Genomic DNA, 57,671 nt, shown 5'->3' with positions numbered 1-57,671 from the left:
AAATCCTAAAATTGGTTTTGTGTTTGGTCTTTGGTGTTTCCTATTTACAGCCTTTGCTTGTATCCTAGGAATGGTGCCTAAATTCGAGTATGCCTCAGACCCTCAAGGCTGGTTGTTCCAATTAGCTTCTAACATTGTGACACCAATCGTCTTAATTCTATTAGGAATGATTTTACCAGCAATTGCACGTCGCGAGAAAAAAGACACGATTTTGCCAATTGATTCAGCAGAATAATTGGTTGCATGTTTCAAGGATAAAATAGTCAGTTTAAGTATTTTGCGTGAGATAAATGGTCAATAGGACTGTTTATCTCACGTTTTTTTCTGTCGATTTTTCTCTAAAATTTCTATTGTCTCTTAAAAATATGAGAAAATCAGAAGAATTTCTCCTGTATACTAAAGGTATCTATCATTAAAAAATGGTTATTAACGGAGAAAAAGGAAGTGAACCTCATGACTAAAACACTTGAAACACAACCAGAAGAGAAAACGGTCTTTCTTTGTAAAGAAACGAATCCAGATTTTTTAGGACGAGAAATTTATGCGGATAATGTTGAAACACCGTATAATTTTTACTTAATTCGCAAGCTTTATTTAGCGAAAGAGTACCAAAATTTAGCAGAAGGGGAACAATTTTTTGAGGCTTTATGTGAAAGTTGGGATGAATCAGAACAGTTTGAAGAGTTAATTGTTAAAAAGATTTATGTCTATGTTGAAACGGAGTTAATGTACTACACTGTTTATTTTGGAAGCTTTGAGCCGACCACTCGTGACTTACGATCCGCACTGAAACAATGGATGTATGAAATACCAACAACTAAAAATAAAAAAACAGTCCGTATGAATGAAACCAATGTGCAAGTAGTGCCGCAAGAAAATCAATTAACGGAATTAGCTGGTGAAATTGCTGTCTTACGTGAAATGTTGACACTTTTAAAAGAAAATTTAGCCTCCTTAAATGAAGCCGTTAATCAAACGAGAAATCCCGTCATTTCTAGACAAATAAAAACGATCCATTTGAAAAGAGCTTCTCCTGTGATAGCCGCAGAACAGGCATCGCTGAAAGTATCAGAGGCTACTAATCTGGAACAACCAGACGTCAATCTCTCGCCTGATAATCGGGAAAATCAAGAAGGTGAAACAACTGTAGCAACAAGTGAAGCAGTGCTTCCCGTTAACAAACTAGTACTTGAAGAACCAGCGAAAGAACCAGTGTTATCTGAACCAGCGCCAATTAAAGAAGCACAGCCAGAAAAAAAACAAGAAAACCAGCAGAGTACCGCGGCAAAACCTTTATTTACTTTTCCACAAGAAACAGAAAAAAGCTCGCTAAATTCAGTGAATAAGTCTGCTGAAAAAGAAGAGGAGCAGAAGCCAGAAAAAGAAGCTGTCTCTATGGAAAGTGAGAAAGAAAATTCATCAAGTCGGACAATTCCTGCAGACTTTCAACGACAATTGGACGAATTAGAAGAGGAAATTTATCGTCGCTTTATGAGTCGCCAGTTAGAGGATACTGATGGAAATCAAGCAGTACCGAAAATAACGATTGAAAAAAGACAGTTAGAAGCACAAATGTTTGAAGCAAAAGCATTCTCACAATCATTTAAACAAGTTCAAAAGAAAAAGGCAGGAGACGTGCGAATTTGCAATCAGTTAAGTTGTATGAAACTAGAAAAAGGATTAGATAAATTTTTAGACGAAGTTACAGAATATGTTGAAAAGCGGACACTATTTAATAAAAAGGTTCGTTGTCCGCTACCAGTAATCAGAGAATTGGAAGGCTATGGGCAATTAAACCAGTATATGCAGAAAATCCTTGACTGTTATTAATCGTTTATTTAGGAGAAGGTAAGACAAAACCGTTCAATTTATCAGCTTTTAAGCCTGAAACAAAAATCACTTTGGATTTTTGTTTCAGGCTCTTTCTTATTATTTCTGGAAAAGATTTCAAGAGAATTTTTGAAATACTAGTGAAAATCCTATAAATTGTAGTATAATTTTCAAAGATGAATGAAAGGCGTGAAGTCATTGAAAGACAAACAAGTGTATGCAGTAGTTGACCTTGAAACGACTGGAACAGATCCTACAAGTGATCGGATCATTCAGTTTGGATGCGTTCTCGTTCAAGATGGAAAGATTATTGCGAACTTTGCGACAGATGTGAATCCCAATCAAGTAGTACCAAAACAAATTCAAAGTTTAACGGGGATTAGTAATACGCAAGTTCAAAAAGCGCCTTATTTTGAAGATGTAGCACATACAATTTATCATTATCTGGAAGATACTATTTTTGTGGCGCATAACGTCCACTTTGATTATAATTTTTTAGCTCGTGAACTGGTACGGTGTGGCACGCCGCCACTTACTATTCCAGCCATTGATACAGTGGAATTGGCACAGATTTTTTTACCGACAGAAAAAAGTTTCCGTTTAAGTGATTTGTCGGAAAGCTTAGGTTTGTCTCATGAGAATCCCCATCAAGCAGATAGTGATGCGCAGGTTACAGCCGAACTTTTGTTATTAATTCAAGAAAAAATGAAATCTTTACCATTAGTCACTATGGAAAAAATTGCGGAATTAAGTCAACAGACAGCGCGGGAAACCAGTACTTTTATTCAACAAACGTATGAACAAATGAAAAAACAAGTCACACCATTAAATCCAGCTTATCAAGTGGTCAGTGGCATTGCTTTACGCAAAAAAGAAGTTCCTCTTTTTGAAGAAACGTTCTATCAGACTAGCACGTATCCCAAAACTAAAAAAGCCAAAGAAAAACTGTTTGGCGAACGTTTCGCTTATCGTGCGGAACAGAGTCGGATGATGAATTTAGTCTATGATCATTTTACAGAAGGAACGACAAAAGATTTATTTATTGAAGCAGCGACTGGAACGGGAAAAACATTAGGCTATCTGTTGCCGATGAGCTATTTAGCAACGCCAGAAAAACCAGTCATCATTTCAACAGTTTCGATTGTTTTACAAAATCAATTAGTAGAAAAAGATTTACCGTTAGCCAATCAAATCTGCCAAGGGAAATTACGTGGCATTGTTATTAAAAGCCATCGACACTATCTTGATTTACAACGCTTTAAGGCAACGTTGAATCAGCCAACTCCGCAAAAACAATACGCTCTTTATCAAATGGGCGTTCTCGTCTGGTTGCTAGAAACAGAAACGGGCGATTTAGATGAACTACAATTGACGAATTTAAATCATTTATTCTGGAAAGAAGTTACACATCGCGGATTGGATTTTCTTTCAAAAAAAGATGAACTTTATGAAGTTGACTTTTTAAGACATCTGTATAAAAAAGTCGCTCAAAGTAACGTGTTGATTGTTAATCATGCATTTTTGGCGCAAGAGTCGCTAAGAAAACAACCGTTATTACCTGAAAGTCCGTGGCTAATTATTGATGAAGCACATCACTTACCAGACATCGCTAGTCGGATGGCAAGCGAACGAGTAAACAGTGTGATACTAAAAAAACAAGTCACGCATTTTATTGAAAAAGAACAACTTTTTGTTGCTTTACAGCAAATTTTTCAACAGTTTTCTGAAGAGCAGCGGTTTGTAAAAATTTATCAGCAAGGTTTACTGGATTTTGTGGATGAATGGCAAGATTTTCTTTTTGAATTGCATCGTTTATTTAGTAAAACGCAGAAGCGGATAGACCATCAGGAGTTGCTTTTAACCAAAGAACGTATTGATTATTTATCTGCTGCGGGAGAAAAACATAGTCAAACGCTCCAGCTTTTACTGCAGGAGTTGTTAACTATTCAAAGTAAGTTACAGCAAACAATTATGAGTCAGTTGGAAACCTTTAGTTTGGCTGATCGCATCGTTTTTGTTCGCTTGTTTCAATTTTTTGATGAAATTGAACGTATTCACCACTGTTTTACCATTTATCTTGATGATTGGCGTCCACGTTGGGTAAAAGAATATTTACCACAAAATGAAGACCATGGCTTGATTGAAATTCATGACTTAGAAGCTAGTTTACTTCCTGAAACAAAGTGGTATCCGCGGTATGAACGAATTATTTATACAAGCGGCACATTGAAGTTTGGCAACAATAAAAAGTATTTACCGCAACGGTTAGGTTTAACAGAGGTGACGTTCAAAACCCTGCCAACGCCATATAACTATGCAGAAAATGCGCGAGTCTATGTACCGGAAGAAGCAGTAGCCATTCAAAATGCCTCTTCCTATGAAATGGGTCAATACATTTCAGATACCATTGAAAAATTGATGGCGCAAGAGGAACGTTCGATGTTGGTTCTTTTTACTTCGCATGAATTATTGTCCACCGTGTATCATCAAGTCCAGCCGAGATTATTGGAAAAAGGACAAGAGGTCCTCGCCCAAGGGATTAGCGGCAGTCGTGAAAAAATTCTTAAACGGTTCTCTAATGGGAAACCAAATGTCTTGCTAGGAGCTGATAGCTTTTGGGAAGGTGTGGACTTACCAGGAACAGCTTTACAGTTATTGATAGTCACGCGTTTGCCTTTTGAAAACCCGAAACGACCACTTGTGCAAGCAAAATATGCGTATTTAGAAGCAGAAGGGATACAACCATTTGCTCAAGAAGCGGTACCGAAAGCAGCATTACGTTTGCGACAAGCACTGGGCCGTTTAATCCGTTCTGAAGAAGATAGAGGGGCATTGTTGATTCTGGATCGTCGTTTAGTCACTGCAAAATATGGCAAACGATTAATCAAAGCGTTTCCCAAGGGACTTTCAGTAAAAGAAGCGCCCATGCCTGAAATTTTAGAAGAATTAAAGGAATTTTTAAACAAATAATCGATTATTTTTAGGTCATATTTGTGAAAGGCCGCTATTTTTCTGCTATAATAAGACCCAGTAAGTTTAGAGAGGATGGAAGGATTTTTGGAGGAATTAGAAGAAAAGAAAGAGAAGAAACGGATTACTGTCCTTTTAACCCTATTGGCAATCCTTTTAGCAATTCTTGTAACAATAATTATCTTTTTTGTACGAACCAATCAACCAATGGCTCAAGCCAAAAAAGAAGCAACCGCAATTGCCAAAACTTCTGCTAATTTAGAAACAGTTGATAAATTTTACTGGTTTACACGCAAAAATACGTATTTTACTTTAACCGGCAAAAATGATAAAGGCACAGAGATTGTCGTGATTGTCCCTAAATCGGGAGAAAAAGTCACGGTCTTAAATCAAAAAGATGGTCAAACTGAACAACAAATAACAGACATTGTTGCTAAAGCCCATCCCGATGAATCGGTGATGAAAGCTACGTTAGGGCTTTATGATAAGCGCCCTGCATGGGAAGTGGTCACCGAAAATGATCAAGGAGTACTAACGTATTATCTTATGAGCTTTGATAAAGGCGAAGAGATTAACGTTGTCAAAGATATTTAATTTAGATAGGTTTTGATGAAAGTGGGAGTGAAAGGTGTATGAACGTATCAAATCGAGCACAGCAATTGACTCCTTCTGTTACATTAGCAGCTGCCGCCAAAGCGAAAGCATTAAAAGCAAACGGTGTAGATGTTTTAAGCTTAACGGTTGGGGAACCAGATTTTGTAACCCCGAAAAATATTCAAAAAGCAGCAATTGCTTCAATTGAGGATGGAAGAGCAAGTTATTACACTCCTTCTGGCGGTATTCCTGAATTAAAGCAAGCGATTGTTTCTTATGTGGAACGAGAATATCAACTTTGTTATCAACCCAAGCAAGTTATTGTGACAGATGGTGCCAAATATGCGCTATATCTATTATTTCAAGCCATTTTGAACGTTGGGGACGAAGTGATTATCCCTGTCCCTTATTGGGTAAGTTATGGTGAACAAGTCAAGTTAGCAGAAGGCAAGCCAGTATTTGTATCAAGCACGCAAGAGCAATCATTTAAAGTGTCAGTCGCACAATTAGAAGCTGTACGAACGGACAAAACAAAAGCAATCATTTTAAATTCACCATCTAACCCAACTGGTGTTATTTATACGGAAGAAGAATTACGCCAAATTGGTGAATGGGCAGTTGCTCATAATATCCTCATTATTGCAGATGATATTTATGGTCGTTTGGTGTACAATGGACATCGGTTCACACCGATTGCAACCATCTCAGAAGCAATTCGTCAACAGACAATCATTATTAATGGTGTTTCCAAAACATATGCAATGACAGGCTGGCGCATTGGTTTTGCGGTCGGTGATGAAAAAATTATTCAAGCAATGACACAACTCGCTTCACAATCCACCAGTAATCCAGTCGCAGTTAGCCAATATGCGGCAATTGAGGCTTTAACAGGTGAACAGTCGACAGTTGAAGACATGCGTCAGGCCTTTGAAAAACGCCTAAATCATATCTATCCAAAAGTAGCAGCTTTGCCAGGCGTTTCGCTAATAAAACCTGAAGGCGCCTTTTATCTATTCCCGAATGTCAAAAAAACGTTAGAAATTTGTGGGTATGATAACGTGACTAACTGGGTGGAAGATTTATTACAAGAAGCGCATGTTGCTCTGGTAACGGGAGAGGGCTTTGGTGCACCAGAACATGTGCGGATGAGCTATGCGACAGATTTAATGACGTTAGAAAAAGCGATTGAGCGAATGAATGACTTTATAGAAAAGAAACGAATTCAGCACAACGCCTAAAAGAATAAACTAAGAAATGAACGGAGAGACAAACGTGGAACAAATTCAAATTATTGATTCAAACAAACATGTTGGAGAAACAGTAAAAATTGGCGCTTGGATTGCTAACAAACGCTCAAGCGGAAAAATTGCCTTTTTACAATTACGTGACGGGACAGCCTTTTTCCAAGGTGTCGTGTTCAAACCAAACTTCATTGAAGCCTTTGGTGAAGAAGCTGGTACAGAAAAATTCCAACAAATTAAACACTTATCACAAGAAACAGCAGTCATGGTTACTGGTGTTATCAAAGAAGATAGTCGTTCTAAATTCGGCTATGAAATGGATATCACTGATTTAGAAGTCGTTGGCGCTTCAGAAGATTACCCAATCACGCCGAAAGAACACGGTACAGATTTCTTAATGGATCATCGTCATTTATGGTTACGTTCAAGCAAACAACATGCGATCATGTTAGTTCGTAACGAAATTATTCGTGCTACTTACGAGTTCTTTAACGAACAAGGATTCATTAAAATTGATAGCCCAATTTTAACAGGCTCAGCACCAGAAGGCACAACAGAATTATTTGAAACAGATTACTTCGGACAACCAGCATTCTTATCACAAACAGGTCAATTATATGCAGAAGCTGGTGCGATGGCATTTGGAAAAGTCTTTACTTTTGGACCAACCTTCCGTGCGGAAAAATCCAAAACTCGTCGTCACTTAACGGAATTCTGGATGATTGAACCAGAAATGGCATACACAACTCATGAAGAATCACTAGATATTCAAGAAGCCTATGTAAAACATTTAATTAAATCGGTATTGAAAAATCAACAATATCCATTGGATGTTTTAGAACGTGATACAGCGTTACTAGAAAAATATGTTTCGGAACCTTTCGAACGTATTACTTACGATGATGCGATTGAGTTATTACAAAAAGAAGAAGCAAACAATGATTATGATCACATTGAATGGGGCGAAGACTTTGGTAGCCCACATGAAACCTTTATTTCAAATTACTATGGCGTTCCAACATTCATTTTAAATTATCCAAAAGCAATTAAAGCCTTCTATATGAAACCACATCCAACACGTGAAGATGTTGTAATTTGTGCCGATTTAATTGCACCAGAAGGTTATGGTGAAATTATCGGTGGTTCAGAGCGTGCAACTGATTATGATTATTTGAAAGAAAAAGTAGCTGAGTTTGGCTTATCTGAAGAAGAATACAGCTGGTATTTAGATTTACGTAAATACGGTTCTGTGCCACATTCTGGCTTCGGATTAGGTTTAGAACGTGCTGTTACGTTCATTACTGGTAATGAACATATTCGTGAAGCGATTCCGTTCCCACGTATGTTAAACCGTATTTATCCATAGAGAAAAATGGAAACTGGAAGTTTAAGCGTTTAGCTTGAACTTCCAGTTTTATTTGATGCGATAAAGCTTAAATTGATATTCACCAATTAGTAATGTTAAGGGAGTAAAAAAAGATGGTTTTCTTTGGTTTTTTATTTATTTTTCTGCTTTCGGTAATTTTATTTGTCTCTGATCGCTATACAATGAAATACGTTTTATGGATTATTTTAGCTGTAACATGGAAAAATTTATTCATATTTAAACTAATTAGCTATTCTATAAATGATAGTGGATTTTTTTATCTGATATATGACATTTTGGTTGTACCGTTATTTTTTATAATGACAGGTGTGGTTCTTTTAATCGAAAGTTTCTACAAAAAAACACGCTCATTTATTCCAGAGGCACTTTTGGTTTTGACTTTTGCGTTGTTAGGGAGTAGTTATGGAGAAACAGTGTTAAGTGAAGTAACGCCTAGTTGGTTAATGATTCAGTTGATCGTAGTGGTCTATTTTTGTTATTTATTGTTACAAAACTTAACTGAGAAGAAGTAGGAAAGAAAGAGAAAAACTGAATTAAGCTTTTATTATTAAAGGAGGTGAACAGAAGCGATGATCAGTACACATCTATTTGCCTATGAAGATATAATTGGTAGCCTGTTGGCTTTCCTAGTACTGTTATATGCCATCAGGACGGAAAGTATCATTAGATATTTTGTATTGACTATTGTTGCAATTATCTGGATCAATCCAGTCTTATTTAAGAATTACATAGTTGTCTTATCGAACATATTTTTACAATTTATGTTTATTCCGTTATTTTTATTATCACTGTCAATCATTTTTTTGACAGAAAAAGAGAATAGATTATTTTGTATACCAATTATTTTTTTAGTATTTCTTGTCTTTTCACAAGCTACTTGGCTTTATGAGTATAATACAGAGTTAAGAGTTAGTGCAGTATTTATGATACTGTTAGGGATATATCTCAAACTAGTAAAAATAATTAAGCAGTAAAACAAAAAACAGAAGGTTAAACTACCTTCTGTTTTTTGATTCCCTTACGCCTGCCATAATTTTTGCATCTGGTCCAAAATATCAATGACTTCTGTCGTGAAAAATAAGGAGCGGTTGGGTTGTGTACCTTTGATTGCTTCAACCATATTGTAGATTTCATAATTCATGGCTTCAGCTGAGTACCCAGAAACGATGGTCTCAACCGTACCGTCATTGTAGTGAACGATTGCTTCATCTGCACGTGGATAATCTGTAATGGTAATATAGGCATCTTCAAAAGCAACAATTCCTTGCTTTGGCATTTTTGCTTGGAATGTTAATGAAATAGTAGCCAACTCATTTTCTTTATTCCGAAGCAATGTCACCGATTGTTCATCAACGCCAGTAGAGAAGGGAACCATGCTAGAAGCTAAAACGTCAGGTTGTGAGCTGAGAAACCAACGAGCAAACGAAACCGCATAAGTACCAATATCTAACAATGCGCCGCCTGCTAAGTCAGGATTAAAAAAGCGATTTTTAGGATCGGGTTCTTTGTAACTTCCAAATGGTGCTTGAATCATTTTTAACTGACCAAATTTGCCAGCATCCATCAAGCGACGTAATTCGTCGTATAGTGGCATGTTAAAAATAGTCATGGCCTCTGCTAAAATAAGGTCATTTTTTTCTGCAACTGCCAAGGCTTGTTTTAATTCTGCCGCGTTCATCGTAATAGCTTTTTCACACAACACATGTTTTCCAGCCTGGAGCGCTTTTAAAATGTGTTCAGCATGTTGTTTATTTGGCACTGCTATATAGACAACATCGATCGTTTCATCTGCTAGCAATTCTTCATAAGAACCATAGGCTTTAGGGATTGAATAATCAGCGGCAAATTGTTCTGCTTTAGTCAATGTCCGTGAAGCAACAGCTGCAAGTTGGCTAGTTTCTTGTTTAAACGTTGAAGCAAATTCGTGGGCAATCCCACCTAATCCGACGATGCCCCATTGATATAATTTTTTTGTCAAAAGAAGTCCTCCTAATCTATGCAATTTCTTCAAATCTTCTTCATTATTTATTATACTGTAAACAAGAGAAATTAGAAAACAAGGACAATTTTGTAAATATGATAAAATCCAGAGATAAAAAGATGCTTTTTTTAGAGAATTTCAGTAAAATAGAAAATGGAGGCGAATGATTATGCATCAAGTTTATGTAGATATTATTGTTGACGCAATTATTGAACAGTATCAAACAGAAGAAAATTTTTACTCCGCTTATCAAATTCAAGCAGCCGATTGGCAAGCTTGGAAAGAAGGCCAATTTGGTTTGGACAATGAAGTCATGCAAAAAATTAAGAATTTGTTTACGGATTATGAGTGGATGCTGACTCAAAAAATACTCCGCCAAACCATCTTATTTCCGGAAAAACGCAACCTAGCTGTTTCGGAATATAAACGGTTAAAAACAACAATTGCCAAAAAATGGTTACAATCTGATTTGGGCGTTGTAGAATTGATTCCTAACAATAAACAGGAACAAGAAATTGCTGCTGGTTATATTGATTTGAAAGTGACGCTGGCCTATGGCGAATGGGGGTTTGATGATATTATTACATTCCGGTTACCAGCTACGATTCAACGACAATTGGAAGGTTCAAAAGTTGAATTATTAGATTGGGTCAATGAAAATCTGATGGATACTTACGTAGGTGAATAACGAATAGGAAGGATGGTCTTTTGAAATACACAATTGCTGGGATTTTATCTGTGATTATTATGTTTGGTGCGGTAATTTTTGTCTTTTTTGGCAAAAAGCCAGTTGAAGAATCTGTTCACACATCAACTGAAACAACAGTGAAATCATCCACTAAAATTTCTGAAAGTAGTACAGTTTCTTCAACTGCTACCACTGAATCAAGTACTGAAATCACGAGCGTAAGCAGTGATGAAAGTTGATAATTTTCTGTGAAAATGATACAATTATTCGGTTATAGTAACAAATGAAATCAATCACGAAAGTGAAAGATAGTGAAACATTTTATCGGAAAATAAAAGATGAAGTGGGGAATTAATGAAGTGAGCAACTATCAGAAAAAAAGAAAAAAGCAGCTGAATTTGCCAAAGTTATTCTTAGGCGTAGTTGTCGTCGGTTTGGCCTTTGTCTTTTCGTTATCTGCCCTTTCTGATTCAGATAAGGGACAAAGCGAGTCAGTCAATCGCCAAAATGAAAACATCTCAAAAGAAGAATTTGTTGCTGAAATCACGCCGTATGCACGTGAATTACAAGAATCTTACGGGGTATTACCAAGTATTATTATGGGGCAAGCAGTTTTAGAATCTAATTTTGGACAAAGTCAATTAGCATCGAAATATAACAATCTTTTTGGGATTAAAGCATATGGCAATCAACCAAAAGTCAATTTAGAAACAAAAGAGTATGTCAATGAGGTCTGGATTACGATTCAGGGTGATTTTCGAGTTTATGACAATTGGGAAGAATCCATGCGAGATCATACCAAGTTATTTGTTGATGGGGTCGATTGGGATCCAAATTTATATGAAAAAGTCTTGTTAGCCAAAAATTATAAAGAGGCTGCACAAGCGCTTCAAGATGCTGGATACGCAACGGATCCTACATACGCTGATAAGATCATTCATGTAATAGAAGAATACAATTTAAATAAATACGACCGTTAAGCATGGAGGAACGATGACAATGAGCGAAAAGTGGATTCCAGAAATTATGACGCCGCTGAAACAAGATATTGTAAAAATGCCAGAGATTATTCGGCAAGCCAGTGGCATTAAAATTTTTGGCCGTAAAATAAAATCAATTATTTTTACGACAGATATTGCGATTATCCGCAATACGGATGCACAGGCAGTGATTGCTGTATACCCTTTTACACCGCATCCAGCGATTACAAAAGGCATTATTGAAGCAGCGGATATTCCTGTCTTTTCAGGAGTCGGCGGCGGTTTAACGCAAGGCATGCGTTCTGCTTATATGAGTTTATTTGCAGAAGCACAAGGCTCAATGGGTGTCGTTTTGAATGGTCCTACACCAATTGAAACAATTAAAATGGTGGATGAAGCAATCGATATTCCTATTATCAGCACAGTAACTTCTATTCATACGCCAATTGATGAAAAACTTGCGGCTGGCGTGGATATGATTAATATCAGTGCAGGAAAAGACACTGCAGCCACCGTACGCTATTTCCGTGGCAAGTATCCAGAATTACCGATTATTGCAACAGGAGGACCAACTGAATCGAGTATTCATGAAACCATTATCGCCGGAGCGAATGCTATTACATATACGCCCCCTAGTAACGGTGAATTATTCAGCAAAAAAATGAAAAAATATCGTGAACAAGAAAAAGCAACCGATGAAGAATAAAAAAACGCTTTGGCAGGATAGACTGCCAAAGCGTTTTTGGCTATTTAATGTTCGCTTTTACGGAACAATGGAAGAATGAACCAATTATTTGAAAATTCTAATGAAAAAAAGTTGTTAAACCATTGAAAGTTAGAGATTTTTGTACTATCCTAGAGAAACATAGAAGCTTGTATAAGGTCAAAATACGGTTGACCGTCTCTACCCAGCACCGTAAATGCTGGTCTATAAGTGAAGAAGAGCGGATAGCCCTTTTTTGCTTTGGCAAAATGGGCTTTTTTCTTTTGTTAGAACACGAATATAAATAGCACTTTGTTTTATTTCGTTCGTTTTTAACGAACCGTCCTTTCCTCAGGATGAGAACAAAGCATCTATCGAAAAATAAGTAAAGGAGTTCATATTGTGAAGGAATTAGTCGAACGTATTAAAAATGATGGCCGTGTATTAGGTGAAGGTGTTTTAAAAGTAGATAGTTTTATTACGCACCAAGTGGATCCAGAATTAATGGAGGCTATGGGTAATCGTTTTGCTGAGGTTTTCGCAGAAGCAGGCATTACCAAAGTAATTACAATTGAAGCATCAGGAATCGCTCCTGCCTTATACGCAGCGCAAAAATTAGGTGTGCCAATGATCTTCGCTCGTAAGGCAAAAAGTTTAACCATGGATGAAGAGCTCTTAACGGCTTCAGTTTATTCATTTACAAAACAAGTGACAAGTCAAATTTCCATTTCAAGAAAATTTTTATCTGATGCTGATAAAGTGTTGATTATTGATGACTTTTTAGCTAACGGACAAGCTGCCAAAGGATTGGTAGAATTATGCCAACAGGCTGGTGCAAAGGTTGAAGGAATTGGTATCGTAATTGAAAAATCATTCCAAGATGGTCGTCAGTTATTAGAAGACATGGGCTTAAATGTAGTCTCTTTAGCACGTATTGCTTCATTAAGTGAAGGAACGGTGACGTTTTTAGAGGAGGATGCATAATCTTGGAAACAAAACAATTGAATACACCACAACAGACGGAAACACCAAATGGGAAAGCCGCCGTTTTAGGATTGCAACATTTATTAGCGATGTATGCTGGAGCAGTTGCCGTACCTTTATTAATCGGAACCGGCTTGAATTTTGATTCGCAACAAATGACGTATTTAATTTCAATCGATATTTTTATGTGCGGCGTTGCGACACTTTTACAATTAACGGTGAATAAGTTTTTTGGGATTGGCTTGCCAGTCGTTTTAGGTTGTGCCATTCAAGCAGTTGCGCCTTTAATCATGATTGGTACGAACAAAGGGGTTGGTGCAATTTACGGTTCAATTATTGCTTCGGGCATTTTTGTCGTTCTTATTGCAGGATTTTTCTCAAAAATTAAACGTCTATTTCCGCCTTTAGTCACCGGCACAGTCATTACAGTTATTGGTTTGACCTTAATTCCTGTTGCTGTTGAAAAAATGGGTGGCGGCTTAGCAACGGACAAAAGTTTTGGTGATCCTAAAAACTTGCTACTCGCATTTGTAACAATTGCCTTAATCATTGTTGTGCAAGTTTGGGGACGTGGCTTTATCAAGTCAATTGCCGTGTTAATCGGCCTAGTCGGCGGCACAATATTAGCTGCGTTTCTGGGATTAGTTGATTTATCTCCTGTTGGTCAAGCTACGTGGTTTCATTTTCCACAGCCATTTTATTTTGGCAAACCAACGTTTGATCTTTCTTCTATTGTGTTGATGATTATTATTTCAATTGTTAGTATGGTTGAATCAACAGGTGTTTATTTTGCCCTAGGAGACATTACAGGGAAGAAAATTGGCGAAGATGATTTACGTCGTGGGTATCATGCAGAAGGTTTAGCCGTCATTTTAGGGGGGATTTTTAATACGTTTCCTTATACAGGTTTCTCTCAAAATGTCGGGTTAGTTCAATTATCTGGGATCAAAACACGTCGACCAATTTATTTTTCTGCTTTTTTCTTAATTATTTTAGGCTTATTACCAAAAATTGGTGCGATGGCCCAAATTATCCCAGAGCCAGTTTTAGGCGGCGGAATGCTGGTTATGTTTGGAATGGTGGCTGTCCAAGGAATGCGCATGTTGTCAAAAGTTGACTACTCAAATGACAAAAATTTATTAATTATTGCCATCTCGATTGGCTTTGGTTTAGGCTTTAATATTATGCCGACGCTCTTTAATAAAGTACCAGAAACTGTTAGCATGTTTACTGGTAATGGAATTGTCATGAGCAGCATTACCGCAATTATTTTAAATCTTTTATTCAATGGTTTAAAAGAAACCTCAGAAAGTAACGAATAGTTTCAAAAAAGTATGATAGATAAGGTCAGGTGGCTTTTCTTTCATACTTTTTTGACCTCATCATCGTTTAGAAAAATTTAATGTTTTCATCCATTTGAAGAGAAAAAGAGAAAAAAGCTTGGTTACAAAGAGACGAGTAGTAAGTTACCGCTGTTTTATCCTAAAGTATGTTAATAAATTCTGATGAGAAAACCTAAGGGAAACACTGCTGGCACTTGAAGTTGAGCCTTTTTCCTTGTATCATGTAAAAAGAGCACTCTTAAAGGCTAGACTGCGACGAGAAACCGCAGAAGGATTTTAAGGATAAAACTGTGATGGAAAGTTGTGATGAACTTGGATAAACCACTATTACCTGGTCAAGTGATTGGTATCATTGGTGGCGGACATTTAGCAAAAATGATGGCCCTTAGTGCAAGAGAAATGGGGTTTCGAGTGGGTGTGCTAGATCCACAAATTGATTGTCCTGCTGCACAAGTTGCCGATTGGCAATTATTAGGAGCATATAATGATCCTGAAGCGTTAGAGAAATTGGCAAAACGTGCCCAAGTGATTACGTATGAATTTGAACATGCAGATGTTGATGCGTTAACAGCGATTCAACATTTAGCGAATATACCACAAGGAACAGACATTTTAGCGATTACGCAAGATCGTTTAATGGAAAAAAGTTTCTTGGAAGATAATAATATTGTGATTGCACCTTATGCAACGATTGTTAGTCCGACTGATATTCAAGAAGCAATTGATGGCATTGGTTATCCGTGTATCTTGAAGAATACGCGAGGGGAAGGTCGTTATGTACTACATAGTACTTCAGACTTAGCGCCATCCATGAATCTTCTGAGAGAAGGAACCTGTGTCTTGGAAGCTTGGATTCCTTACGAAAAAGAATTATCTGTTCTGATTTCTGGTAATGGTCGTGGCGAATTTGCGACATTTCCAGTTGTGGAAACAATTAAAAAAGAGCGTAAGCTACATGAAACGATTGCGCCAGCCAGAATTGATGAAGAAGTCAGTGGTGAGTTGCAACGAATTGCTAAGGTGATTGCTAAAGCAGTTGGTTTAGTCGGCACCCTTTCAATTGAAATGTTTTATACAGAAACAGGCGGGATTTATGTAAATAAAATTTTACCTCGTCCAGAAGATGCTGGGAATTTTTCTATAGATGCTTGTTCTTTTAGCCAATATGATACGCATATTCGTGGTTTATGTAATTGGCCAATGCCAACGATTCAACTGTTGTCTGAAGCAGTCACGGTCAATGTGCTTGGAAATGAGGCCTATGAAACGATGGACATTATTAATGAACATCCAGATTGGCATTTCCACTATTATGGCCACAGTGAAGCAAAAGCGCAACGAGCGATGGGGCATATTACTATATTAACCAAAGAAATCGATGAAACACTGGAAGAAATTAAAGAAACAAAGATTTGGTCGTAATTATTTTTCAAAAATTGAGGAGTAAAGAGGGGATAAGGTACAATGATTGATCGTTATACAAGACCCGAAATGGGCGCAATTTGGACAGATGAGAACCGCTACAAGGCATGGCTAGAAGTTGAAATTTTGGCGGATGAAGCTTGGGCAGAACTTGGCGAAATTCCTAAAGAAGATGTACAAAAAATCCGAGAAAATGCATCATTTGATGTTGCACGTATTTTAGAAATTGAAGCAGAAACACGTCATGATGTTGTCGCTTTTACTCGTGCCGTTTCAGAAACGCTTGGTGAAGAGCGAAAATGGGTACACTATGGGTTAACCAGCACAGATGTTGTGGATACTGCCTATGGTTATCTATTGAAACAGGCGAATGATATTTTACGGAAAGATTTACAAACATTTACGGAGATTGTCGGAGCCAAAGCCAAAGAGTATAAACATACGGTCATGATGGGAAGAACGCATGGCGTTCATGCAGAACCGACTACATTTGGTTTGAAATTAGCGTTGTGGTATTCTGAAATGAAACGCAACATTGAACGTTTTGAACATGCAGCCAAAGGTGTCGAAGCGGGTAAAATCAGTGGAGCCGTAGGTACCTTTGCCAATATTTCACCATTTGTTGAAGAATATGTTTGCGAACATTTGGGGATCCGTGCTCAAGAGATTTCGACACAAGTTTTACCACGTGATTTACATGCAGAATATGTTTCTGCCATGGCATTAATTGCGACAAGTATTGAAAAATTTGCGACAGAAATTCGTGGTCTACAAAAATCAGAAACACGTGAAGTAGAAGAATTTTTTGCAAAAGGACAAAAAGGATCTTCGGCAATGCCGCATAAACGGAATCCAATTGGTTCTGAAAATATGACTGGTTTGGCACGTGTGATTCGTGGTCATGTCATTACTGCCTTTGAAAATGTGAGTTTATGGCATGAACGAGATATTTCTCACTCGTCTGCTGAACGGATTATTATTCCCGATACGACGATTTTGCTAAATTACATGTTGAATCGTTTTGGTAATATTGTCAAAAACTTAACGGTCTTCCCAGAAAATATGAAGCGTAACATGGATGCGACCTATGGACTAATTTATAGCCAACGTGTCTTGTTAAAATTGATTGACCATGGCATGACACGTGAAGAAGCGTATGATCTGGTCCAACCAAAAACAGCTTACGCGTGGGATCATCAAACGGCGTTCCGTCCGTTGCTAGATGCGGATGAAAAAATTACATCTGTCTTATCAAAAGAAGAGCTAGATGATGCCTTTGATTACCATTATCATTTAAAAAACGTTGACACGATTTTTGAACGTGTTGGTTTAGGATAACAAGAAAGCGAGAAGAAGAGTGCTTCTTCTCGCTTTTCTCTTAGTTATTTTCAGAAAAATAATTGAAAATTATTCAGTAGAAAATAGTAAAAAAATCATTAAATTTTAGCAAACAAACATCAAAAGGTAAGTGACATTCACTTACCTTTTGATGTTTGTTTGCTATTTTACTAGTTGTACTTTGAATTTTAAAGGAGTTATTTTCATAAAATAATGAAATTTAAGCATTTTCATAGGCAAAAAGCACTATTAAACCTTTACAGGGGAAGAAAAAGTTATTTTTCAATTAATTGGTTTAAAAATTTAAAATTATTTTTTTTGTATCTTCGGCTATACTGAATTCATTAACGATAATTATTAAGGCAAGGAGAAAAAGGTGGTCGAAATGAATTTGTCACAAGTTCCAAACAAAACGACAGGGAATGGAATAAAAGTGTTTAGTTATCTCTGTTTTATAATTAGCTATTATTTAATCTTTTTGCATTTCGAAGTTGCTTTAGCTCAACAACCTGAGTCAAAGCCGCTAGCGGGTTTCACAGTTGAAAGTATGATACCAGATAATCAGCTAGATAAGAATCAAACTTATTTTTATTTAGGTGTTCAGCCAAGTAGTCAGCAGATTGTTCAAGTGAAAATCAGAAGTTTGCAAAAAGAACCAGTTACTGTCGCTTTAAGTATTCATGATGCGATTAACGGAACGGAAGGACAGATTGACTATACGCAGACGAATCCTAAATTAGATTCTAGTTTAACGAATTCCATCACGCAAATTGTTCATTTACAAAATAAGGGAGCTACGGTTACTGTAAAAAACTTTGAAGAAAAAATAGTAAATTATGAAATTAGAACGCCTAAAGAGCCATTTTCGGGAGTTAAATTAGGTGCATTACGATTTGTCAAACAACTAGAGGATGAATCATTAACAACTAATCAATTTACATCAACCTATGCTTATACTATTTCAATCATGCTGACAGAAGATAAACAGCCATTTGATGAAGGAGCAGAATTGAAACTAAAAAAAGTTGATACAACGATCAGCGGTGGCCTACCTGTTGTTCAAGCAACATTCCAAAATCGACAACCAAAAGTTATGAAAGGAGCGACAATTACCAACTGGTTAACCAAAAAAGATCAGCCAAAAGAGTTACTAAAAAAAGTACAAGCAGATGTGTCAGTGGCACCTAATTCATTATTAGCTATGGATCTACCTTTGAATGAAGTTGTCCTGCCAGCGGGAACTTATACTGTTCACAGCCAAGTAAGTGTTGGTAATCAAGAATGGCAGTGGCGAAAAGATTTTATGCTCACACAAACGCAAATAAAACAATGGTCGGCTAGTACAGCTTCAGCAAAAAAGCAACCGCTTTTGTTAATAGGTCTTAGCGCATTGTGTCTTGTTACAATTAGCGTTTATTTTTATTTTAGAAAGAGTAGAACAAAATAAAGGAATAAAAAGGAAAAGAAGGTGTTGGTTATGAATAAGAAAATGATTTCTCTTATTTGTGTCATAGTTATATTGTTAGGCACGATGATTTTACCAATTAATGGCTTAGCTGAGGGATCTAAGTCGACAACAGTAACGAGTGAAATGCAACAAATTGTTGAAGAGTCATTACCTAAGCTATCAGAGCCACCAAAAAAAACGACAGAAACAACAGATTCTTCATCTGAAAAAACACAAGCTACTGAAGCAACGAAAAAAGTAGAAACTGTTTCTTTTACTTGGTCACAACAAGAATCAGAACGGCAAGTAGCTGCCGGATCGGATTTTTATCTAAAAATAACTAGCAATGTAACCTGGGCGGAAATACAATTACCTCAGGAAATTCAATATAATCCCCAAAAAAATCAACAATTGAAGGAGCATAGTTCCTATAATCAAGAACAACACAGCTTGGTTTTAAGAGACTTAGCTCAGTTGGGGGAGAGCTACTTGCTGTTAACGACAACAAAAGCAGGAACTTTCAGCTTGTCAGTCAAAGACAAAAATCAAAAAGAATTGGCTAATAATTTAGAAGTGACGGTTGCTAAAGAACCAATACCAGAGCCTCAAAAGCCACAGGAGCATAGTGAGCAGAAGCAAACGAAGGAAAATAAAAAAAGCAACCCCGACGATAAGTCTAAAAACATTGACGCCAAAGCGAATGGGATTACGGTCGGTTTGACTGCTCCTGCCACTTATCGCACGTATACCGACTCTACGACAGGAACAGCACCAGATTACTTAACGATTTCTATGCCAGTTTCCATCAGTCAAGCGGGACTCATTGGTACTTCGATTGAGCTTCCTTATGGCTTTTATCCAAGTAAAAGCGACCCCGTTTTTAAAAACTTTGATAATACAGCACCCATTTTTTCGTTGGTAACACCTAGTACGCCTAGCGCTAATTCAATTGTGGCGTCGTATGTAAATGACGCGACCAATAAAAAGTTGATTATTCGTTTGAAACAAACCAAGACAACATTAGAGACGATTAATTTACGTTTTAAATTTAATAACGTCTATAATGCCAAAATTCCATCTGGACAAATCGTGTGGAATAATCTCCAAGCGAAGGTATTTGATAATACAGGTACACAAATCGCAAGCTCAGCGGCGAATAAAACCGTAAAAGCTGATGTGGGTTCTCTTGCTGCATATATCAGTTCTAGTTACGCAGTTCCTAGTAACAACAATTATTTTGATGGTGATATTGTTTTGGCACATTCTTATCGGTTTTATTATTTAGCTAGAGCGAATTTAGATCCTAGTTATGATCATCAAGTGTATGTTGAAATTCCAACAGGAGCTATATTAAAGGGAACTTTAGCCAATCGATTATTAAAAACAGGGGTCACAAATGCACAAGATCCTAGTGTGCCAGTAGGTTTTACTCGGTACTATCAGAAATTAGTAACTCTCTCACCAAATGTTTTAGAAAACCCAGCAACGCTTGTTGATTTAGTCTATCTTGATACAAGGGTTACTTTGAATAAAACTTATGCAGAAGGTAGTGCTTTTTCCATAAATTTTGGAATGAAGGTAAAATTTATGAATGGGAAAATAAATACTCTCACAACTACGAAAAGTTATATAAAGCGTTCTAGACCAGATTTTCAATTGTCAGGAGATGGTATCCATTCAACTATTGTAGGTTCGACTGACACAGTTAATAACTTAGACAATTTAGCGACAGCTGGATATTTTTACGCTTTTGGCTATTCTTCATTTAATCGATCTAGTACTATTAAGAATACTGGAGCTAAAGCAATTGAAGGGGTAACATACAAATTACAAGAATTAACTGCAGGTTCAGCTAAAGGAAACTTTGCTAATTTCTATATTTTTTGTTTTACTGATGGAGTGAACGCACCAGCCTATTACCGACCTTGGTTTCAGATAAAAAATGCTGTAACTGGAACGAGTCGTTCTGTTTGGAGTAGTACGCCAGCTAAGGCTAGTAGCTTTAGTCCCGCTTTGCCGACTTTAGCAACCAATGAGTATATTGCCACCATTAATATTATTCCCATGGGAACCGATGGCAAAACCGCCAATTCACTACCTCCAGGTAATGGGATGGGATTCAGATATCAGATCAAAAGTTGGCCTAATGTAAAGTGGCCAGATGGAACCGCGCTTTCTAAGAAGTCGAATCCAATTACCTTTGGAGCCACCATGCAGTACCAAGATGCAACTGGTACTCCCACAGAGTTTAAATTAAGCGATAAAAAAGCGTATTATAATAAAGGCGTGTCGCTAAATGTTTCTGCCAATTTGACCAGTGCCAATAGTCAAAATAAACTGCCTGGGGACACGATTAACTATGAAATAATCGGGAAAAATAATAGCTACTATACAAACACTTCTTCAGGGGATTGGGAGAATCCCATTATTACAATTAAAGTGCCCAAACAGTTACGATTAAAAGCTACTACGAAAAAAGATTTTATTGATGAGAGTAATCAAGTTACCTATCCAGCTTCGGTGACTGTTGAAACGTTACCTATAAATGATACAACTTACAATTATTATCGTTTTAAGACATCCAGCACGGCTTATAAATCTAAAGTAGCAAGAGAGAGTAGTATATTCAGGATTCCTTTAGAATTTGTCGTGGATAGTTCAACTGCTTCCGGAAGCTATCAGATTCCTTATATCGCTTATAGCAGCCCTAAGACAACGGACTTCTTTAATCGTGTACCTACTCAGTTAGATGCTACAGAGGCTAAGAAAATCGGTTTAGACAACACGAATGAAAATAGCTACGTAATGAATTCATCTGTTACTAGTAACACCGGCTTCTCCGTTGTTGACGCTTCAAAACTGGATAGCGTAACAAACGCTCGTGGATCAGCAACGCAATCTTGGGCTAGTAGTAATATTTTTGCGGTGGAAAGTAAAGGAACACCGCAAATGCAAACAGTGATTAAAAATTCAGGAAATACCAATTTCACAAGCGTTCGATTATATAACATATTACCTTCTGCTAGTGATGGTCGTGGTTCAACAGGAAGTATCGGTTTTACAAATTTGACCAATAATAGTGGAACAGCCAAAATTTACTATACAACTAAGCCTGTCTCACAATTACCTAGTTATACTAACAATGATTTACAAGCATGGAATGCCACTAAATTAACTAGTTTAGGTTTCACAACAACCAAACCCGCTAACTCTGCTTTAATCACAGCAATCTATGTCGATTTTGGAGCCACTACAATCAAACCAGGTGAGACATTAGATGCGATTATGAACTTTTTAGTGCCGGAAGCGGAAAATCAAAAAGCGATTAACCAATTTCAATATTCTGCCAAAGAAGCCAAAGCGGGAGCAACTTTAACGGCAGTCAGTAACAAAATTACCTTTAGTACGGAGTTTGCTCAAGTAGCATATGAACAAAATTTACCAAACGTTATCGTGCCAGGAAGTGGTGTGAAAGGTCTACCTTCTCCGCAAACGATTCAGTTAGATGTGAATGATGCAGGAAAAATTGTCATTCCAACAACAAAACCAACGCTTAGTGGTTATACTTTTGTAGAATGGCAAGATGTTGCAACGGCAACCAAAAAATATCAACCTGGTGCAACGATCAGCTTTACGTCTACTTCAACTACTACAAAAATAACACTGAAAGCTATTTGGAAACCTATCTCAGTGAATGTGACTTTTAATGCTAATGGGGGCTCGGGTGGTACAGCAGCTAAAGCATATACTTTTGGTACAGTGATTAATTTAAGTACTGTTGCGAAGCCAACAAGGACGGGTTACACTTTCCAAGGTTGGGCTGCAACAGCCAACGCCGCGACCCCAAATATTACAACAAACCCTCTTGTTAATTATGCCTCAGCTAAGACCTATTATGCTGTTTGGAAGGGGAATGCGTATACCGTAAAGTTTGATGCGAATGGGGGAACGGGTACCATGCCTAACGCTAGCTTTATTTATGGAACAGGCAAACCATTACCAGCCAACACCTTTACAAAAGAGAGTAATACGTTCCTTGGGTGGTCGAAGACACGGACAAGTGCAGTTGTATATACGGATAAACAAATAATTTCGACATTAACTGCTACTAACAATGGTACTGTAACGTTATATGCGAAATGGAGTGGGCAACGACCCGTATTGATGGGGACACCAAGTACGTTTGATTTTGGCAAACAAACTATTTCGCCAATGGCAAAAAATTACGGATTAAATTCAGCAAACTATGTAGGAAGTCCCGAATTACAACAAGCTGGTTTTAAGTTACGTCTAGAAGATAATCGACCAATCAGCACAGGTTGGAAATTAAACGTTAGTTTATCTGAATTTAAAGATAGTACTGGTACATCTTTACCACAAGGAGAAGGGATTACCTTGAACTTTGCGAACACTCAACTTCAAAAAGTTCAATATGCTAATACAGCTGTGGAATCAGTAACTAATAGTTTTACCAATGGACCGACGTTAGGTTCTCAAGCTTTTCGATCGGGTGCAACAGCCCAATCAATAATAACAGCAACTGGAACGCAAGGAAGTGGAACTTGGCAACTATATTTTCCTTTTGAAGAGATAAAATTAACTGTGCCTGCAAATGTAGGAGAAATATCAAAAGTATATCAATCTACAGTAACCTGGTCATTGGACGATGTAGTCTAATCTTAGTATGTTTCACTTGAAAGGAAAGTTAATTGTATTAAGAAAAAATGTTTCCGAAGAAAAAATATAAGTTTTACAGTAACATTAAAAAACAAACGTATTGTTAAATACGTTTGTTTTTTTCTATACTTTTTTCGATTTATCCTTTATAATGTAACTTAAATAGTTACATTAACTATTTAATGCAAACAAAGGAGGAGAAGTATGGATAAACAACAGCGAGGCATTCAAGTGATTAGAATTTGGCTAGGGGTGACGATGCTAATTCATGGAGTGATGAAAGTAACGTCATTGGAAGATACTTTAGCGTTTTTTGCTAGTATTGGTTTGCCAAGTCTTTTTGTTTATGGTGTAGCAGCAATTGAATTAATTGGTGGATTATTTATGATTATTGGCTTTTTAATTCCTTTGGTATCAGTAGGATTCATAGCAGTTTTAGTCGGAGCTATTTTTTCTTTTGGTTTGGCAAGTGGTTTTAGTGGTTATGAGTACGAATTATTTTTAGCGATAACCAGTTTGGCTATTTTGGTTAGCTATGCCGATAAAAAGTATCTTACGTTAAAACTTTATTTTTAATAAATCAAAGCAATAAAGAGTTGGTCAAACCAGGTGTTATTGCGAAAAAAGCCCTAAAACAGTGATATTTAGTTGTTTTAGGTTTTTTTTATCAAAAAGGTCAAAAAAGGTCAATTTATCCATTGACCTTTACTGACCAATAGAGTATAATAAATTTATAAGGTTTACGAATACCTTAACTTTTGAAGAAATCCATCAAAAGTCGGATAATAATAATTGTAAAGAATGTTAAAATAAAAAAGACAAAATAATAAACGGGAGGGATCGTTTATGAATATTGAAAAAATGACAACCACGCTTCAAGAGGCGATTGCTGAAGCTCAAAAAGTTGCGGTGACACGGCAACATCAAGAAATTGATATCGCACATTTATGGAAAATTTTTCTTCAACCAAACCATTTTGGACGTAATTTTTACACAGATGCTGGTTTAGATGTTGACGCATTTGAACGAGAAGTAGATAACGCGTTAGATGAATATCCAAGTGTGGCAGGCGGTAATGTACAATATGGTCAAAATTTAAGTCAAAATTTGTTCCATTTATTGCAAGAAGCTGATTCACTTCGAGAAGAATTCCAAGATGAATTTTTATCAACCGAAATTGTACTTTTAGCTTTAATGAAATTGAAAAATTATCGTTTAACAAAATATTTAATGCAACAAGGCATTACGGAAAAAGAGTTAAGAAAAAATATTGAAGAGATGAGAGGAGGAGATCGTGTGACTTCTCAAAACCAGGAAGAACAATATAAAGCACTAGAAAAATACGGTGTTGACTTAGTACAACAAGTAAAAGCAGGAAAACAAGATCCAATCATTGGTCGTGACGAAGAAATTCGTGACGTTATTCGGATTTTATCAAGAAAAACTAAAAATAATCCAGTCTTAATTGGTGAACCAGGTGTTGGTAAAACAGCGATTGTTGAAGGATTAGCACAACGAATCGTTCGTAAAGATGTTCCCGAAAACTTAAAAGATAAAACCATTTTTTCTTTAGATATGGGTGCCTTAATTGCGGGAGCAAAATTCCGTGGCGAATTTGAAGAACGGTTAAAAGCTGTTTTAAAAGAAGTGAAAAAAAGTGATGGCAAAATCATTTTATTCATTGATGAAATTCATAATATCGTCGGAGCTGGTAAAACTGAAGGCAGTATGGACGCCGGGAATTTATTAAAACCGATGCTAGCACGTGGTGAATTGCATTTAATCGGTGCCACAACGCTTGATGAATATCGCCAATATATGGAAAAAGATAAAGCCTTAGAACGTCGTTTCCAAAAAGTATTAGTCAAAGAACCAACAGTAGAAGATACAATTTCTATTTTGCGTGGCTTAAAAGAACGATTTGAAATTCACCACGGCGTGAATATTCATGACAATGCTTTAGTTGCTGCCGCTACTTTATCCGATCGCTATATTACTGATCGTTTCTTACCAGATAAAGCGATTGACTTAGTCGATGAAGCAAGCGCAACGATTCGAGTGGAAATGAATTCGATGCCAACAGAGCTCGATCAAGTAACACGTCGGTTAATGCAACTAGAAATTGAAGAAGCAGCCTTGAAAAAAGAATCAGATGATGCAAGTAAAAAACGGTTAGCCAACTTGCAAGAAGAATTAGCAGATTTGCGTGAAGAAGCCAACTCAATGAAAATGCAATGGGAAACGGAAAAAGAAGAAGTTAATGCGGTTTCCAACAAACGTGCAGAGATTGATAAAGCAAAACACGAATTAGAAGATGCTGAAAATAATTATGATTTAGAACGAGCTGCTGTTTTGCGTCATGGAACAATTCCGCAATTAGAACATGAATTGAAAGAATTGGAAGAAAAGAACGCTAAAGATAACGTCAAAATGGTACAAGAATCGGTTACTGAAAACGAAATTGCGCAAGTGGTCGGTCGTTTAACTGGCATTCCTGTGACAAAATTAGTTGAAGGCGAACGAGAAAAATTAATGAAACTGAATGAAACATTACACAAACGTGTGATTGGTCAAGATGAAGCCGTCGATGCTGTTAGTGATGCGGTGATTCGTTCAAGAGCAGGCTTACAAGATCCAAATCGCCCACTTGGTTCGTTCCTTTTCTTAGGACCAACTGGTGTTGGTAAAACAGAACTTGCTAAAGCTTTAGCTGAAGATTTGTTTGATACTGAAGATCATATGGTACGGATTGACATGAGTGAATACATGGAAAAACATGCCGTGTCTCGTTTGGTTGGTGCCCCTCCAGGCTATGTTGGTTATGAAGAAGGTGGCCAGTTAACGGAAGCTGTTCGTCGAAACCCTTATACAATTGTCTTATTAGACGAAATTGAAAAAGCGCACCCAGATGTTTTTAATATCTTATTACAAGTTTTAGATGATGGTCGTTTGACAGATTCTAAAGGTCGGGTCGTTGATTTTAAAAATACGGTTTTAATTATGACAAGTAACATCGGCTCTCAGCTTTTATTGGAAGGTGTGACACCTGAAGGAACAATTCCAGAAGAAGTTGAAAATCAAGTCATGAATATTCTAAAAGGACACTTTAAACCAGAGTTCTTAAACAGAATTGATGATACTATTTTATTTACACCATTGAGCTTGGATAATGTGAAAGGAATCATTGGTAAAATGACCGCACAACTTGCTCATCGTTTAGAGCAACAAGAAATTGTGTTGGAAATCACTGATGAAGCTAAAACATGGATTGCTGAAAATGGGTATGAGCCAGCTTATGGAGCTCGTCCGTTAAAACGTTTCATTACTCGTGAAGTCGAAACACCATTAGCAAAAGAAATTGTTTCTGGACGAGTAATGCCAAAAACAAAAGTCACGATTAGTCTATTAGACAATCAATTAGTTTTTGAAAATGAACCAATAGAAGAAGTATAAAAAAAGAACGAGCGAATTCGCTCGTTCTTTTTTTACTGAAGTTTATACGTGTTATTTTCTACTTTAGTTAAATTATTACGTTGAATGTATTCCAAGATTTTAGGATCATCTTTCACTACAACTAAGTAATCCTTACCTTTAATTTTATCATTAAAAGTAGAAGAATCATTTAAATCATAAATTACAGAAGAATTTTTATTAAATAATTTATATCGTAAAAAGAAACCTGAGTAACCAGCATCAATTTTGCTGGCTGGTGAATAGACAGCATATGAATGTGAGGTGTCTCTGTCTTTTAAAGCATTTTTTGAATTAGGTAAGGCTTGCTCTATTTGTTCGCGTAAGCTATTTGGATAACGATTACTTAAAAAGATTGATGAGTAATCAGAAATTCGAACAAATATAACACAGGAGAACAATAGCGTTAATGATAACAAGGAAGTCATGATAATTTTATAATTGTCTGTTTTAGCAATATAACACAGCAGTTGCACAATAATAAAAGCAATCAGGAAGTTAAAAATACTTCCAGCGTAACGATCAAAACTTCCTAAGTTTAAAGCTTCTGGAGTCGGCATAGAAAGAAGATACATCGCCCACAAAATACACATATAACCTAAAAATAAAACCAAACTGCTGATAATTTGTAGCTTTAATGTTTTAATCGGAATAGCAGTTTTTTTATTAAGATAGAAGGCAATCCCTAGTGCAATTATAATGAAAAGTAACAATTCGTATAGAAAATTTGAGCTTGTAAAGGAGAACATTCTAAGTAAAAACCGTTTGCTTATTTCAACAATATCTGAAAAACTTTTTTCTGAAAATATTTTTTTATAGTAAGCAATACTCATATCATGCTTCCCAGACATTCCATCTGGATATACATATTTTGTATGGCGTAGCCAAAGAAAAAAAGAAATCCATGGCGTTAGTAAGAGTAATAAAAATTGGAACAGTTCTTTTTTTGTACAACGCTCTTTCCCTAAGACATAGCAAATCCAAAAACTTATTAGTAAAAATATAGTATTTAATCCAATGAAAATAACTCCGCTATTTTTCACTAGTAAAAGGCTAATCATTAACGGACTTGACAGGATTAAGCCGCGTTTGAAATCATGATAGTAATAAAAAATAATATTCATGGTTGCTGTTCCAAAAAGCAGCAATAGATTGTCTACCAAAAGATCCATTAGAGAAGTTGGGCCTTTAAACAAGTAAAATGAAAAAACAGCCAAAAAGAATACTAGTAGTTTTTTAACATTTTTATTTTGTTTTTGCGAAAAGTTGGTAAAAAAAATATTTTTCCAATTAAAGATGGTCGTTATGGAAGCTAAAATTAATAATATTTGTGCAAAAATAGCATTGCTTTCTGTGACGCCTACTAATTTAATAAAATAATAAATAAAAACAGCCGATCCTGGTGGATAAGAAGTAAACATTATGACATCCGTTTTAAAATTAGGAAAACTATTTGTCAGAGACATTGATTTAACAATTAAAGCCCAATGTGAAAAATTATCGTAATGTATGAATAGTCTGTTTCGACTAACAAGAAAGAAAATAAAACTAAATAACAGGAAAAAAAGTATACCTGGTGATAATAGATCTTTTAAAGATCGCCGAATACTTTTATTTTTCCAAAAATCAAATAACAATAAGAATATACCACTGAAAATAATAATAAGTATCATGACTTTTAGAATGTTAAGAAGACCGCCTAAAAACATAGCTACAATTATTGAAGAGAAAATAATAATAGGAATAAAGTCACGTGGCACTTCTTTTTTTCTTAGATATATGCCGTAACCGACAAAGCTTAAAATAAAAGCAGTTATGCCAATAATAAAACGAAACATGTATAAACCCCCAAATGTAAAATGTAAAATCATAACTATTATAGCTTAAAATATCCTTTATACATAGACAATTAGTTTAAAATAATATTTTTGTCTCTTAATTTAAGTTTTGAAAGTAAGAAATAAAAAAGTAAGGATTAGAAAGAAAAAACTCAAAGGTTAGTCTAATAGTCTAACTTTTGAGTTTTTTCTTTCGCTATATATATAATATATACTTTTACAATCGTTGCTTAATTTCTTCCAACAAATCCTCTTCTGAAGAAACAACCCGACCATTCAATTTAATCAAACCAACTGTGTAAAGGTTTAAATAATGGAATTGATTTTCAGCGACTTCGCTCAAAGCGTCAAGCTTTTGGTGATTATCAGCACCTTGTTGGCGGCTGTCTGTGTAAAGGGCAACCACCGGGACTCCTTTGGCATAAGCAACACCAATTTCGGAAGCTACGCCCGCATCAATGGTTGGACCGTCTAATAAAGCAACCAATAAGTCGCTAGCAAGGACGTTTTCTGTATCTGCTAAGGCAATCATTTTACTATCGGCATAAGCCGATTTGTCGTTAATCGCCGCATTTTCTTGTGGTAAATAAAGATCGATTGTTTTATCCAATTGTCGAATTTGTTCGACTAAATAGGCATTATAACGTAAGTCAGCTTGCGAAAATAAAGGTCCTGCAAAATAAATTTTTGTCATTTGTCTGTCTCCAATCCAAGGTTTTAGAAATAATCACTGAAATAAGCTTCTTGGTCAGGAAAAATCCGTTCCAAAGAATTTAAAGTTTCTTTATCTGTATCAATGCGCTCAATTCGATGTAAGTACGAAGGGCGTCGGTAATTCATGACTAAACAAGTTAGTGTTTGAATATCTAAGTGAACGGCGGTGCCTAAAGGTTCATCCGTAATGGTCACTTGATCATTTTCATCCCAAATTAAGCCAAAAATACCATTATTCCACTCAGCAACAGGATCTTTAACGACAAAATGGAATGGCTTAGCTGTACTTTCAAAAGGAAAGTTTTCTAAAAAGGCTTTGACATCAACAATTCGAGCCATATAATAGGGTTCAATGCTTTCTTTAATTTGGCTGTCTTCTAAAAGAAAGGCTAGTGGTTCGTTTTTATAGATATCGCCCTTGACCCAATAAACCATCGAAAAATGCGCAGTAATAAAATTCCACAAGCCATTTCGGGCTTCTTGGTTCAAGTAAAACATTTCCTTAATATGAAATACCTCATCGGCCACCCAATAGAAAAGTACTCCTAAAGGTTCTTGATTGGCACCATAATAGACAGCAGCAGTCCGTTCTTCCTCGTTTTCGAAACGCCAATATTCTTCCCAGTTAAAGGCACTACGAATGAGCGCACCGTGATTTTGACGAGCGAATCGCGCATAGACATCAAAGACATCTGGGTGATCGACAGCTAACCGTTCAATCATTCCTGGAACGTGAACGGTTTTTGGTAATTGCGTATCCCGAATTTTAAAAGATAACTTGTCGGACATGATTTCCCAACCTTTACGTCGGTAATAAGGAATGTTGTAAGGGAAAAGATAAGAAATCCACTGTTTATCTTGGCGCATTTCTTCTAATGCCGTTTGAATCAAGTCTTTCATTAAACCGTGGTTGGCATATTCAGGATAGGTACCGACACCAGTAACGCCGCCCATTTTATACAAAGCACCATGGATATTGACTTCGCATGGATAGATAGCAATTTGTGAAATTAATTGATTTTCGTGAAACCAGCCAAATACTTTTGAAAGTTCTAAAATCGGTTGTTTTGATTTGATAAATGCGCGTTTGTTTTCAAAACCACTTTCTTCAATATCTGCTTCAGTCACTTGAAAAACATAGGAAAGAAGTTCATTAAATTGATCAATGTGTTCTTCCTCAACAGGCTTTAAGGTCAGTTGCTTTCGAAATTCTTGTTCATCCATTTTTCCATCTCCAATAAATTTACTGTTTTTAGTATACCAAATTTTTCGAAACTCTGTTAGCCTTTCGAAACCAAAAGAATAAAAGGGAAGTGCTTTAAATCTTCTTCAAAAATTGGTATAATGAAAAGTGCTGATTATCCTAGACCTTTAAACATGATAATTTGATAAAAAAGGCAACTAAAATATAACAATTGATTGATGAAGCTAGCAGGGAGCTAGCTTTTCTTAAAAGAAATGAGGCAAAAAATGAACAATAAAGAAATGAAAGCAAGACAAGAGAAAATTCGTAATTTCTCGATTATTGCCCACATTGACCATGGGAAGTCAACTTTAGCCGACCGGATTTTGGAAAAAACAAATACAGTTAGCAGTCGAGAAATGCAAGATCAATTACTTGATTCAATGGATTTAGAGAGAGAACGCGGCATTACCATCAAATTAAACGCAATTGAATTAAACTATACAGCCAAAGATGGTGAAACCTATACTTTCCATTTGATTGACACACCAGGACACGTCGATTTCACCTATGAAGTTTCTCGTAGCTTGGCAGCTTGTGAAGGGGCTGTTCTAGTTGTTGATGCGGCGCAAGGAATTGAAGCGCAAACGCTAGCAAATGTCTATTTGGCATTGGATAATGACTTAGAAATTTTACCTGTTATTAATAAAATTGATTTACCCGCCGCTGATCCAGAGCGTGTTCGGACAGAGATTGAAGACGTAATTGGAATTGATGCATCGGAAGCTGTTTTAGCAAGTGCAAAAGCAGGGATTGGGATTGAAGATATTTTAGAACAAGTGGTGGAGTATGTACCAGCTCCATCAGGCGATATTGAGGCTCCTTTAAAGGCTTTGATTTTTGACTCTATTTACGATAGTTATCGGGGGGTCGTTTTAAACATCCGTGTAATTGACGGTGTCGTTCGTCCTGGGGATAAAATCCAAATGATGAGTAACGGTAAAACGTTTGATGTAACAGAAGTCGGCGTTTTTTCACCGAAACCAATTGCTCGTGATTATTTAATGGTTGGTGATGTGGGTTATATCACCGCTAGCATTAAAACGGTTCAAGATACACGGGTCGGGGATACAGTGACTTTGGCCGACAATCCAGCAGCAGAAGCACTACCAGGCTACCGCAAAATGAATCCAATGGTTTATTGTGGCTTATATCCAATTGATACGTCGCGCTACAATGATTTACGGGAAGCATTAGAAAAATTACAATTAAATGATGCGGCGTTACAATTTGAACCGGAAACATCGCAAGCTTTAGGATTTGGTTTCCGTTGTGGTTTCTTAGGTTTGCTGCACATGGATGTTGTTCAGGAACGTCTGGAACGAGAATTTAATTTAGAGTTAATTACAACAGCACCGTCTGTAATCTATCACGTTAATAAAACTGACGGAACAACCGTTGTTGTTGACAACCCAGCTGAATTTCCAGAACCAGTAACGATTGAATCTGTGGAAGAACCTTATGTTAAAGCGCAAATCATGGTGCCAAACGATTATGTAGGAGCAGTAATGGAATTATCGCAACGTAAACGTGGCGAATTCATTACAATGGATTACTTAGATGATTATCGTGTAAACGTAGTTTATGAAATTCCGTTATCTGAAATCGTGTTTGACTTTTTCGATAAATTGAAATCAAGTACAAAGGGCTATGCATCCTTAGATTACGAAATGGCTGGCTATCGTACCAGCCGCCTAGTGAAAATGGATATTCTATTAAATGCTGAAAAAGTGGATGCTTTAAGCTTTATTGTTCACCGAGATTTCGCATTTGAGCGTGGTAAAGCGATTGTTGAGAAACTGAAAAAACTAATTCCACGTCAACAGTTTGAAGTCCCAGTTCAAGCGGCGATAGGTCAAAAAATTGTGGCTCGTTCAGATATTAAAGCCTTACGCAAAAACGTACTGGCTAAATGCTATGGTGGCGATGTTTCTCGTAAACGTAAATTGTTAGAGAAACAAAAAGAAGGGAAGAAACGGATGAAACAAATTGGGTCCGTGGAAGTTCCTCAAGAAGCCTTTATGGCGGTTCTGAAAATGGATGAAGATGATCAGAAAAAATAACTTATTAAAGAGGTCGGGACAGAAGTGTTTATTTCCGAAGGAGTTGCTTCTGTTCCCGCCGTTTATCAGTTTTTGAGCGTGGAGCAAAAATCCAAAGTGATTTTTGTCCCACGCTTTTTTTGAAAATATAAATTAAAGTAAACTACATTTATAAAAAAATGTAGTGCGCCCCCAAAGTTAGACCAAAAAATCTAACTTTGGAGGCGTATTTAAATTGGCAAAATACGATTATGCATTCAAGAAAAAAGTAGTAGAAGCTTATCAAAATGGCGCAGGAGGTTATCGAACACTTGCGAATCAATTTGATATTGCTTCACTTTCGACTGTTCGTAAATGGGTTAAAACAGTCGAAAAATTTGGATTTAACGCACTTCATCGAAGAGTAAATTACCAACATTACTCTTCCAAATTCAAGCGGGATGTCATACACTATTATTTAACGAGTGGTGACTCTTATCTGACTGTCGCATTGAAATATGGTCTGCCAAACGATACCTTAGTCCTGGCTTGGCACCAGAAATTTCTAGAAACAGGCATAGAAGGGCTTTCACCAAAACAGAAAGGAAGACCTTCTATGTCAAAGAAAAAGAAACCCGTTCAGGTGAAAAAAACACGAACACGTGAACAAGAATTAGAACATGAAAATGAACTATTGCGAGCGGAACTAGCCTTCATAAAAAAGCTCCGCGCTTTAGGAATGAATATCCCGGAACGACTCAAGAACGAGATGCCCGAATCATCCACGAACTCCGAAAAAAATTCCGATTAACAATCTTACTGGAAGCAACCAAATTTCCTAAAGCGACGTATATGTATTGGCAAAAGCGATTTGAGCGAAAAAATCCCAATCAAAAATTAGAAGCCCTGATTAAGAAAATTTTTGACGAAAACAAAGGAAACTATGGCTATCGCCGTATTCAATTAGCTTTAAAAGAACAAGGATTGAACGTAAACCAGAAAAAAATTCGTCGTCTTATGCGTAAACTTGGCCTAAAAGGGACAAAATTTATTCGTAAATCAAGAAAATATAATTCCTACAAAGGAACCGTTGGCTATGGCGAAAAAAACCGTCTACATCGTCGTTTCTACACTTCAGTACCCCATCAAAAGCTAACAACAGATACCTCTGAATTTAAGTATTATGAACGTGATCAAAGTGGAAAGATTCAAATAAAAAAACTCTATTTGGATCCTTTTCTTGATTTATTTAATGGTGAAATCTTGTCTTACCGTATTTCTAAACAGCCGAATGCCAAAGCAATTCTTGAGGCACAAAAAGAAGCCATTGATAAAACGCAAGATTGTCCATATCGGCGCACTTTTCATTCTGACCAAGGTTGGGGGTACCAAATGAAGCAGTACAAAAAGCAATTAACCAGTCACCAGATCTTTCAAAGTATGTCTCGAAAAGGCAATTGTTTTGATAATTCTCCTATGGAGAATTTCTTTGGTTTACTAAAACAAGAAACCTACCATGGCATTATTTATTCTAGTTTCGAAGAACTAGAACAAGCAATTGAGGAATGGATTGATTATTATAATCATCAACGAATAAAGACAAAACTAGGGTGCAGTCCCGTTCAATTCCGTAAACGGTTCGTCGCATAAAAATACCGACCAGATTTCTCCAGTCGGTATTCGGTCTAACTTTCGGGTCTCACTACAAAACACGCAAAATTGCGTGCTTTTTTATATTGTGATAGAATATACATACAAAAGCTTATAAATAATCAAAATAATTTTGCAAATCAAGTAAATAAGGAGAGAACAAATGGCTGGAACAATAAAAGAAATTGCTGAAAAAGCAGGAGTATCTAGGGGAACTGTGGATCGAGCACTGAATAATCGCGGCCGAATCAATCCTGAGGTTGCTGAAAAAATTAAAACAATAGCGAAAGAAATGAACTATGTTCCGAAGAAAAAAAAGATGGCCAAAGAAGAACCAATCAAATTAGGTGTTGTGACACAATTGGCAAAATCTTCTTTTATGATTCCAATTCGATCAGGTTTACAAGCAGTTATAGGTGATCTAAAAAAAAGAAATATCGATTGCTTTTTAGAGGAAATAGACGGGGTCGATGAAGCGGCGCAGTTACAGGCACTTGAACGCTTGTTAGGACTTGGTGTAAAAGGAATTGCCATCATGCCAGTTGATAGCGTGGCGATTAGGGAAAAAATCAATCAGCTTACGGAACAAGGCATTAAGGTCATCACATTCAATTCGGACATTGTTGGTAGTAAACGTCAATGCTTTGTCGGAATGGATAACTTTAAAAGCGGGAAGACAGCTGCTGGATTATTAGGAATGTTGACAAAAGGAGAGGGAGATGTCCTAGCTATTACTGGATATTTTGGAAATAGTGTGAATAGTTTACGAGTTGCTGGTTTTGTTGAAGAATTGAAACAGTCATTTCCACAATTGAAATTAACAGGTGTTCAAAGCAGTTTTGATTCGAGCGATGAAGTCGAAAAGATTTTAAGTGACACATTAGAGAACTATACTAATTTAAAAGGCGTCGTTGTGTTTTCAGGAGGTCAAGCAGGAATTGCTCGTGTGTTGAAAAAAAGGGCAGGGAAAGACAGACCGTATGTGATTATCTATGATTTAACTGAGAAAAATATCGAGATGCTGAAAAAAAATCAAGTTGATTTTCTAATTGATCAAGATGGTTTTACGCAGGGCTATCGTTCTTTGCTATTATTAGCGAATCAACTACAGAACAATAAAATTATGACAGAAGAGATGTTATTTACAGATATCATTATTAAAACAAAATATAATCTTTAACAGAAGTGTGAAGCTTGCTGTAAAGCAATTCATGCTTCTTTTTTTGCGTTCTTTTAAAATGCACGCAAAATAATGTGCTAATTTAATGTTGCACGCATTTTGAAAGCGTGCTATAATTCGTTTGTAAATAATAGAAGAACGAAGAAGAGGTGGATCTATGAGTTATATTAGCTTTGATCAATCAAAAGAATTTGATCTAGTTCTTTTAGGTAGAGTGGCTATCGATTTTAACCCTGCCTATAATGAGCAAGTTAAAGAAGAATTTAAGCCTTTAAAAAATGTTCATATGTTTGAAAAGTTTGTGGGAGGTTCTCCTGCAAATATTTCCGTGGGTATCACCAAACATGGGATGAAAGCTGGTTTCATTGGGAAAGTATCCGATGACCAGTTCGGAGAATATGTTATTGATTATTTTAATGAGCAAGGCATTGATACTTCTCAGATAAGTAAAGCGCAGCATGGCGAAAAGTTGGGTCTGACTTTTACAGAAATGCTATCGCCTAAAGAAAGTAGTATTTTAATGTATCGGAACCAAGCTGCGGATTTACAACTAAGTGTCGAAGATATCGATGAAGATTATTTGAAACGTTCAAAAGCCTTATTAATTTCAGGGACTGCTTTGGCGGAAAGCCCTTCAAGAGAAGCCGTGTTAAAAGCTGTGATGTTAGCGAAAAAAAACAACGTCAAAATTATTTTTGATATCGACTATCGAGAATACAATTGGAAAAATGTGGATGAAATCGCTATTTATTATTCAATAGTTGCGAAAGAATCAGATATTATTATGGGCTCGAGAGAAGAATTTGATTTAACTGAAAGATTGATTCAACCAAATATGACAGATAATGAAAGCGCTGTTTTTTGGCATAATTGTGGCGCTCAAATAGTCGTTATTAAACACGGAATGAAAGGCTCAACAGCTTATACAGCAGATCAACAACAGTTTTCAATTAAACCATTTCCAGTGGAGGCACGCAAGGGATTTGGTGGCGGTGATGGCTATGCAGCTGGATTTTTATATGGTTTATTTGAAGGTTGGGAAATTATCGATTGCTTGGAGTTTGGCTCAGCGGAAGCTTCGATGATGGTCAAAAGTAACAATTGCTCAGATTCTTTACCAACGACACAAGAAGTAAAAGAGTTCATTAAACTGGAGAAGGAAATATACGGCGAAATGATCGCCAGGATTTAAGGTGGATAAAATGGAAAAGACGATTCGTTTAACGACAGCACAAGCATTATTAAAATTTTTGAATCAACAATATATCAGCATTGATGGAAAAGAAACACCTTATGTGGAAGGAATCTTTCATGTATATGGTCATGGGAATGTTTTAGGGATTGGTCAAGCGTTGGAACAAGCTCCGGGACATTTAAAAAGTTACAGTGGAAAAAACGAACAAGGGATGGCTCATGCTGCTATCGCTTTTGCTAGACAAAGTTTACGTAAGAAAATATTCGCAGTTTCAGCGTCTGCTGGTCCAGGTTCAGCTAATTTATTGACTGCTGCTGGAACGGCTTTCGCTAATAATATACCTGTATTGTTTCTGCCAGCAGATACGTTTGCTACTCGGCAACCAGATCCTGTATTACAGCAGTTGGAACATGAATCAAGTGTAACCTTTTCTACCAACGATGCTTTCCAAGCGGTTTCTCGCTATTGGGATCGTATTAATCGGCCAGAACAGCTGATGTCAGCATTGCTACGGGCATTTGAAGTTATGACCAATCCTGCAACTACAGGACCTGCCACCATTTGTTTGCCACAAGATGTTGAGTCAGAAGCCTATGATTATCCAGTAGAGTTTTTTAGAAAAAGAGTTCATTATATCGATCGACGGATGCCGACAATTCGTGAGCTTGAAACAGCTAGTCACTTGATAAAGGATAGTAAACACCCAGTAATTATTGTGGGGGGCGGTTGCAAGTATTCAGAAGCAGGTGAGAGCCTTCAGAAAATTTCTCAAGTTCATCAGATACCTTTGGTTGAAACACATGCTGGTAAATCAACTGTTTCATGGAAATTTGAAAATAATCTTGGAGGCTTGGGAATTTTAGGTACCTCGGCTGCTAATAAAGCTGTTCAGCAAGCGGATTTGATTATTGGAATTGGCACGCGTTATACGGATTTTACCACTGCATCAAAAAGTATTTTTAATTTTGAACAATCAAAAATGATAAATATTAACGTAAGTCGACCACAGACTTACAAAATGGAAGCGTTTCAAATTGTGGGAGATGCTCGAGCAACCTTAGAAGGAATTCTGCCAATGATTGAAGGATATCGAACGACTTATGGTGAAAAAATCACTGAACTGAAGAACGAATGGGTGAAAGAGCGGGAGCGATTAAAAACAACTCATTTTAAACGGAAAGATTTTGATCCGGAAATCAAAAACCACTTTACACAGGATATTTTAAATGATTATGCTGATTCTTTGAATACAACTCTGACACAAACAGAGGTTTTCGTTCATTTGAATGATTTTGTCGAAGATGATGCGATTGTGATTGGTTCGGCAGGGTCATTACCAGGAGATATGCAACGATTGTGGAATCCTGTAAAGGAAAATACTTATCATTTAGAGTATGGCTATTCTTGTATGGGCTATGAAATTGCTGGTGCAATGGGGGTACGGCTTGCTAATCCTAATCAAGAGGTTTACGCATTAGTCGGTGACGGTAGTTTTTTGATGTTGCATAGCGAACTGGTCTCTGCATTACAATATGACAAAAAAATCAATATTGTTCTGTTCAATAATTCTGGGTTCGGATGCATTAATAATCTGCAAATGGAGAATGGCGGCGTAAGTCAAGGGACGGAATTTAGAAATACAAAAGGCGAAATTATGAATATCAATTATGCTAAAATCGCTGAAGGATATGGTGCCAAAGCGTATCAAGTCCATTCGATTGAAGAACTAAAACAGGCGATTGTCGACGCGAAAAACCAAACGCAATCGACATTGATTGAAATAAATGTTCTTCCTAAAACGATGACTGCTGGTTACGATGGTAGTTGGTGGAATGTCGGTGTTGCTGAAGTATCAGAAAAACCAGCGATTCAAGAAGCATACCAAGTTAAAAAAGAAAAACTTGCAACTGCTAGAAAATATTAGGTATTCGTCATACAACCAAAAAGTTAGGAGCGAATGAATTGAAAAAAACATTGAAACATCAACCGTTGATAAAAGAACTAGCTCCCGGTGTTCGACAAGTTCAAAATATTCGAAAAAACAACACTGATTTACAGTATATTGAGTTTCAAGTTCTTGAATTAGATAATGGAGCAATGTATCAAGAAGCTGGTAATGAACTGGAAGTTTGTATCGTCGTATTAACTGGCAAAATCAATGTTAAGGTGCGCGATAAATGGTACGAGAATTTAGGTAAACGAACCTCTGTTTTTGAAAAAATTCCGACAGATAGTATCTATATTCCAGCAAAAACGTCGTTTGAACTAATAGCAACTTCTGATACTGTTCGTTTGGCCCTTTGTTATTCGCCAGCTAAAAAAAAGTTGCCAGTGCATGTGATTACCGCTGAGGAAAATACGGTTGAAAAACGAGGGATATATCAGAATAAACGACTAGTGCATAACATTTTACCAGACAATGTCGATACTGCCAGTAGTTTGTTGGTGGTTGAAGTCTACACTGAAGGTGGTAACTTTTCTAGCTATCCACCACACAAACATGACCAAGAAAATTTACCTGACGAATCTTATTTAGAAGAGACGTATTATCATGAGCTGAATCCAGAGCAAGGCTTTGTTTTTCAACGAGTATATACAGAGGATGGTTCTATAGATGAAACGATGACTGTAGAACATCAAAATGTTGTGGAGGTACCTAAGGGATATCATCCTGTCGGCGTGCCAGATGGTTACACCTCTTATTATTTAAATGTGATGGCAGGACCTGAACGAATTTGGAAGTTTCATAACGAGAAAAAACACGAGTGGATTTTAAATCGGAACGAATTGACTAACAATTAGAAACAAAAAAATAAGTAGACTTTTTTAGGAGGAAAATAAATGACTCGATTTTTAAAGAATTATATAGGTGGCCGCTGGGTAACAAGTACAGCCACTGAATTTGAAGAAGTGGTCAATCCGGCAACAGAAGAAGCATTAGTAAATGTTCCATTATCTAGTGAAGCAGAAACTGCAGAAGCAATCAGAGTAGCGGATGAGGCTTTTCAAACATGGAAAAAAGTAAGTGTTCCAGTTCGTGGCCGCTATCTTTTCAAATTGCATCATTTATTGATGACGAATAAAGAAGAGCTAGCACGATTAATTACGCTTGAAAATGGAAAATCTTTGTCAGAATCATTAGGTGAGGTTCAGCGAGGGATTGAAAATGTCGAGCACGCAGCGAGCATTACGAATTTAATAATGGGTGATTCTCTATCCACAGCGGCTACAGATATTGAAATTACCAATTACCGTTATCCCATCGGTGTTGTTGGGGGAATTACTCCTTTCAATTTTCCGATGATGGTACCGTTTTGGATTTTCCCAATGGCGTTAGCAGCAGGGAATACGGTGGTGCTGAAGCCTTCCGAAAAAACGCCATTATTGATGGAAAAAATTGTTGAATTAATAGAAGAAGCAGGATTTCCAAGTGGCGTCTTTAATGTTGTCTATGGGGCACACGATGTTGTTAATACTTTATTGCGTGATCCATTAGTAAAAGGAATTAGCTTTGTAGGTTCAAAAAATGTTGGTGAATATGTCTATAAAGAAGGAACAAAAAATCTGAAACGAGTCCAGGCATTAACTGGCGCAAAAAATCATGTCATCATTTTAAAAGATGCCAACCTTGATCGTGCAGTAAAAGACATTATCGGTGGCTCTTTTGGATCAGCGGGTGAACGCTGTATGGCCGCTTCGGTGATTGTTGTAGAGGAAACTATTGCAGATCAATTCGTTGAAAAATTTAAGGCTGCAGCACAGACGATAAAAATTGGAAATGGTCTGGAAGAAGGAGTCTTTTTAGGCCCCGTGATTCGAAAAGAGGCGCAGCAACGAACATTTGATTACATTCAAAAAGGTATTGATGAAGGAGCGGACTTATTGTTAGATGGCCGTGAAAATATTCCTGAAAAAGGCTACTTCGTGGGACCTACGATCTTTGATCGTGTCACGATGGACATGAAGATTTGGCAAGATGAAATTTTTGCACCCGTTGCCTCAATTGTTCGAGTGAAAAATCTAGAAGCAGCAGTTACACTGACCAATCAATCAGAATTTGCTAACGGTTCATGCCTCTATACGAGTAATGCTTCAGCTATCCGTTACTTTAGAGAGAATGTTGATGCAGGAATGTTAGGCATCAACTTAGGTGTACCAGCACCAATGGCTTGGTTTGCTTTTTCCGGCTGGAAACACTCTTTCTATGGTGACTTACACGCCAACGGAAAAGACAGTGTAGAATTTTATACACATCGAAAAGTTGTGACCGCTCGATACGCTCCTAGCGAAATAAACTAGTTTTACTTCGAAGCTCTGTCAAAGGAGCTTCGAGGATTCTATGATTAAAGCGGTGAAAGTATCTTTTATTAGTACAAATATAAGACATGACTTTCTGAAAATAATGATTGACTAAATAAAATTGTAAGCGTATACATAATACGCATAAAATAAAGAAATCGGAGGACAAATAATTGAAAGTAAAAGTAGGCGTAATTGGTACAGGGGCGATTGGAATCGAACATATTAACAGAATTAATCACAAGACACAAGGCGCTTTTGTAACAGCAGTATCAGATATTAATGTTGAAGCGGCAAGCAAAATTGCTGAGGAGATTGGGGCTCAATTTTTCAAAACAGGCGAAGAATTAATTGCTTCTGAAGAAGTGGAAGTTGTTGTTGTTACTTCCTGGGACCCAACACACGAAAAATATGTCTTGGAAGCAATCAAGCATGGAAAATACGTATTCTGCGAAAAACCATTAGCAATGGATGCCGCAGGATGTCGCCGAATTGTAGATGCAGAAGTCGCTTATGGTAAAAAATTGGTACAGGTGGGCTTCATGCGTCGATACGATCGTGGCTACATTGAGTTGAAAGAAGCAATTGAATCAAAACAGTATGGTGAAGCTCTGATGCTCCATTGTGCGCATAGAAATCCAAGCGCTGATGAAAATTATAAGACGCCAATGGCAATCAGTAATACTGCAATCCATGAAATTGATGTTCTTCGTTGGCTATTAGCCGAAGATTATGCCTCAGTGCAAATGATTTTACCAAAGAAAACCAGTCATACACATGCAGATTTACATGATCCTCAATTACTGATTTTCCAGACGAAATCAGGTGTAACAATTGATTTAGAAATTTTTGTTAATTGTCGTTTTGGCTACGACATTAAGTGTGACGTAGTATTTGAAACGGCAGAAGTCGGAATGACGGATCCAGCCTATACCAAAATTAAAGCTGCGGAGAAAAATTACACACCAATTTCGCCCGACTGGCAAACGCGTTTTTTAGATGCGTATGATTACGAATTTAAGTTATGGGTTGATTCAATTAAAAACGATAAACTTGTTGGTCCAACTGCTTGGGATGGCTACGTGGCAGCAATCACAATGATGGCTTGTCATGAATCTCGTGAGTCAGGGGAAAAAGTAATGATTGAAATAGATGAACAACCAGCGTTATATACCAAATAATTCTTAAATAAAGGAGGGGTTTTGTGGAAAATATTAGAGTAGGAATCGTAGGACTAGGTAGATTAGGCAAGGTACACGCAAAAAATTTATCTTCTGCTGTTAGTGGCTGTGAGCTTACGGCCGCCTGTAGTTTAGTTGAATCAGAATTAGCATTTGCACAGAAGGAGTTAGGTGTTAAGTATACGTTTTCTAGTTATGAAGAAATGGTTCAAAGCGCTGTAATTGATGCCGTTTTTATTGTTTCACCTTCAGGATTCCACTGTGAACAAGTCCGTTTAGCTATGGAAAATGGGAAACACGTATTTACTGAAAAACCATTGGGAATTGAAATTGAGGACATAAAAAAAACACAAGGGGTTATTGAAAAATATCCCGAGCAAGTATTTATGTTAGGTTTCATGCGCCGTTACGATGAATCTTATCAGTATGCGAAAAAAATGGTAGAAGACGGGGAAATCGGGGAAGTCACGTTAATCCGTTGTTATGGAATTGATCCGAGTGATGGACTGGAAAGCTTCGTTAAGTTTGCAATGAACAATGATAGTGGCGGTTTATTTCTAGATATGGCGATTCACGATATTGATTTGGTTCGTTGGTTTACTGGTCAAGAGGTAGAACAAGTTTGGGCAATTGGTAAAAATGCTGCATATCCAGAATTAGATCAAGTCGGTGAATTGGAAACCGGAGCAGCTATGATGAGTCTTAAAGATAAAACAATGGCTTTACTAGTTGCTGGAAGAAATGCTACACATGGTTACCATGTCGAAACAGAAATCATGGGCACCAAAGGGATGTTACGAGTAGCGCAAGTACCTGAAAAAAATTTAGTGACTGTTATGAATAATCAAGGGGTTGTGCGACCTTGCTCTCAAAACTTTCCAGAAAGATTTAGAGAAGCATTCATTCGAGAAGCACAAGAATTTATTTCCTGTATTCAAGAAAAACGTCAACCAGCAGTTAATGCAGAAGATGGTCTACAATCAACAAAAATTGCATTAGCTTGTCAAGAATCATTTGATACGAATCGTTTGGTACAACTATAAATGAAGTAGGAGAGTGACATAATGGCGAAACAAATTCAACTAGCTATTGCGCCGATTGCATGGACAAATGATGATATGCCAGAGCTAGGAAGCGAAAATACGTTTGAACAATGCGTTAGTGAGATGGCGCTAGCTGGATTCACAGGTACGGAGATTGGCAACAAGTATCCAAAAGATCCACAGGTTTTAAAACAATATTTAGATATTCGGGGACTAAAAGTAGCGAGTGCCTGGTTTAGTACATTTTTAACAACAAAACCTTTCGAAGAAACCGCGGAAGACTTCAAAAAACATCGAGATTTTTTACATGCAATGGATGCTAAGGTTATTGTTGTGGCTGAACAAGGACACAGCATACAAGGAATTATGACGGCTCCTGTTTTTAATGAGAAACCAATTTTTTCTGATGAAGAATGGCAAAAACTAGCTGAAGGATTAGAAAAACTAGGAGACTTGGCACATGAAAAAGGTATGGAGATTGTTTACCATCACCATATGGGGACAGGAGTCCAAACGACTGAAGAAATCGATCGATTAATGAAAATGACGGATCCGACAAAAGTTAAATTATTGTTTGACACTGGCCATCTTGTCTTCTCAGGAGAAGATCCAATCGCAATCTATCAGCGCTATCAAGACCGGATTAAACACATTCACTTCAAAGATATTCGCAAACAAATGGCAGAGGGAGTCAGAACAGAAGAAGATAGCTTCTTAAAGGCCGTGAAAAAAGGCGTCTTTACAGTCCCTGGGGATGGTATGATTGATTTCAAACCAATTTGGTCAGCAATCGAAGAGAGTGGCTATGAAGGTTGGATTGTGGTTGAAGCGGAACAAGATCCTGCCAAAGCCAATCCGTTTGAATATGCCGTCAAAGCACGAAACTATATCCGAAAGGTCACCGATCTTTAATCTAATCGAGAAGGAGCTAGACAATGAATCTATTTTCAATAATCAGTTTCCTAGTAATTGTCATCTGCGTATGGATTTTTGCCTATTCTCGATCCAGAAGTGTAGATACTTCTGGATCAGAAGGTTTCTTCATGGGTGGCCGAAGCTTAACAGCCTTACCGATTGCTGGGACAATTATTATGACCAACCTATCCACAGAGCAAATTGTTGGACAAAACGGTCAAAGCTATCATGCAGGAATGGAAGTTATGGCTTGGGAAGTAACTGCTGCAATTGCAATTGTCGCATTGGCAGTCATTTTTTTACCAAAATATTTTAAATACGGTATTAATACGGTTTCAGATTTCATTGAAATTCGTTATGATACAGTTACAAAACGAATTATTTCAATCTTGTTTATTGTTACCTATATGATTTCTTTTTTACCAGTAGTTCTTTATTCTGGGTCACTAGTATTCAATAAGATTTTTCATATTGATGAGCTGCTGGGTGTCGAACCTATTGTCGCAATCATTCTTGTGGCGATGGTGATTGGTATTGTTGGGATTCTTTATCTGCTGATTGGCGGCCTATCTTTAAGTGCCAATAGCGATTCGATTTATGGCTTTGGTTTATTGGTTTGTGGTTTGTTGGTTCCAATACTAGGTTTAATGAAACTGGGTGATGGCAGTTTTATTGGTGGGATTGAACAGGTTGTTGAAAACACACCATGGCTACTGAACTCTGTAGGTGCAATTGATTCTGCTGTTGTACCATGGCCAACATTATTTACAGGGATGTTGTTTAATAATTTGTATTTCTGGTGTACCAATCAGATGATTGTTCAAAAAGCACTTTCAGGAAAAAATTTAGCAGAAGCACAAAAAGGGGCTTTTTTAGTGGGGATTTTCAAAGTGTTTGGCGCATTATTCTTAGTATTTCCAGGAATTGTTGCAAGAAATCTTTTTGGGGATGCGTTGATGTCCAATCCTGATAACGCATATCCATATTTAGTAACTGAAGTTTTACCAAAAATGCTTTTCGGCATTTTTGCTGCAGTTATTTTTGGGGCAATTTTATCTTCCTTTGCGGGGGCTTTAAATGCAACCTCCACTCTGTTTTCGCTAGATTTTTACAAACCAATTATCAATAAGAAAGCAGATGACAAACAAATTGCTCGTGCGGGAAAAACAGTTACAGTTATTGTAGGGATTATTTCGATTATCGTTGCACCGTTTATTTCTTTTGCACCAGCTGGATTGTACCAATTTGTTCAAGAGTTTAATGGATTATACAATATGCCATTGTTAGTGATTATACTTTTTGCATTTTATTCCAAAAAAGCAACTGCTTTTGGAGCAAAAATGACAATTGCTATCCACATTTTTTTGTATGCGCTGTCAAAAGTGTTTTTGAAAGATATCCATTTTTTATATGTCTTAAGCCTGCTCTTCTTCTTAGATATTCTTATTTTAATAGTGGTTTCTAAAATAAAACCAGATGGCGAATTTGTTTTAAATTCTTTTGATACGAAAGTAAATATTGAACCTTGGAAACATACAAAACTTGTCGCAAGTATATTAGTTGTCGTGGTTATCCTAACCTATGCAGCATTTTCACCAATCGGATTTGCTAGATAAAAATATTTCATGAATGAGGAGAGGTTTATGAGCAAAAACATATTGATTATTTGTGAGACAGGAATTAGTGCATCGCTGTTAGTTTCAAAATTACTTGAAGCAATTAGGGAAAAAGAGTTATCTTATGATTTAGATTATGCACCTGTTTGTCGGATTGAGGAAAAACTTGGTTATAAAGAGTATGATGTGTTAATGTTGACCCCACAAGTCGCTCGTGTCAAAGAAAAAGTGGAAAAATATTTAGAAGGCTGTCAGGGGCAGGTTGTTTTTATCGATCAAGAAGATTTTCGTTATATGAACACAGAGAAGATACTCGCAAGTATCGAAAAGTAAGATTTAGAGAGTGGGGCATCAGTCAACTTTGGTTGATGTCTTGCTTTTTTATTGTGTTCAAAAAGAGCAGAATCAAAATCTTACGTTTTATAGTGAGTACCAAATACTTTTATAGAAATAAAGCTAAAGTCATTATTTTAGTAAAAAATAGATTAATTTACTAAAATAATATATAATAAAGGTAAAACTAGGAGGGAAGCATATGACGTGTATTTCATTATCGATTTTAAATCAAGAACAAGAAGTTAGAAAAGCTAAGATAGATGATTCAGATTCTTTGAAAGAGTTAACTATTACAGGAAAAGATTTTGTTTGTTTAGCTGCTCGGGATTGTCAATTACAAGACGGTGATGTGATTCAAGTTTGTTTAGATACGCCCAATACTTATTTAATGGTGAAGTTAGATGCTACGCTTGACAGCAGTTTGATTTATGTTCCAGAACAAAAATGGACGTTTCCAATCATAAAAAATGAAAACGCTATCGAAGCGCGAGCAGCGTATCGTTTTGAAACCAAGAAACCTTATATAAGTGTGCGTATTGCCACTAAAGAAGAAATTAAGAGTTATCGTAATTGGGCGTTAAATCCACATGATTTACAACATTTTACTGGTGCGTATCCTCATGCATCTGCCAACGTGGAAACGCGAAATGATGCCACTTTTTTTGCTTGTAATGCGATTGATGGTACCTTCGCTAATCTTTATCATGGGCCGTATCCTTATCAATCATGGGGGATTAATCAGCAGTTAGATGCCGCATTAAAAATTGAATTTGGGCGTGAAGTCTTGTTGGATAAAGTGATCTTAACATTACGAGCGGACTTTCCCCATGATAATTATTGGCAACAAGTGACTTTAAAATTTTCCGACGGTACACATGAAGTTTTTAAAACTGTTAAGACTGAGCAACGCCAGAGCTTTACCTTTGCGAAACGGGCAGTGGAGTGGGTGATACTAACAGAGTTAATTCAAGCAGATGAACCATCACCATTTCCAGCATTAACACAAATTGAATTATTTGGTCAAAACAAATAAAAAATAAGGACGGTTCCTTTATAGGAGCGGTCCTTATTTTTTATTTCTGGCGTGGGCTAGTTGTTGATTGGCGGACAACCAATTCTGTGTTTAACAGGACTCTACGAGGAATGCTAGGCATTTGAATTCGTTTGTGCAATAAATTAATGCCTGTCTCGCCCATTTCTTCAGTAAAGGCATGGACAGAGGATAGCGGTGGTGAGACATATTGAGAAATAGAGATATCATTGATCCCCATGACACTAATTTCTTCAGGAACCTTTATACCGTGTGCGGCTAACGTATGTATCACACCGATTGCAAAGGCGTCATTATAAGCAAGAATCGCAGTAGGTAAATCATTTCCCCATTTCTCTAACGCTTCTTCTGTCAATTGTTCCCCCGTTTTGACATCCAACATGCCATTTTCTTTTAAGATAAAATAATCTTCGTTAAACAAGTGATAATGCTGCATAATGTCAAGATAAGCATTGGTTGTCGGCGTTTTATAGCGACGGAAACCATACATGTTTTCGCTTTCTTCGGCACCAATAAAGGCAATTTTTTCGTGGCCCAATTCCAAAAGATGGGTTAAGGCAATCTCGGTTGCTTGATAAAAATCAGTATTTACAGAATCAAATTCTTCCAGTGGGAAATTACTGCCAATTACACAAAGGTTTGGATGCAGTTGCTGCAACTCTTGTAACGTCTTTTGAGTGAATTTGCCAATTGCCAAAATGCCATCAATCCCTTGAAGGTTATGTTGTTCCAATTGAGAAACTTTTAGAATATTGTAACCTAACTCTTCGGCCCGTTTTTCAGCGCCTAAACGAATCGACATATAGTAAATATCCGTTAGTTCTTCGTCATCTGAACGCCACTGAACGACGGCAATCGAAGGCTCTTGCGGAGCTGTTTGTACGGAAAGGTTAGGTGTCAGTTGCTCCTGCTGTTTGTTTTTATTTTTAGTTTTATATTTCGTATAATTCAGGGTTTCTGCTGCTTCAAAAATTTTTCGCTTGGTTTCCTCAGTAACGGATAAGTTTGGATCATAGTTCAGAACTCGCGATACAGTTGAAATTGAAACATTCGCGACTTTTGCGATATCTGTGATAGTTGCCATTCTAAATGCCTCCTTCTCAAGTACTATTATAGCATATAGTATATTTCTTTTTAGTAAAAAAAAGCAAGAAAAAGCTTTTTTTACTTTTTTTTAGCAAAAACTATTGATTTTTTGACTAAAAAAATATACTATAAAGTCAAAGAAAGCGCTTTAATTCGATGGAGAAGGTGGTTTAGTGAAAAGATTTTCACTTTTTTTACTAATTTTACTTACTTTAACAGGTTGTAAATCCGGTGAAAAAGAATTTGATGAAGAATCTCTTCAAAATCTAAAGGAAACGGCACAGTCTTATTCGGAAACAGAATTACAAAATGGTGACGTTCGTTTAAATGAATATATTTCTTTGAAAGGGGAGATTGTTGAGAGCGACAGTCGTTCCAGTTTAATAAAAAAAGGTGATCGTTTTATTTTGAAAAGTGGTTCTAGTAAATATCAAGTTTTTAATGAGCAAAAGAAAAAATTGAAAATTGGTGACGAAGTGACAGTTTACGGAGAATATTACGGCTTTTTGAAAGGGACATTAATTGAAAGTGAGGAGAATCATGATTCAGCCACGAATTAGACAGAATCCTTTTGAAACATACGAAGAAGTTGCAGAAGGATTTGAAGATTTATTAGCGCCACTGGAATTGTTTTTTGATCGAGAGTATCAAGGTCATCTGGATTTAGGGACACACGGAACGGTTTATTCTAAAGGGACACGTGATGCGGAGGCATTTTTACGACCATTATGGGGACTAGGTCCTTATGTAACGCAAAATGAAAGTGAGTATTTGAATGACTTTCTAACGGGAATTATCGAAGGAACCGATCCTGAGAGTTCATCTTATTGGGGAAAAACAAAAGATTATGATCAATTGATTGTTGAGATGGCAGCATTAAGTACATTTCTTTTGTTAAACAAAGAAAAAACGTGGGACCAATTAACAAAAGAACAGCAAAACAATTTACACAGTTGGCTGATACAAGCCAATGAAAACATTATTCCGCCAAATAATTGGCATTTCTTTAGAGTGTTGCTGAATTTAGCGATGAAACATTGTGAAATGCCGTATTCAAAAGAACAGATCGCTGTTGATTTGGCTGTAATTGATCGTTTTTATGTCGGTAATGGTTGGTATTATGACGGAGTCGAGACACAAGTTGATTATTATGTTTCTTTCGCTATTCATTATTATAGTTTATTGTATTGTCGTTTTGCCCCGGAAGATACCGCAAGAGCGGCTATTATGAAGGAACGAGCAACTTTGTTCGCGCAAGAGTTTAAATATTGGTTTACTCAGCCAGGAGAAGCGATTCCCTTTGGACGTAGCTTAACGTATCGTTTTGCTCAAGTGTCATTTTTTAGTGCCTTAGTTTTTGCAGATGTTGAAGCATTGCCGTGGGGTGAGATCAAAGGTCTAATTAGCCGACATCTTCATCAATGGATGAACAAAGATATTTTTACAACAGATGGATTATTGTCGGTAGGTTATGATTATCAAAATATGGTCTTTGCCGAAGGCTATAATGGTCCTGGTTCACCTTATTGGGCCTTTAAAACATTCATTTTGTTAGCGGTTCCAAAAGATCATCCTTATTGGCAAGCAGAAACACAGCCTATTAGCTTTCCAGAAAAACACTTACCTTCACCAGAAAGTCGGAACTACTATCAAGTAAATGATGCAGGGACACATGGTTTAATGTTTCCAGCGGGACAATTTATTAATTATCAAGCTCATGCGCATGATAAATATAGTAAATTTGTTTATTCTTCCCATTTTGGTTTCAGTACTATAAAGAGTGATTATTGGTATTACGAAGGTGCTTATGATAATTGCTTGGCTTTAGCTGAAGACGACCATTATTTCCGCACGAAAGGATTAGATGATCAGTGCGAAATTCTTGATGATCGTATCATTCATCAATGGCATCCTTGGTCCGATGTAGCAATCAAAACGACAATTGTACCATTAGAAGGCCAGCATTTACGGATCCACGAAATTGAGACACAACGTGCATTAGTGGCTTATGAAGGTGGCTTCTCAATCCCGCTCTTCGATGAAAAGGTCACTTGTGTTTCTGATCAAATGGCTGAGGTAAAAAATGCAAAAGGTGTGTCAAAAGTAGAAAATATCAACGGCTTTTCTGAAGCTGCGATTATTCGAACAGAACCGAATACAAATTTACTTTATCCGTTAACGGAGTTGCCATATTTGAAAGCAAACTTGTCGAAAGGGAAACATCTTTTAATTTCATTGGTGACAGGCGTACTACCGAATGAACAAATTGAGCCAGTTAAAGTTAGGTTAAAAGAAAATCAGCTTTTAGTTGAAGAAAAAGTTGTAATTTTGGGGAATTAGGGGGAGAAATACACAATGACAGAAAATGGACAGATTGAGTGGTTGCCGAAGCAAATCAGTTTTGCTTTAAACAAAGTTCGAGGAAATTTAGAGACATTTAAAGAATTAGTTCCACCCGCGGCAAGTTTAAATCAAATTTATTATCCTGAAGAAAATATTGACTGGACGGCCAGCTTTTGGCCAGGAATGTTATTTTTAGTAAAGGAATTAACAAATTCAACAGAGTTCGATGAAGTGATTGCCACACAGATGGCTTCTTTTCAACATCGCTTGGATGAACAAATTGAGCTGGAAACACATGATATAGGCTTTTTGTATATTTTAACAGCCATTGCCGATTATCAAGTCAATGGTCATGAGGCCTCAAAAGAAATGGCCTTGCAAGCTGCGGACTTATTAATGAAACGTTATTCACCAAAAGCCAAGATTATTCAAGCTTGGGGGAATTTAGACGATCCAGAGCAACGAGGTAGAATGATTATTGATTGTTTAATGAACTTACCATTATTATACTTTGCAGCAAAAATGACTGGCAAGCAAGAGTATTATGAAGCTGCCTACAATCATGCGAAACAAACACAAAAATATATTGTGCGAGAAAATCACACCACGTTCCATACGTATTATTTTGATACAGAAACAGGCGAAGCCTTGTACGGAAAGACACAGCAAGGATATTCAGATGATTCTTGTTGGGCTCGCGGCCAAGCCTGGGGAATTTACGGCTTTACGTTAAGTTATTTATATACAGGAGATAGTAGTTTTCTGGAAACAGCAAAAAATGTTGCTGATTACTTTATTCAAGAATTACCAGAGGACAAAATCTGTTACTGGGATTTAATTTTCAATGAAGGGAGTGAAGAAGAACGTGATAGCTCATCTGCTGCAATTGCTGCATGTGGCTTACTAGAATTATCTCGTCAGCTTCCATTAAATGATGAAAAACATGGCTATTATGAAAAGGTTGCGCTAGAACTAATACAAGCATTAGCGGAAAAGTATACAACGGTTTTACGACCAGAGTCGAACGGCCTATTGCTTCATGGTGTCTATGATAAAAAAACAAATACAGGAGTCGATGAATGCATGATTTGGGGCGACTACTTTTATTTGGAAGCGTTAACTCGTTTAGCGAAAAGCTGGTATTCTTTTTGGTAATTCATGGAGGAAAACTCCTAAAAAATAATAAATAGCGGAGGTAGTACAAATGAAATTTTGGAAAAAAGGCTTAACAGCGGCAGCGTTGTTAGCGGTGGCGGCAGTAACTTTAACAGCATGTGGTGGTTCAAGTGAAAAGAAAGCAACTGAAAAGAGTGAAGATGGCAAAACAAAATTAACAGTAACTACTTGGAATTATGACACGACCCCAGAATTTGAGAAATTATTCAGAGCTTTTGAAGCGGAAAATCCTGATATCACTATTGAACCGGTGGACATTGCTTCAGATGATTATGACACAAAAGTAACAACGATGCTTTCATCAGGAGATACGACGGATATTTTAACCATGAAAAACTTACTTTCATATTCTAATTACGCGCTACGCAATCAATTGGTGGATTTAACCGATCACGTTAAAGATTTAGATATCGAACCTGCCAAAGCAAGTTACGAGATGTATGAAATCGATGGTAAAACCTATGCTCAGCCTTACCGTACAGATTTCTGGGTATTGTATTACAATAAAAAAATGTTTGATGAAGCCGGAATTGCCTATCCCGATAACTTAACTTGGGATGAATATGAAGCGTTAGCGAAAAAATTATCTAAACCAGAAGAACAAGTATATGGTGCCTATCAACATACTTGGCGCTCAACCGTTCAAGCGATTGCTGCTGCTCAAAACAATGCCAATTTGATTGAACCAAAATACAATTATATGGAAACTTATTATGATCGCGCATTGAGAATGCAAAAAGATCAATCACAAATGGATTTTGGAACAGCAAAATCAACAAAAGTAACGTATCAATCACAATTTGAAAATTCAAAAGCGGCGATGATGTACATGGGTAGCTGGTACATGGGGACTTTATTAACAAACATTGATGATGGCAAAACAAATGTCGAATGGGGGATTGCCGAAATACCACAACAAGAAAAAGGCAAAGCAACTACCTTTGGCTCACCGACAAGTTTTGTAATTAATAAAAACAGTAAAAAACAAAAAGCTGCTCAAAAATTCTTAGACTTTGCTTCAGGTAAAGAAGGTGCAAAACTTTTAGCAGAAGTAGGGGTGGTTCCTTCTTATAAAACAGATGAAATTGATAAAATCTACTTTGCAAGAAAAGGAATGCCTTCAGATGAAGTCTCACAAAAAGCCTTTAACCCAGATACAATTAATTTAGAATTCCCATCTGATAAAAACGGTGCCGCAATTGATAAAGTATTACAAGAAGAACATGATTTAATTATGGTCGGCGACGAAAAACCAAAAGATGGTATTGCTAACATGGAAAAACGTGTCAAAGCAGAGATAGACTAATTATTATTTCCTGCAAAAACACAAAAGATTGATGAAAAAAATAAGCTGAAATGAGTAACCTACAATGAATTTCAGCTTATTTTTTTAAATAAAGAATGTAGCTTGAGTTTGGAAGGAGGGCCTGTTAAGTTCACTTAACAGAATACAATTATGGAAATTACTTCAAAAACAAAAACAGCAAATAAATTGAGACGAAAAAATACGTGGACTGCGTTATCTTTTATCGCACCAAACTTTATTGGCTTTTTCCTCTTCACTTTAATCCCGGTTATCTGTTCACTGATTTTAGCTTTTATGAGTTGGGATTCTTTTTCAACTCCTGAATTTGTCGGAATGAAAAATTTCACCAAAATGATTCATGATGATACGTTTTGGATTTCGTTAAAACAAACGTTTATCTATACGATTGGTGTTGTTCCGTTAACATTGATTTGCTCATTAGGACTAGCGATTTTGTTGAATCGTAAAATTAGAGGGATGAAATTTTTTAGAACGGCTTTTTTCTTTCCTTATGTAACGTCATTAGTTGCGATTGCGGTCGTTTGGAATATGCTATTTCATCCAACAATGGGACCAATTAATCAATTTTTGAAATTATTTATTGAAAATCCTCCTGGCTGGACATCTAGTTATACTTGGGCTTTACCAGCAATTATCATCGTTAGTGTGTGGCGCTTTATGGGGTATTATATGATTTTGTATTTAGCTGGTTTACAAAGTGTGCCAAGAGAATTATATGAAGCAGCGTCAATGGATGGCGCGGGTAAATGGAATCAATTTTTAAATGTTACCTTACCTTCATTACGACCAACGACCTTTTTCGTGACTATCATGCTTGTAATTAACTGTTTCAAAGTGTTTGACTTAGTTCAAGTTATGACTGGTGGTGGACCAGGACGTGCAACGAATGTGTTAGTTTATGAAATTTACAATGAAGCCTTTGTCAAATTTAATTTTGGTTATGCATCAGCCATTGCGATGGTCTTATTCATCATCGTTCTAGCGATTACTGTGGCTCAATTTAAATGGAATCAACATCAAGAGAAAGTTTAGGAGGAGAAAAGATGGAAGCAACTTTTTCAAAAAAAGAAAATACTCGAAAAGCAAAAACGAAAAAAGCAGAAAAAGTCACACCTGGTGGGATACTTGTAATCATTCTCTTAACTTTACTTGCGTTAATTACTTTGGTGCCTTTCATTTGGATGGTTTCAGCATCATTTAAAACAAACAATGAAGTTTTCACCATTCCAATTCAATGGATTCCTAAAAGTTGGCATCCAGAAAACTATTCCGTTATTTGGGAACGCATTCCGTTGTTAACTTTCTTTAAAAATACGTTATTTTTAAGTATTGTGATTACGATTATTCAACTATTTACTTCAAGTTTTGCAGCATATGGCTTTTCAAAAATGAATTTTAGAGGAAGAGATACACTTTTTATTACGTACATCGCAACAATTGCTATTCCTTGGCAATCGTATATGATTCCACAATTTATTATGATGCGTCAATTAGGTTTGACTGACACGTTATGGTCACTTGTTTTATTACAAGCATTTAATGCATTTGGGGTTTTTTTACTGAAACAATATTACAGCAGTATTCCAGATTCACTATGTGAAAGCGCGCGGATTGATGGGTTAAGTGAGTGGGGAATTTATTGGAAAATTATTTTACCATTAACCAAACCAGCTTTAGCCAGTCTCACGATTATTACTTTTGTGAATACATGGAATGACTATATGGGACCTTTCATTTATTTATCTTCTACTGAGAATAAAACAATTCAGTTAGGTTTGAAAATGTTCGTCGGTTTATTTGATGCTGAATATGCCTTAATCATGGCCGCATCAGTGGTTTCTATTTTACCAGTAGGGATTGTCTTTTTAGCAATGCAAAAATACTTTGTTGAAGGTATTGCTACATCTGGAATGAAGAATTAGGAGGAAGTTTGAATGTTTACTAAGCAAACCTTTGATAATAATATCTATATGAAAATTTTTCGCTGGCTTTACATTTTATTTATCGGTAATCTAGGGCTTCTCTTAGTGAACATTCCTTTTTTCATAGCGGTGATTAGCTTAGACATTGATCCACGAAACCTCCCACTTTTTGTAGTAACGTTGCTGCCGATGGGGGCAGGGATGATTGCACTTTTAGGCTTAATCGATACTTTTAAAGAAGAAAAGGAGCTGGATCCATTTAAAACTTTTTTCCAAAAGTTTCGTCAGTTTGGGTTAAGAGGCTTTCTTATCAGCTTGCTAGGCTTAGGAAGTAGCATCATCAGTGTGACAGATATATTCTTTTTTGCCAAAACAACGATTGGTAAATGGTTTATTCCATTGATGGTCCTTCTGCTAATTTTTGGGTTAGCTATTATGCTAAATGCTTGGTATTTTCAAGTACGAAATCCGCAAGCTTCTTTTAAAGATGTGTTTCGGATTTCAATTTACTATGGACTGCGGAAATGGTATGTCAGCTGTCTAAATGTTTTTTTACTATTCTCAATGTTTGCAATGATGTTTTTGAAGCCACAGTTTGGGTTTGTTGTAACCCCTGTCCTTTTCCTAGGGATTATTTATTTAAATACTGGGAAATTGCATGAAAAGCAAAAAAAGAATAAATAATTTTTACATAATAAGTAATCTCGATTTTCAGGAAAATGAATGAAGGTGGGGTTGCTTATTTTGTTCTTGCCTTGTTTATTAAAGTGGAGGGAGCGAACGAATGAAGAAAAAAATAATTATTTTAAGTAGCTTTTTGATAGGTGCTATTTTTGTGCTCGTTATTTTTACTACCAGTCAGCAAAGTATGATTAATAACGAAGCAATCCAAGTCGAAGAATTAATTGTTTATGGCGATAAAAATATGAATCGTGTAGCGAAGCAATTCTCTGATCAGAATAATTTAACTTCGTTTGGAAAAAATTTCTGGCGCAAAACGTATAACGGAAAATCACCCACTCAGGAACTACTGAAGGTTGCAACGGAGGATTTAGTACAACATAAAATGATTAAACAACTGGCGACGGAGTTAGAAATAGTCCACTCACAAACATTTGGGCAAGAAAAAAAAGAATGGCAAGACCAAAAGAGCAGTTTAACGCTCTGGCAATTTTTAGATGCAAAAGATCAACAATTACAGGACCAAATAAAAGAGAAATTAATGGAGAAAGAAAAGCCAACGCAAAAAGAATTGCGGCAGGCCTTTGAGCAATTGGATGATAAATATAAAAAGACCGATTACTTTGTTGAAGCAATTGAAATTCCAACTTTTTCAGGTAAGCAAGCAGAATTAGAAAAAATAGCCAAAGCAATCTCTCCGAATCTATCTTATGAGGAGACGTTATTGGAGTGGCAAAATAAATTACCTAATCTTGTTATTGAATCGTATCAATTGAAGAGTGCAGAAATCCAAAAAGAGGATATTTATTCGTTGTATGTTGGGGAGATTCTTAGTGAAAAAGCTGTTGGTACCGTGGTGAAAGGATACCACGAAAACCAATACTTTTATATTTTTAATAAGGAAGGAGGGCAACTTTTACAGTTTGAAGAAGCACCACAATTTGGCAAAAATGCCTATATCAACACATGCTACAAAGAGAAATTAGCTACGTATCAACAAGCAACTAAAGTGGACTTGTTAGAGAAAGACAGAGAAAAGTTTTTTCAAAATTATCAAAATAAAAACAGTTAAGGAGCAGAAAATGAGAAAAAAAGCGTATTTTAAAAGTGTAACCATCTTCCTTTCTATTTTGCTTGTTTTTTCCCAGCTTCAATTATTTAGTCTTCCTGCTTATGGGGAAACAGTGAGTGATCAACCGTTACTTTTTCGTTCAGCAGGTGTCGCTCAAAATGGAACGACCTACTATGTGGATGGGGAAGGGGGAAATAATGCCAATGATGGGCAGTCACCTGCCAGTGCTTGGCGTGATTTTGAAAAAGTGAATCAGACAGAGTTTCAGCCAGGCGACCATCTTCTGCTGAATGCGCAAAGTACCTGGAATAACCAATTGTTGCATCCAAAAGGGAATGGGACAGCGGCACAAAAGATTGTCATTGATTTTTATGATACGAATGACAAAGGAGAAACCATTTTTGAAACAACACGGCGTCCGATTATTAATGGTGGTGGCACCTACAGCACAGGGACTTTCAAACGTGCAATCTCAGGGGCCGTACAGTTAGTGAACCAAGAATATTGGGATATTTCAAACTTAGAAGTGACAAATACACCAGAGCTAGATAATCTCGAAGGCTATAAGAAACCAGGAGATGCTCAAAGAGCGGGGATATTAGTCCTAGGATATGAACAAAATCGAACGTTCAATAGTGTCACGATACGGAATAACTATGTTCATGACGTTCAAACAGAATATTATTTGAATCTAAGTGGGAATACTGCAACCAAACGATTAAAAGC

General features: G+C 36.7%; 46 protein-coding genes and 1 riboswitch (2 of these 47 cut by a window edge). Of the genes, 41 read left to right on the top strand and 5 right to left on the bottom strand.

Annotation, left to right across the window (positions count from 1 at the left end; translation table 11 throughout):
* The 7 genes from IGJ24_RS09385 to IGJ24_RS09355 all read left to right on the top strand — a co-directional run.
* On the top strand, positions 1-235 hold the 3' portion of the coding sequence (locus IGJ24_RS09385) for an amino acid permease (RefSeq protein WP_002356790.1). The gene continues 1,223 nt to the left of window position 1, outside the view; the window shows 235 of its 1,458 coding nt (coding positions 1,224-1,458); its start codon lies beyond the left edge, outside the window; it ends in the stop codon at positions 233-235.
* 218 nt (positions 236-453) lie between these two features.
* Positions 454-1,830, top strand: a complete 1,377-nt coding sequence (locus tag IGJ24_RS09380; RefSeq protein ID WP_129193686.1) for a hypothetical protein — start codon at positions 454-456, stop codon at positions 1,828-1,830.
* A gap of 180 nt (positions 1,831-2,010) precedes the next feature.
* Entirely contained in the window at positions 2,011-4,800 is a 2,790-nt protein-coding gene (locus IGJ24_RS09375; protein ID WP_002364421.1) for an ATP-dependent DNA helicase DinG, read from the top strand.
* A gap of 75 nt (positions 4,801-4,875) precedes the next feature.
* Complete coding sequence (locus IGJ24_RS09370; protein WP_002382785.1) at positions 4,876-5,394, top strand: cell wall elongation regulator TseB-like domain-containing protein; 519 nt, start codon at positions 4,876-4,878, stop codon at positions 5,392-5,394.
* Positions 5,395-5,432: 38 nt separating this feature from the next.
* Entirely contained in the window at positions 5,433-6,632 is a 1,200-nt protein-coding gene (locus tag IGJ24_RS09365; RefSeq protein WP_289865753.1) for a pyridoxal phosphate-dependent aminotransferase, read from the top strand.
* A gap of 16 nt (positions 6,633-6,648) precedes the next feature.
* A complete protein-coding gene (gene asnS, locus IGJ24_RS09360) occupies positions 6,649-8,001 on the top strand; it encodes an asparagine--tRNA ligase (RefSeq protein WP_129193685.1) in 1,353 nt (450 codons plus the stop codon).
* 113 nt (positions 8,002-8,114) lie between these two features.
* Positions 8,115-8,534 (top strand): hypothetical protein, encoded by a 420-nt coding sequence (locus IGJ24_RS09355; RefSeq protein WP_002367000.1) that lies wholly within the window; start codon positions 8,115-8,117, stop codon positions 8,532-8,534.
* Positions 8,535-9,040: 506 nt separating this feature from the next.
* Here IGJ24_RS09355 and IGJ24_RS09350 read toward each other — a convergent pair.
* On the bottom strand, positions 9,041-10,000 hold the full coding sequence (locus tag IGJ24_RS09350) for a Gfo/Idh/MocA family protein (RefSeq protein ID WP_002384258.1): 960 nt from the start codon (positions 9,998-10,000) through the stop codon (positions 9,041-9,043).
* A gap of 166 nt (positions 10,001-10,166) precedes the next feature.
* On the opposite strand from IGJ24_RS09350, the gene IGJ24_RS09345 reads away from it, so the two are divergent.
* The 12 genes from IGJ24_RS09345 (at position 10,167) to clpB (ending at position 27,038) form a co-directional block, all read left to right on the top strand.
* On the top strand, positions 10,167-10,691 hold the full coding sequence (locus tag IGJ24_RS09345; RefSeq protein ID WP_002382789.1) for a hypothetical protein: 525 nt from the start codon (positions 10,167-10,169) through the stop codon (positions 10,689-10,691).
* 59 nt (positions 10,692-10,750) lie between these two features.
* Positions 10,751-10,930, top strand: coding sequence for a hypothetical protein (locus IGJ24_RS09340; protein WP_002384259.1), 180 nt, complete (start codon positions 10,751-10,753; stop codon positions 10,928-10,930).
* 99 nt (positions 10,931-11,029) lie between these two features.
* Positions 11,030-11,671, top strand: a complete 642-nt coding sequence (locus tag IGJ24_RS09335) for a glycoside hydrolase family 73 protein (RefSeq protein ID WP_289865755.1) — start codon at positions 11,030-11,032, stop codon at positions 11,669-11,671.
* A gap of 19 nt (positions 11,672-11,690) precedes the next feature.
* The gene (locus IGJ24_RS09330) at positions 11,691-12,377 is read left to right on the top strand and encodes a hydrolase (RefSeq protein WP_002356802.1); all 687 of its coding nucleotides are present in this window, start codon (positions 11,691-11,693) and stop codon (positions 12,375-12,377) included.
* A 147-nt stretch (positions 12,378-12,524) separates the two neighbouring features.
* A riboswitch (purine riboswitch) is annotated at positions 12,525-12,622 on the top strand.
* A 154-nt stretch (positions 12,623-12,776) separates the two neighbouring features.
* Complete coding sequence (locus tag IGJ24_RS09325; protein ID WP_002356804.1) at positions 12,777-13,358, top strand: xanthine phosphoribosyltransferase; 582 nt, start codon at positions 12,777-12,779, stop codon at positions 13,356-13,358.
* 2 nt (positions 13,359-13,360) lie between these two features.
* Positions 13,361-14,680: a nucleobase:cation symporter-2 family protein gene (locus IGJ24_RS09320; protein WP_002382793.1), complete on the top strand. Its 1,320-nt coding sequence runs from the start codon at positions 13,361-13,363 to the stop codon at positions 14,678-14,680.
* Between the two features lie 327 nt (positions 14,681-15,007).
* Positions 15,008-16,123 (top strand): 5-(carboxyamino)imidazole ribonucleotide synthase, encoded by a 1,116-nt coding sequence (gene purK, locus IGJ24_RS09315; RefSeq protein WP_002394696.1) that lies wholly within the window; start codon positions 15,008-15,010, stop codon positions 16,121-16,123.
* A gap of 42 nt (positions 16,124-16,165) precedes the next feature.
* Positions 16,166-17,461: an adenylosuccinate lyase gene (gene purB, locus IGJ24_RS09310; protein ID WP_002356808.1), complete on the top strand. Its 1,296-nt coding sequence runs from the start codon at positions 16,166-16,168 to the stop codon at positions 17,459-17,461.
* Between the two features lie 385 nt (positions 17,462-17,846).
* The gene (locus IGJ24_RS09305) at positions 17,847-18,908 is read left to right on the top strand and encodes a DUF916 and DUF3324 domain-containing protein (RefSeq protein WP_010818962.1); all 1,062 of its coding nucleotides are present in this window, start codon (positions 17,847-17,849) and stop codon (positions 18,906-18,908) included.
* A 30-nt stretch (positions 18,909-18,938) separates the two neighbouring features.
* Positions 18,939-23,585, top strand: a complete 4,647-nt coding sequence (locus IGJ24_RS09300; RefSeq protein ID WP_289865756.1) for a WxL domain-containing protein — start codon at positions 18,939-18,941, stop codon at positions 23,583-23,585.
* Between the two features lie 204 nt (positions 23,586-23,789).
* Positions 23,790-24,161, top strand: coding sequence for a DoxX family protein (locus tag IGJ24_RS09295; protein WP_002359784.1), 372 nt, complete (start codon positions 23,790-23,792; stop codon positions 24,159-24,161).
* A 270-nt stretch (positions 24,162-24,431) separates the two neighbouring features.
* Positions 24,432-27,038 (top strand): ATP-dependent chaperone ClpB, encoded by a 2,607-nt coding sequence (clpB, locus tag IGJ24_RS09290; protein ID WP_129193680.1) that lies wholly within the window; start codon positions 24,432-24,434, stop codon positions 27,036-27,038.
* Between the two features lie 32 nt (positions 27,039-27,070).
* On the opposite strand, the gene IGJ24_RS09285 is transcribed toward clpB, so the two are convergent.
* The 3 genes from IGJ24_RS09285 to IGJ24_RS09275 all read right to left on the bottom strand — a co-directional run bounded on the left by IGJ24_RS09285 (position 27,071) and on the right by IGJ24_RS09275 (position 30,832).
* Positions 27,071-28,894, bottom strand: coding sequence for a hypothetical protein (locus IGJ24_RS09285; RefSeq protein ID WP_289865757.1), 1,824 nt, complete (start codon positions 28,892-28,894; stop codon positions 27,071-27,073).
* Positions 28,895-29,111: 217 nt separating this feature from the next.
* Positions 29,112-29,588, bottom strand: coding sequence for a nucleoside 2-deoxyribosyltransferase (locus IGJ24_RS09280; protein ID WP_129193679.1), 477 nt, complete (start codon positions 29,586-29,588; stop codon positions 29,112-29,114).
* Between the two features lie 23 nt (positions 29,589-29,611).
* Positions 29,612-30,832: a GNAT family N-acetyltransferase gene (locus IGJ24_RS09275; RefSeq protein ID WP_016633588.1), complete on the bottom strand. Its 1,221-nt coding sequence runs from the start codon at positions 30,830-30,832 to the stop codon at positions 29,612-29,614.
* Positions 30,833-31,078: 246 nt separating this feature from the next.
* Here IGJ24_RS09275 and lepA point away from each other — a divergent pair, with 246 nt between their 5' ends.
* The 13 genes from lepA (at position 31,079) to IGJ24_RS09210 (ending at position 47,320) form a co-directional block, all read left to right on the top strand.
* Positions 31,079-32,914 carry a translation elongation factor 4 gene (lepA, locus tag IGJ24_RS09270; RefSeq protein ID WP_002362155.1) on the top strand — a complete coding sequence of 612 codons (1,836 nt, stop codon included), beginning with the start codon at positions 31,079-31,081 and terminating at the stop codon, positions 32,912-32,914.
* Between the two features lie 214 nt (positions 32,915-33,128).
* Positions 33,129-34,522, top strand: a protein-coding gene (locus IGJ24_RS09265; protein WP_104837045.1) for an IS3 family transposase whose coding sequence is annotated in 2 segments (ribosomal slippage) — positions 33,129-33,669 and positions 33,669-34,522 — 1,395 coding nt in all. Because the reading frame shifts where the segments join, the coding sequence is not laid out codon by codon here.
* 163 nt (positions 34,523-34,685) lie between these two features.
* Positions 34,686-35,702 (top strand): LacI family DNA-binding transcriptional regulator, encoded by a 1,017-nt coding sequence (locus IGJ24_RS09260; protein WP_016627037.1) that lies wholly within the window; start codon positions 34,686-34,688, stop codon positions 35,700-35,702.
* Between the two features lie 157 nt (positions 35,703-35,859).
* Entirely contained in the window at positions 35,860-36,894 is a 1,035-nt protein-coding gene (iolC, locus tag IGJ24_RS09255; RefSeq protein WP_002362153.1) for a 5-dehydro-2-deoxygluconokinase, read from the top strand.
* Between the two features lie 10 nt (positions 36,895-36,904).
* Positions 36,905-38,821 carry a 3D-(3,5/4)-trihydroxycyclohexane-1,2-dione acylhydrolase (decyclizing) gene (gene iolD / locus IGJ24_RS09250; protein WP_033921831.1) on the top strand — a complete coding sequence of 639 codons (1,917 nt, stop codon included), beginning with the start codon at positions 36,905-36,907 and terminating at the stop codon, positions 38,819-38,821.
* A 38-nt stretch (positions 38,822-38,859) separates the two neighbouring features.
* Complete coding sequence (gene iolB, locus IGJ24_RS09245; protein WP_002398045.1) at positions 38,860-39,699, top strand: 5-deoxy-glucuronate isomerase; 840 nt, start codon at positions 38,860-38,862, stop codon at positions 39,697-39,699.
* 39 nt (positions 39,700-39,738) lie between these two features.
* Positions 39,739-41,196, top strand: a complete 1,458-nt coding sequence (locus IGJ24_RS09240) for a CoA-acylating methylmalonate-semialdehyde dehydrogenase (protein WP_129193868.1) — start codon at positions 39,739-39,741, stop codon at positions 41,194-41,196.
* Positions 41,197-41,369: 173 nt separating this feature from the next.
* The gene (locus IGJ24_RS09235) at positions 41,370-42,377 is read left to right on the top strand and encodes a Gfo/Idh/MocA family protein (protein ID WP_002364407.1); all 1,008 of its coding nucleotides are present in this window, start codon (positions 41,370-41,372) and stop codon (positions 42,375-42,377) included.
* A gap of 23 nt (positions 42,378-42,400) precedes the next feature.
* Complete coding sequence (iolG, locus tag IGJ24_RS09230; RefSeq protein WP_129193866.1) at positions 42,401-43,420, top strand: inositol 2-dehydrogenase; 1,020 nt, start codon at positions 42,401-42,403, stop codon at positions 43,418-43,420.
* Positions 43,421-43,441: 21 nt separating this feature from the next.
* Positions 43,442-44,332: a myo-inosose-2 dehydratase gene (gene iolE, locus IGJ24_RS09225; protein ID WP_289865872.1), complete on the top strand. Its 891-nt coding sequence runs from the start codon at positions 43,442-43,444 to the stop codon at positions 44,330-44,332.
* Between the two features lie 23 nt (positions 44,333-44,355).
* On the top strand, positions 44,356-45,951 hold the full coding sequence (locus IGJ24_RS09220; protein WP_289865871.1) for a solute:sodium symporter family transporter: 1,596 nt from the start codon (positions 44,356-44,358) through the stop codon (positions 45,949-45,951).
* A 9-nt stretch (positions 45,952-45,960) separates the two neighbouring features.
* Entirely contained in the window at positions 45,961-46,284 is a 324-nt protein-coding gene (locus tag IGJ24_RS09215) for a PTS sugar transporter subunit IIB (RefSeq protein WP_002374407.1), read from the top strand.
* 202 nt (positions 46,285-46,486) lie between these two features.
* On the top strand, positions 46,487-47,320 hold the full coding sequence (locus IGJ24_RS09210; protein ID WP_002376929.1) for a hypothetical protein: 834 nt from the start codon (positions 46,487-46,489) through the stop codon (positions 47,318-47,320).
* Between the two features lie 40 nt (positions 47,321-47,360).
* On the opposite strand, the gene IGJ24_RS09205 is transcribed toward IGJ24_RS09210, so the two are convergent.
* The gene (locus IGJ24_RS09205) at positions 47,361-48,422 is read right to left on the bottom strand and encodes a LacI family DNA-binding transcriptional regulator (RefSeq protein WP_002356832.1); all 1,062 of its coding nucleotides are present in this window, start codon (positions 48,420-48,422) and stop codon (positions 47,361-47,363) included.
* A 175-nt stretch (positions 48,423-48,597) separates the two neighbouring features.
* Between IGJ24_RS09205 and IGJ24_RS09200 the strand changes: the two genes are divergently transcribed.
* The 9 genes from IGJ24_RS09200 to IGJ24_RS09160 all read left to right on the top strand — a co-directional run.
* A complete protein-coding gene (locus IGJ24_RS09200; protein ID WP_010712644.1) occupies positions 48,598-48,984 on the top strand; it encodes a hypothetical protein in 387 nt (128 codons plus the stop codon).
* The gene (locus tag IGJ24_RS09195; RefSeq protein ID WP_289865870.1) at positions 48,965-50,764 is read left to right on the top strand and encodes a DUF2264 domain-containing protein; all 1,800 of its coding nucleotides are present in this window, start codon (positions 48,965-48,967) and stop codon (positions 50,762-50,764) included. Before IGJ24_RS09200 ends, IGJ24_RS09195 begins: the two co-directional genes overlap by 20 nt.
* A gap of 15 nt (positions 50,765-50,779) precedes the next feature.
* Positions 50,780-51,922, top strand: a complete 1,143-nt coding sequence (locus IGJ24_RS09190) for a glycoside hydrolase family 88 protein (RefSeq protein WP_289865868.1) — start codon at positions 50,780-50,782, stop codon at positions 51,920-51,922.
* Positions 51,923-51,971: 49 nt separating this feature from the next.
* On the top strand, positions 51,972-53,249 hold the full coding sequence (locus IGJ24_RS09185; protein ID WP_289865867.1) for an ABC transporter substrate-binding protein: 1,278 nt from the start codon (positions 51,972-51,974) through the stop codon (positions 53,247-53,249).
* Positions 53,250-53,399: 150 nt separating this feature from the next.
* Positions 53,400-54,302 (top strand): carbohydrate ABC transporter permease, encoded by a 903-nt coding sequence (locus tag IGJ24_RS09180; RefSeq protein WP_438775399.1) that lies wholly within the window; start codon positions 53,400-53,402, stop codon positions 54,300-54,302.
* Positions 54,275-55,192, top strand: a complete 918-nt coding sequence (locus IGJ24_RS09175) for a carbohydrate ABC transporter permease (protein ID WP_002383582.1) — start codon at positions 54,275-54,277, stop codon at positions 55,190-55,192. Before IGJ24_RS09180 ends, IGJ24_RS09175 begins: the two co-directional genes overlap by 28 nt.
* Before the next feature lie 12 nt (positions 55,193-55,204).
* Positions 55,205-55,876, top strand: a complete 672-nt coding sequence (locus IGJ24_RS09170) for a hypothetical protein (RefSeq protein WP_002389950.1) — start codon at positions 55,205-55,207, stop codon at positions 55,874-55,876.
* Positions 55,877-55,976: 100 nt separating this feature from the next.
* A complete protein-coding gene (locus tag IGJ24_RS09165; RefSeq protein WP_289865866.1) occupies positions 55,977-56,945 on the top strand; it encodes a hypothetical protein in 969 nt (322 codons plus the stop codon).
* A gap of 10 nt (positions 56,946-56,955) precedes the next feature.
* On the top strand, positions 56,956-57,671 hold the 5' portion of the coding sequence (locus IGJ24_RS09160) for an Ig-like domain-containing protein (RefSeq protein WP_438775398.1). It continues 3,064 nt past the right edge of the window; only the first 716 of its 3,780 coding nucleotides appear in the window; its start codon is at positions 56,956-56,958; the stop codon falls past the right edge of the window.

The sequence above is a fragment of the Enterococcus sp. DIV0546 genome (genome assembly GCF_051712785.1).
GTDB classification, from domain to species: domain Bacteria; phylum Bacillota; class Bacilli; order Lactobacillales; family Enterococcaceae; genus Enterococcus; species Enterococcus faecalis.
The sequence above is the reverse complement of the archived record's forward strand: the minus strand, read 5'-3'. Positions and strand labels throughout refer to the sequence as shown.

Coding starts and splice junctions, on each gene's coding strand:
- IGJ24_RS09380 (WP_129193686.1), top strand. CDS start 454: ATGACTAAAACACTTGAAACACAACCAGAAGAGAAAACGGTCTTTCTT.
- IGJ24_RS09375 (WP_002364421.1), top strand. CDS start 2,011: ATGAAAGGCGTGAAGTCATTGAAAGACAAACAAGTGTATGCAGTAGTT.
- IGJ24_RS09370 (WP_002382785.1), top strand. CDS start 4,876: ATGGAAGGATTTTTGGAGGAATTAGAAGAAAAGAAAGAGAAGAAACGG.
- IGJ24_RS09365 (WP_289865753.1), top strand. CDS start 5,433: ATGAACGTATCAAATCGAGCACAGCAATTGACTCCTTCTGTTACATTA.
- asnS (WP_129193685.1), top strand. CDS start 6,649: ATGAACGGAGAGACAAACGTGGAACAAATTCAAATTATTGATTCAAAC.
- IGJ24_RS09355 (WP_002367000.1), top strand. CDS start 8,115: ATGGTTTTCTTTGGTTTTTTATTTATTTTTCTGCTTTCGGTAATTTTA.
- IGJ24_RS09345 (WP_002382789.1), top strand. CDS start 10,167: ATGATTATGCATCAAGTTTATGTAGATATTATTGTTGACGCAATTATT.
- IGJ24_RS09340 (WP_002384259.1), top strand. CDS start 10,751: ATGTTTGGTGCGGTAATTTTTGTCTTTTTTGGCAAAAAGCCAGTTGAA.
- IGJ24_RS09335 (WP_289865755.1), top strand. CDS start 11,030: ATGAAGTGGGGAATTAATGAAGTGAGCAACTATCAGAAAAAAAGAAAA.
- IGJ24_RS09330 (WP_002356802.1), top strand. CDS start 11,691: ATGAGCGAAAAGTGGATTCCAGAAATTATGACGCCGCTGAAACAAGAT.
- purK (WP_002394696.1), top strand. CDS start 15,008: ATGAACTTGGATAAACCACTATTACCTGGTCAAGTGATTGGTATCATT.
- purB (WP_002356808.1), top strand. CDS start 16,166: ATGATTGATCGTTATACAAGACCCGAAATGGGCGCAATTTGGACAGAT.
- IGJ24_RS09305 (WP_010818962.1), top strand. CDS start 17,847: ATGAATTTGTCACAAGTTCCAAACAAAACGACAGGGAATGGAATAAAA.
- IGJ24_RS09300 (WP_289865756.1), top strand. CDS start 18,939: ATGAATAAGAAAATGATTTCTCTTATTTGTGTCATAGTTATATTGTTA.
- IGJ24_RS09295 (WP_002359784.1), top strand. CDS start 23,790: ATGGATAAACAACAGCGAGGCATTCAAGTGATTAGAATTTGGCTAGGG.
- clpB (WP_129193680.1), top strand. CDS start 24,432: ATGAATATTGAAAAAATGACAACCACGCTTCAAGAGGCGATTGCTGAA.
- IGJ24_RS09285 (WP_289865757.1), bottom strand. CDS start 28,894: ATGTTTCGTTTTATTATTGGCATAACTGCTTTTATTTTAAGCTTTGTC.
- IGJ24_RS09280 (WP_129193679.1), bottom strand. CDS start 29,588: ATGACAAAAATTTATTTTGCAGGACCTTTATTTTCGCAAGCTGACTTA.
- IGJ24_RS09275 (WP_016633588.1), bottom strand. CDS start 30,832: ATGGATGAACAAGAATTTCGAAAGCAACTGACCTTAAAGCCTGTTGAG.
- lepA (WP_002362155.1), top strand. CDS start 31,079: ATGAACAATAAAGAAATGAAAGCAAGACAAGAGAAAATTCGTAATTTC.
- IGJ24_RS09260 (WP_016627037.1), top strand. CDS start 34,686: ATGGCTGGAACAATAAAAGAAATTGCTGAAAAAGCAGGAGTATCTAGG.
- iolC (WP_002362153.1), top strand. CDS start 35,860: ATGAGTTATATTAGCTTTGATCAATCAAAAGAATTTGATCTAGTTCTT.
- iolD (WP_033921831.1), top strand. CDS start 36,905: ATGGAAAAGACGATTCGTTTAACGACAGCACAAGCATTATTAAAATTT.
- IGJ24_RS09240 (WP_129193868.1), top strand. CDS start 39,739: ATGACTCGATTTTTAAAGAATTATATAGGTGGCCGCTGGGTAACAAGT.
- iolE (WP_289865872.1), top strand. CDS start 43,442: ATGGCGAAACAAATTCAACTAGCTATTGCGCCGATTGCATGGACAAAT.
- IGJ24_RS09220 (WP_289865871.1), top strand. CDS start 44,356: ATGAATCTATTTTCAATAATCAGTTTCCTAGTAATTGTCATCTGCGTA.
- IGJ24_RS09215 (WP_002374407.1), top strand. CDS start 45,961: ATGAATGAGGAGAGGTTTATGAGCAAAAACATATTGATTATTTGTGAG.
- IGJ24_RS09210 (WP_002376929.1), top strand. CDS start 46,487: ATGACGTGTATTTCATTATCGATTTTAAATCAAGAACAAGAAGTTAGA.
- IGJ24_RS09205 (WP_002356832.1), bottom strand. CDS start 48,422: ATGGCAACTATCACAGATATCGCAAAAGTCGCGAATGTTTCAATTTCA.
- IGJ24_RS09195 (WP_289865870.1), top strand. CDS start 48,965: ATGATTCAGCCACGAATTAGACAGAATCCTTTTGAAACATACGAAGAA.
- IGJ24_RS09190 (WP_289865868.1), top strand. CDS start 50,780: ATGACAGAAAATGGACAGATTGAGTGGTTGCCGAAGCAAATCAGTTTT.
- IGJ24_RS09185 (WP_289865867.1), top strand. CDS start 51,972: ATGAAATTTTGGAAAAAAGGCTTAACAGCGGCAGCGTTGTTAGCGGTG.
- IGJ24_RS09180 (WP_438775399.1), top strand. CDS start 53,400: ATGGAAATTACTTCAAAAACAAAAACAGCAAATAAATTGAGACGAAAA.
- IGJ24_RS09175 (WP_002383582.1), top strand. CDS start 54,275: ATGGAATCAACATCAAGAGAAAGTTTAGGAGGAGAAAAGATGGAAGCA.
- IGJ24_RS09170 (WP_002389950.1), top strand. CDS start 55,205: ATGTTTACTAAGCAAACCTTTGATAATAATATCTATATGAAAATTTTT.
- IGJ24_RS09165 (WP_289865866.1), top strand. CDS start 55,977: ATGAAGAAAAAAATAATTATTTTAAGTAGCTTTTTGATAGGTGCTATT.